This window comes from Amycolatopsis sp. NPDC051903 (assembly GCF_044452505.1).
Classification (GTDB): Bacteria; Actinomycetota; Actinomycetes; order Mycobacteriales; family Pseudonocardiaceae; genus Amycolatopsis.
The window spans coordinates 1-49,675 of the sequence record NZ_JBITBT010000058.1; the positions used below are offsets into that span (position 1 = coordinate 1).

46 protein-coding genes and 1 pseudogene are annotated in these 49,675 nt (G+C 69.1%); 23 read left to right on the top strand and 24 right to left on the bottom strand.

Features of this window, described 5'->3' with window-relative positions; translation table 11 throughout:
- The 3 genes from ACIA77_RS49255 to ACIA77_RS49265 all read left to right on the top strand — a co-directional run.
- Positions 1-446 (top strand): SDR family NAD(P)-dependent oxidoreductase (locus ACIA77_RS49255; RefSeq protein ID WP_395893143.1); only part of this gene is annotated, 446 nt, incomplete at its 5' end.
- A gap of 34 nt (positions 447-480) precedes the next feature.
- Complete coding sequence (locus ACIA77_RS49260) at positions 481-888, top strand: hypothetical protein (protein ID WP_395893144.1); 408 nt, start codon at positions 481-483, stop codon at positions 886-888.
- A 286-nt stretch (positions 889-1,174) separates the two neighbouring features.
- On the top strand, positions 1,175-1,993 hold the full coding sequence (locus ACIA77_RS49265) for an isocitrate lyase/phosphoenolpyruvate mutase family protein (protein ID WP_395893145.1): 819 nt from the start codon (positions 1,175-1,177) through the stop codon (positions 1,991-1,993).
- A gap of 304 nt (positions 1,994-2,297) precedes the next feature.
- Here the strand turns inward: ACIA77_RS49265 and ACIA77_RS49270 are convergent, their stop codons facing one another.
- Positions 2,298-7,184 carry an AAA family ATPase gene (locus ACIA77_RS49270; RefSeq protein WP_395893146.1) on the bottom strand — a complete coding sequence of 1,629 codons (4,887 nt, stop codon included), beginning with the start codon at positions 7,182-7,184 and terminating at the stop codon, positions 2,298-2,300.
- 319 nt (positions 7,185-7,503) lie between these two features.
- On the opposite strand from ACIA77_RS49270, the gene ACIA77_RS49275 reads away from it, so the two are divergent.
- From ACIA77_RS49275 to ACIA77_RS49285, 3 genes are all read left to right on the top strand, one after another.
- Positions 7,504-7,674, top strand: a complete 171-nt coding sequence (locus ACIA77_RS49275) for a hypothetical protein (protein WP_395893147.1) — start codon at positions 7,504-7,506, stop codon at positions 7,672-7,674.
- A 310-nt stretch (positions 7,675-7,984) separates the two neighbouring features.
- Positions 7,985-8,407: an alcohol dehydrogenase catalytic domain-containing protein gene (locus ACIA77_RS49280; RefSeq protein ID WP_395893148.1), complete on the top strand. Its 423-nt coding sequence runs from the start codon at positions 7,985-7,987 to the stop codon at positions 8,405-8,407.
- 68 nt (positions 8,408-8,475) lie between these two features.
- Complete coding sequence (locus ACIA77_RS49285; protein WP_395893149.1) at positions 8,476-8,964, top strand: cupin domain-containing protein; 489 nt, start codon at positions 8,476-8,478, stop codon at positions 8,962-8,964.
- Positions 8,965-8,982: 18 nt separating this feature from the next.
- Here the strand turns inward: ACIA77_RS49285 and ACIA77_RS49290 are convergent, their stop codons facing one another.
- On the bottom strand, positions 8,983-9,363 hold the full coding sequence (locus ACIA77_RS49290) for a hypothetical protein (protein ID WP_395893150.1): 381 nt from the start codon (positions 9,361-9,363) through the stop codon (positions 8,983-8,985).
- A 101-nt stretch (positions 9,364-9,464) separates the two neighbouring features.
- Between ACIA77_RS49290 and ACIA77_RS49295 the strand changes: the two genes are divergently transcribed.
- Complete coding sequence (locus ACIA77_RS49295) at positions 9,465-10,025, top strand: RICIN domain-containing protein (RefSeq protein ID WP_395893151.1); 561 nt, start codon at positions 9,465-9,467, stop codon at positions 10,023-10,025.
- A gap of 1,114 nt (positions 10,026-11,139) precedes the next feature.
- Here ACIA77_RS49295 and ACIA77_RS49300 read toward each other — a convergent pair.
- Entirely contained in the window at positions 11,140-11,328 is a 189-nt protein-coding gene (locus ACIA77_RS49300; protein WP_395893152.1) for a hypothetical protein, read from the bottom strand.
- A gap of 584 nt (positions 11,329-11,912) precedes the next feature.
- Between ACIA77_RS49300 and ACIA77_RS49305 the strand changes: the two genes are divergently transcribed.
- Positions 11,913-12,401 (top strand): carboxymuconolactone decarboxylase family protein, encoded by a 489-nt coding sequence (locus tag ACIA77_RS49305; RefSeq protein ID WP_395893153.1) that lies wholly within the window; start codon positions 11,913-11,915, stop codon positions 12,399-12,401.
- A gap of 915 nt (positions 12,402-13,316) precedes the next feature.
- Here the strand turns inward: ACIA77_RS49305 and ACIA77_RS49310 are convergent.
- The 12 genes and pseudogenes from ACIA77_RS49310 to ACIA77_RS49365 form a co-directional block, all read right to left on the bottom strand.
- The gene (locus ACIA77_RS49310; RefSeq protein WP_395893154.1) at positions 13,317-13,445 is read right to left on the bottom strand and encodes a hypothetical protein; all 129 of its coding nucleotides are present in this window, start codon (positions 13,443-13,445) and stop codon (positions 13,317-13,319) included.
- Positions 13,442-14,647, bottom strand: a complete 1,206-nt coding sequence (locus tag ACIA77_RS49315) for an FAD-dependent oxidoreductase (RefSeq protein WP_395893155.1) — start codon at positions 14,645-14,647, stop codon at positions 13,442-13,444. The genes ACIA77_RS49310 and ACIA77_RS49315 overlap by 4 nt, the downstream gene beginning before the upstream one ends.
- Entirely contained in the window at positions 14,644-15,150 is a 507-nt protein-coding gene (locus ACIA77_RS49320; RefSeq protein ID WP_395893156.1) for a nitroreductase family deazaflavin-dependent oxidoreductase, read from the bottom strand. Before ACIA77_RS49320 ends, ACIA77_RS49315 begins: the two co-directional genes overlap by 4 nt.
- A 35-nt stretch (positions 15,151-15,185) precedes the next feature.
- The gene (locus ACIA77_RS49325; protein WP_395893157.1) at positions 15,186-15,815 is read right to left on the bottom strand and encodes a TetR/AcrR family transcriptional regulator; all 630 of its coding nucleotides are present in this window, start codon (positions 15,813-15,815) and stop codon (positions 15,186-15,188) included.
- Between the two features lie 253 nt (positions 15,816-16,068).
- Positions 16,069-16,419 carry a hypothetical protein gene (locus ACIA77_RS49330; RefSeq protein WP_395893158.1) on the bottom strand — a complete coding sequence of 117 codons (351 nt, stop codon included), beginning with the start codon at positions 16,417-16,419 and terminating at the stop codon, positions 16,069-16,071.
- 248 nt (positions 16,420-16,667) lie between these two features.
- Positions 16,668-18,017, bottom strand: coding sequence for a GDSL-type esterase/lipase family protein (locus tag ACIA77_RS49335; protein ID WP_395893159.1), 1,350 nt, complete (start codon positions 18,015-18,017; stop codon positions 16,668-16,670).
- A 161-nt stretch (positions 18,018-18,178) separates the two neighbouring features.
- Positions 18,179-18,625 (bottom strand): copper chaperone PCu(A)C, encoded by a 447-nt coding sequence (locus ACIA77_RS49340; RefSeq protein ID WP_395893160.1) that lies wholly within the window; start codon positions 18,623-18,625, stop codon positions 18,179-18,181.
- 625 nt (positions 18,626-19,250) lie between these two features.
- Positions 19,251-20,669: pseudogene (locus tag ACIA77_RS49345) on the bottom strand (permease).
- A 138-nt stretch (positions 20,670-20,807) separates the two neighbouring features.
- On the bottom strand, positions 20,808-22,100 hold the full coding sequence (locus ACIA77_RS49350) for an ArsB/NhaD family transporter (RefSeq protein ID WP_395893161.1): 1,293 nt from the start codon (positions 22,098-22,100) through the stop codon (positions 20,808-20,810).
- A gap of 16 nt (positions 22,101-22,116) precedes the next feature.
- The gene (locus tag ACIA77_RS49355) at positions 22,117-22,557 is read right to left on the bottom strand and encodes a CBS domain-containing protein (RefSeq protein ID WP_395893162.1); all 441 of its coding nucleotides are present in this window, start codon (positions 22,555-22,557) and stop codon (positions 22,117-22,119) included.
- A 39-nt stretch (positions 22,558-22,596) separates the two neighbouring features.
- Positions 22,597-23,820: a cation:proton antiporter gene (locus ACIA77_RS49360; protein WP_395893163.1), complete on the bottom strand. Its 1,224-nt coding sequence runs from the start codon at positions 23,818-23,820 to the stop codon at positions 22,597-22,599.
- A gap of 120 nt (positions 23,821-23,940) precedes the next feature.
- A complete protein-coding gene (locus ACIA77_RS49365; protein WP_395893164.1) occupies positions 23,941-24,975 on the bottom strand; it encodes an ion channel in 1,035 nt (344 codons plus the stop codon).
- 405 nt (positions 24,976-25,380) lie between these two features.
- On the opposite strand from ACIA77_RS49365, the gene ACIA77_RS49370 reads away from it, so the two are divergent.
- From ACIA77_RS49370 to ACIA77_RS49405, 8 genes are all read left to right on the top strand, one after another.
- Positions 25,381-26,580, top strand: coding sequence for a glycine betaine/L-proline ABC transporter ATP-binding protein (locus ACIA77_RS49370; protein ID WP_395893165.1), 1,200 nt, complete (start codon positions 25,381-25,383; stop codon positions 26,578-26,580).
- On the top strand, positions 26,573-27,463 hold the full coding sequence (locus tag ACIA77_RS49375; RefSeq protein WP_395893166.1) for an ABC transporter permease: 891 nt from the start codon (positions 26,573-26,575) through the stop codon (positions 27,461-27,463). The genes ACIA77_RS49370 and ACIA77_RS49375 overlap by 8 nt, the downstream gene beginning before the upstream one ends.
- Before the next feature lie 29 nt (positions 27,464-27,492).
- Positions 27,493-28,389: a glycine betaine ABC transporter substrate-binding protein gene (locus tag ACIA77_RS49380; protein WP_395893167.1), complete on the top strand. Its 897-nt coding sequence runs from the start codon at positions 27,493-27,495 to the stop codon at positions 28,387-28,389.
- A 142-nt stretch (positions 28,390-28,531) separates the two neighbouring features.
- Entirely contained in the window at positions 28,532-29,023 is a 492-nt protein-coding gene (locus ACIA77_RS49385) for a MarR family winged helix-turn-helix transcriptional regulator (RefSeq protein ID WP_395893168.1), read from the top strand.
- Positions 29,024-29,154: 131 nt separating this feature from the next.
- Entirely contained in the window at positions 29,155-29,826 is a 672-nt protein-coding gene (locus ACIA77_RS49390) for a winged helix-turn-helix transcriptional regulator (RefSeq protein WP_395893169.1), read from the top strand.
- Positions 29,827-30,174: 348 nt separating this feature from the next.
- Positions 30,175-30,855 (top strand): response regulator, encoded by a 681-nt coding sequence (locus ACIA77_RS49395; protein ID WP_395893187.1) that lies wholly within the window; start codon positions 30,175-30,177, stop codon positions 30,853-30,855.
- A complete protein-coding gene (locus tag ACIA77_RS49400) occupies positions 30,852-32,228 on the top strand; it encodes a sensor histidine kinase (RefSeq protein WP_395893170.1) in 1,377 nt (458 codons plus the stop codon). Before ACIA77_RS49395 ends, ACIA77_RS49400 begins: the two co-directional genes overlap by 4 nt.
- 121 nt (positions 32,229-32,349) lie before the next feature.
- Complete coding sequence (locus tag ACIA77_RS49405; RefSeq protein ID WP_395893171.1) at positions 32,350-32,610, top strand: hypothetical protein; 261 nt, start codon at positions 32,350-32,352, stop codon at positions 32,608-32,610.
- Here ACIA77_RS49405 and ACIA77_RS49410 read toward each other — a convergent pair.
- Positions 32,565-32,939 (bottom strand): DUF6292 family protein, encoded by a 375-nt coding sequence (locus ACIA77_RS49410; RefSeq protein ID WP_395893172.1) that lies wholly within the window; start codon positions 32,937-32,939, stop codon positions 32,565-32,567. The two genes, ACIA77_RS49405 and ACIA77_RS49410, sit on opposite strands and share 46 nt — an antisense overlap.
- A 51-nt stretch (positions 32,940-32,990) precedes the next feature.
- On the bottom strand, positions 32,991-33,896 hold the full coding sequence (locus ACIA77_RS49415) for a cytochrome c oxidase assembly protein (protein ID WP_395893173.1): 906 nt from the start codon (positions 33,894-33,896) through the stop codon (positions 32,991-32,993).
- Positions 33,897-33,999: 103 nt separating this feature from the next.
- On the opposite strand from ACIA77_RS49415, the gene ACIA77_RS49420 reads away from it, so the two are divergent.
- Positions 34,000-36,246 (top strand): heavy metal translocating P-type ATPase, encoded by a 2,247-nt coding sequence (locus tag ACIA77_RS49420; RefSeq protein ID WP_395893174.1) that lies wholly within the window; start codon positions 34,000-34,002, stop codon positions 36,244-36,246.
- On the opposite strand, the gene ACIA77_RS49425 is transcribed toward ACIA77_RS49420, so the two are convergent.
- The 5 genes from ACIA77_RS49425 to ACIA77_RS49445 form a co-directional block, all read right to left on the bottom strand.
- Entirely contained in the window at positions 36,225-36,797 is a 573-nt protein-coding gene (locus ACIA77_RS49425) for a vitamin K epoxide reductase family protein (RefSeq protein WP_395893175.1), read from the bottom strand. The genes ACIA77_RS49420 and ACIA77_RS49425 overlap by 22 nt on opposite strands.
- Positions 36,794-37,534 (bottom strand): DsbA family protein, encoded by a 741-nt coding sequence (locus tag ACIA77_RS49430; RefSeq protein WP_395893176.1) that lies wholly within the window; start codon positions 37,532-37,534, stop codon positions 36,794-36,796. Before ACIA77_RS49430 ends, ACIA77_RS49425 begins: the two co-directional genes overlap by 4 nt.
- On the bottom strand, positions 37,507-39,324 hold the full coding sequence (locus ACIA77_RS49435; protein ID WP_395893177.1) for a cytochrome c oxidase assembly protein: 1,818 nt from the start codon (positions 39,322-39,324) through the stop codon (positions 37,507-37,509). Before ACIA77_RS49435 ends, ACIA77_RS49430 begins: the two co-directional genes overlap by 28 nt.
- Positions 39,325-39,362: 38 nt before the next feature.
- A complete protein-coding gene (locus tag ACIA77_RS49440; protein ID WP_395893178.1) occupies positions 39,363-39,716 on the bottom strand; it encodes a hypothetical protein in 354 nt (117 codons plus the stop codon).
- Positions 39,717-39,915: 199 nt separating this feature from the next.
- Positions 39,916-41,667: a chloride channel protein gene (locus ACIA77_RS49445; RefSeq protein ID WP_395893179.1), complete on the bottom strand. Its 1,752-nt coding sequence runs from the start codon at positions 41,665-41,667 to the stop codon at positions 39,916-39,918.
- 117 nt (positions 41,668-41,784) lie between these two features.
- Here ACIA77_RS49445 and ACIA77_RS49450 point away from each other — a divergent pair, with 117 nt between their 5' ends.
- Together ACIA77_RS49450 and ACIA77_RS49455 are read left to right on the top strand one after the other, a co-directional pair.
- Positions 41,785-42,141: a TetR/AcrR family transcriptional regulator gene (locus ACIA77_RS49450; protein WP_395893180.1), complete on the top strand. Its 357-nt coding sequence runs from the start codon at positions 41,785-41,787 to the stop codon at positions 42,139-42,141.
- On the top strand, positions 42,090-42,362 hold the full coding sequence (locus tag ACIA77_RS49455; RefSeq protein ID WP_395893188.1) for a hypothetical protein: 273 nt from the start codon (positions 42,090-42,092) through the stop codon (positions 42,360-42,362). The genes ACIA77_RS49450 and ACIA77_RS49455 overlap by 52 nt, the downstream gene beginning before the upstream one ends.
- Positions 42,363-42,974: 612 nt before the next feature.
- On the opposite strand, the gene ACIA77_RS49460 is transcribed toward ACIA77_RS49455, so the two are convergent.
- Complete coding sequence (locus ACIA77_RS49460; protein ID WP_395893181.1) at positions 42,975-44,267, bottom strand: ArsB/NhaD family transporter; 1,293 nt, start codon at positions 44,265-44,267, stop codon at positions 42,975-42,977.
- Between the two features lie 112 nt (positions 44,268-44,379).
- Positions 44,380-44,649, bottom strand: a complete 270-nt coding sequence (locus ACIA77_RS49465) for a hypothetical protein (protein WP_395893182.1) — start codon at positions 44,647-44,649, stop codon at positions 44,380-44,382.
- Positions 44,650-45,272: 623 nt separating this feature from the next.
- Here ACIA77_RS49465 and ACIA77_RS49470 point away from each other — a divergent pair.
- From ACIA77_RS49470 to ACIA77_RS49485, 4 genes are all read left to right on the top strand, one after another.
- Entirely contained in the window at positions 45,273-48,401 is a 3,129-nt protein-coding gene (locus ACIA77_RS49470; protein WP_395893183.1) for an ATP-binding protein, read from the top strand.
- A 21-nt stretch (positions 48,402-48,422) separates the two neighbouring features.
- Positions 48,423-49,142, top strand: coding sequence for a hypothetical protein (locus ACIA77_RS49475; RefSeq protein ID WP_395893184.1), 720 nt, complete (start codon positions 48,423-48,425; stop codon positions 49,140-49,142).
- 81 nt (positions 49,143-49,223) lie between these two features.
- A complete protein-coding gene (locus ACIA77_RS49480) occupies positions 49,224-49,529 on the top strand; it encodes a transposase (RefSeq protein WP_395893185.1) in 306 nt (101 codons plus the stop codon).
- Positions 49,526-49,666, top strand: coding sequence for a hypothetical protein (locus ACIA77_RS49485; protein ID WP_395893186.1), 141 nt, complete (start codon positions 49,526-49,528; stop codon positions 49,664-49,666). Before ACIA77_RS49480 ends, ACIA77_RS49485 begins: the two co-directional genes overlap by 4 nt.
- Positions 49,667-49,675 lie beyond the last annotated feature (9 nt).

Here is a 49,675-nt window from a genome sequence, read left to right on the forward strand (position 1 = left end):
TCACCGACTACACCACCCAGGACTACACCACCTTCACCAAGATCAACCTGGCCGGGTTCTTCCACCTCACCCAACTCGCCGTCACCCCGATGCTCCCCCAGCACAGCGGGCACATCGTCACCATCACCGCCAGCATCGTCGACAACCCCGACGCCCGAGTCCCCTCCGTCCTCCCCGCGCTGACCAAAGGCGGCCTCCAAGCCGCCACCAAATCCCTCGCCATCGAATACGCCACCCGCGGCATCCGAGCCAACGCCGTCTCCCCAGGCACCACCCGCACCCCCATGCACGACCCACAGACCCACCAATTCCTCGCCGGCCTGCAACCCATCGGCCGCATGGGCGAGATCACCGACATCGTCGACGCCGTCACCTACCTCGAGAACGCGCCATTCGTCACCGGCGAAATCCTCCACGTCGACGGCGGCATGAGCGCCGGCCACTGACCACGCCCACCCACACCTTCCGGAGAGCACCGCCATGAACCAGAACACCGTGGACAACGAGACGATCCTGCGCGGCGTCCTCGACGGCTGGAAGGCCGCCGTCGACAAGCACCAGCCCGACCAGGTGGCCGCGCGCTTCACCCACGACGCCATCTTCCAAGGCCTGCACCCCTACAGCGTCGGACGTCCCGGCATCGCCGCCTACTACGACTCCCAGCCCCCGGGCCTGACCGCTGAGTACCAGGTCCTGGAAACCAGGCGCCTCTCCGACGACCTCGTCCTCGGATACCTGAACGTCGACTTCTCCTTCACCGACCGCCCGACGGTCAACGTCTACCTCAGCATCCTGCTGAAACAGACCGGAACCGGTTGGGCCATCGCCTTCTACCAGGTCTCCAACCTCGGCCGGCACACCACCGGCGAAGACCCCGGCGGCCAGTAGCGGCGGGGCCCGAGGATCGAAGGATCGGCTGTTCGGGCCCGGTGAAAGGACCCCATCCGGGGTCTACCCTGGCAGCCGGCGTCTGCCTTCACCAGCCAAGATCACAAAGTCCGGCTGGACGACCAGGCGGACCAACCGTGCACGTCAGCATCGCGTACGGAGCATCGCAACGACGACCCACCCGCGACGAACGCGAGCCGCACGGGTAAGGAGCAAGAAATGAACAACAGCAAGCAGTCCGCCGAAGATCCGGCGACCCTCGGGCAGCTCAACCCGAACCGTCACCATGTCTGATATCGCCGAGACGAGCTACGAACAGTTCGTCGAACTCCATCGTGGCCCCGATACGTTCATCATGCCCAACGCATGGGACGGCCCGTCGGCCCTGCTCTTCAAGGAGGCCGGGTTCAACGCCATCGCGACGTCTTCAGCGGCTTTCGCGGCGACACTGGGCCGGCTCGACGGCGTCCACGCCGTCAGCCGTGACGAGCACCTCGACCACGCCGCACTGCTCACGTCCGTCAGCGGACTGCCGATCAACGGCGACTTCGAGGACGGCTACGGCGAGACTCCCGAAGACGTCGCTGCCACGGTCGACGCTGCCATTGCCCGCGGTCTCGCCGGCATCGGAGTCGAGGACACCGCCGGTGACCCCTCCCACCCGATTCGCAGCTTCGACGACGCGGTTCGCCGCATCGAGGCCGCTGCCGCAGCTGCGCGCGGACGGATAGTTCTGACCGGCCGGACGGACAACTTCTTGTGGGCGATTTCCGACATCGATGACACCATGCGCCGCCTCACGGCCTTCGCGGAAGCGGGAGCGGACGTCCTGTACGCGCCGAACTTGCCGGACATGGCCTCGATCAGTGCAGTCATCAAGGCTGTCGCGCCCAAACCGGTCAACGTCCTCGTCAGCCCCCGGGACACGGCCACCCTCGCGGAACTCCGGACGATCGGTGTCCGCCGGATCAGCCTTGGGGTCGACCCGTACACGCACGCCCTCGGCGCTACGAAGGTGGCTGCGGCGAAGCTGGCCGAGGGAGACCTGACGGCGCTCGCATCAACACTCGACTTCGGCCACATCATCGACCTCATCAAGGGCTGACACGGCCACGCAACCGGCCGACCACCGCTGCCACCCGAAGCGCCACTTCGCACACGCGCGCGAGTTCACGGCCGCCACGTGTCCTCGCGTCACACCCGGGACGGGTGGTGTGCTGGCTGGGCCGGCCCGCGGGACGGGTGCATCGACTCCGAAGAACGGCCCCCGACCAGCGGGCTACTGTCCGCGTGGCGACGCTGGGACGGCGGGGACGGGTCCACGGGAACGTGTCCCAAGCGCCGTCGAGCACCTGGCTGAAGGCCCGTTCACGAGGGGCCGGGCTGTGACGGCAGGCCCGTCCCGCTGCTCAGCTCGGGCCCGCGCCCGCGCGCTGCAGGGAGAACTCGGCCACAACGGTGGTGCCCGCGCCAGGCGCGGTCTGCACCCGGAGGCAGCCGCCGAGCGCCTCCACCCGGTCCTTGAGCCCGACCAAACCGGATCCGCCGGCGAAGTCGGCGCCCCCGCGACCGTCGTCGCGGACCCGGACCTGCAGCACGCCGCCACCGTCGACGATCTCGACCTCGACGTTGACGGCCGAGGCCCGCGCGTGCTTGGCCACGTTGGTCAGCGCCTCGGAGACGACGTAGTAGACGGCGATCTCGACCGGCTCGGGCAGGCGCCGGTCGACCTGCACAGCGAGCTCGACCGGGACTGCGGAGCGGCGGGCGAGTCCCTTGAGCGCCGGGCGCAGGCCGCCTGCGGCGAGGACCGACGGGTGGATGCCGCGGGCGAAGTCGCGCAGCTCGTCCAGGGCAGTGGCGGCTTCGGCCTCCAGAGCCTCCAGCTGTTCCCCCAGCTCGCCCGATCCGAGCGGTACGGCTGCTCGGGCCATGCGCGCAAGCATCACGAGCGTTACGAGACGTTGCTGGGCGCCATCGTGCAGGTCTCGCTCGATCCGCCGACGGGCCTGGTCGGCGGCGACGGCTATACGCGCGCGCGAGGCGGTGAGGTCGGAGTAGAGCTGGGCGTTGTCGAGGGAGACGGCGAGCTGCGCGGCGATGAGCCTGACGGCGTCGAGCCGTTCCGTGGCGAACGCGGCGCGCATGAGGCGGTTTTCCAGCAACAGCACCGCGCGCAACGCGCCGCGGCCGAGGATCGGCATGGCCAGCAACGAACAGGCGTCGAGGCCGGCGAGGTACGGGTCGCGGGCGAAGCGGTCATCGCGGGTGGCGTCGTCGACGATCAGGATCTCAGCCGTCCGCTGGACGTAACGCACTGCCGACATCGGCAGGTCGCGTTCCCGCGGGCCGCCCGTGGCGGTATCCGTGGTGTGGTTCGGCGCAGGCAGGAGCCAGTGGTGGCGGTCGTCGTCCCACAACAGCAGGTGCACGCCGGTGGCACCGGTCATCGCACTGAGCATTTCGACGACACGGGTCTGCAAGCGTTCGATGCTGGTCTCCGAGCTGAGCGCCTGCGACGCGGCGAGGATGCCGAGCAGGTCGAGTGTGCCGGTCGTGACCGCCGAGGGCGCCCGGAGATCATCGGTCCGACGGTCGACGGCGGGCTCGCCGGTCGTGCGTGCTCCCAGCCCTGGAATCGGGTACGCCCAGTCCAGTTGGGCGACCTTTGCCGTCGCGCCCCATGCGGCGTAGTACTGCCGCGCGCGAGCGAGCAAGTCAGCGCCGGCCTGCTCCAACCCGTGTGCGAGGTAGAACCGGGCGGCACGTTCGGTGATGAGGGCCCGGTGCCACGGTCGCTGCCGACCGGCGGCCTCGCGCCGGGCGGTGTCGAAGGCGATGGCTCCAGCGCGGAAGTCGCCGACCGCCCAGGCCCGCTCCGCCTCCAAGAACCGCTGCAGGTGCCGGAAGTTGTCCGGCGCGTCCGCGGCGCGGGCGGCCAGCCAGCTCGTCACCTCGTCCAATTCGGACAACAGGCCGCGGCGCTCGTCACCGTGACCGGCGCGGGCCTGCTCCGCGAGGGCCAGCCCGCGCAGCAGGCTGGCCACGGCCGTGGGGTAGAGGGCCGGTACGGCCGGGAGCAGCGGCATCGCCGCCACGGTGTGCCGCGCCAGTCCGCCCGGATCGCCGAAGAGCGCGGCGACGAGCGCGTGGCTGAGATGCGCGTGGAACAGCGGCATCGGGTTGTTGGCGTACCTGCTGTCGGGGACCTCCTTACTGGTTGTGACGACGCTTTCGCCGCGCAGTACACCGGCCAGCCATTGGTAGCTGTCGAGCCACTGGCCGGTCTGCTCGTTGCCGGTGCGCCGCACGAAGGCCAGACCTGCCTCCACCTCGGCGACGAGGACGTCCAGTGACGGCGCGCAGTCCAGCAGGTAGTGCACGGTCGGGTGGTAGGTGTAGCCGGCGTTGGCCAGGTCGCCCCCCGCGATCAGCCCTTCGCGGGCCCGCGCCGCGGCTTGGACTCCGTTCTCGATCGGCTCGAACCAGCAGCTCAGCAGGGCGAACCGGCGGCGAGCTTCGGAGGTGCCAGGCTCGTAGCCGCGGGCCTCGCCCAACGCCAGGACCCGGCGTACCGCACGGTATCCAACGGCGTGGTGGCCACGCAGCGCCACCGCGGCGACGGTGGCGGCGCTGGCAGGTCCGATGAGGGTAGGGCCAGGGCCGTGCTCGAGCCAGATCCGCAGTGATTCGAGGCTCAGCCAGGCGACCGTGGCATCGCCGCCGGCGAAGTAGGCCGCCGGCTGGACTGCGTCGATCAGACGGGTGGTGGCCAGCACGGTGGGCTCGGTGAGGTCGGGCCGAGCCAGATCATCGGCAGCGTCGGTGCGGTCCAGCCACCGGTGCAGGCGGTCGAAATGGTGGTCGAGCTCAGCGGCGAGCCGGTCCGCCACCGGCACGGTGATGCCGAGCTCACGCAGCACGTCGATGCCGAGTCCGATCGCGTCCGCAAATCGGTTCCGGTGGGTCAGGCTGCTCACCTGCACCGCCGTCGCGGCCGCGCGGTCCAACGCGGTGGGGCCCAGGCCTTCGATCGTGCGGTATTCCTCGTCCGCATCATCCAGGCGCCCCAGGCCGTAGAGCGCCGCGTGGCGGCCGGCGTGCACCGCGATCAGCGTGGCGGTCTCACCCGGGTCGATCAGCCGCAGTGCGGCGGTCAGCAGCGCGCTCACCAGCGTGTGATCCCCGATCAACGTGGCCTGGTCGGCGGCGCGCCGCATGAGCCCGACCACCCGACGCCGCTCACCGGCATCGTCGATCGCATCGACGACCGGCAGGTACTGCTCGGCGGCGACCGCATACAAGCGGGGCACCCCGGCCAGCCGCCGGGCCGTGGCCAACTGCACGGTGCGTCGCCGCCCCGGTTCGAGCCCGCGCAGGATCGCCTCGCGCAGCCGGTCGTGACGGAACCGCACCGCCTCGTGGGCGCCGGGCTCCATGACGAGAAGGCCTTCGGCGAGGGCAGGCGCGAGCATCGGTTGCACCTCGGCCGCTGGTTCGCCGGTCGCGATCTGCAGCAGGCTCAGCTCGGCGCGCCCGCCCAGACACGCCATCACCTCCACCAGCTGCCAGGACCGCAGCGGTACGGTCTCGATGCGTGCCGCCAGCAGCTCGCCGGCCTTCGACCGGCGCAGATGAGCGCGCACCGCCGCCGTGTCCCAACGCCATCCCGTGGCGGTCGCGGTGAGCACGCCGTCGCGGCGCAGGGCGCTGAGCAGCTCCACGGTCTCGTACGGGTTGCCGGACGTGTTCGGCCGGATCACCTCGACCAAACCGGCCGCCGCGGCCGGGGCCGCGTGCAGCATCTCGGCGACCATGGTGACCAGGCTCGGGACGGACAGGTTGTCCAGTTGCAGGTGCCGCACTCCGGCCTGCTCACTCCACCGGGACCGCGGCGCCGCCAGCGGATGCACCGCGTCCACGTCCTCGTCGCGGTAGGCGCCCACCAGCAGCAGACCCCCGGCCGGTTCCTCGTCGAGCATCATGTCGACGAGGCCGAGCGCGCCGCGCCCGGCCCACTGCAGGTCGTCGAGGAACAGCACCACCGGGCGGTCCCGCGAGGCGACCGCCCGCAGCGCCTGCACACCCATCCGCTGCGCCCGGTCCTGTGCCGTCAGCGGGTCCCCGGGATCGGGCGGCACCGCCAGCAGCGCGGCGAATTCCGGCACCACCGCGGTCAGTAGCCCGGCGTTGGGGCCGAGCGCGGCCACGATCCGTGCGCGGACCTCGGTCAGCTCAGCCTCCGGCTCGGCCAGCAGCAGCCGGCCCAGCGCCCGAAACGCCTGGTGGACCCCGTTGAACTCCAGGTCGCGCCGGTACTGGTCGAACTTGCCGGCCACGAACCAGCCGCCCCGGCCGGCCACCAGCGGCCGCAACTCGTCGACCAGCGCGGTCTTGCCCACCCCGGGTGTCCCGCCGACCAGCACCGCCCGGCACCGGCCCGCCTGCGCGTTCTCGAACGCCGCCTGCAGGGTCCCCACCTCGTCGTCGCGGCCCACCAGCCGCTGCGGCAACAGCCGCAGCGGGACATCGTGCTCGCCGACGGGAACCGAAGCTGCCGCCGGACGCACCTGAACCTCCCGCACGCGCTCCAGGTCGTGGACCACGCCGTCGGCGGTCTGATAGCGGTGGTCCGGTTCCTTCTCGAGCAGATGCAGAATGATCTCCGACAGCAGCTGCGGTACCGCCGGGTTCACCTTCGCCGGCGGCGCCGGCACCCGCGCCAGGTGATCGCGGGTGAGGCGCAGCGGGTCCCCGGTGCCGAACGGCGGCTCCCCCGTCGCCAGCTCGTACAGCGTCGCGCCCAGCGCGTACAGATCAGCCCGATGGTCCACCGACCGGCCGGTGCGCCCGGTCTGCTCCGGCGCCAGATAGGCCAACGTCCCCACGATCAGCGTGTGGTGGGTGAACTCCGGGCGGATCTCGGCGAACGAGGTCGCCAACGCGAAATCGATCAGGCTCGGAACACCGTCGCGGGAGATCACGATGTTGGCCGGGGTGATGTCACGGTGCATCACACTCCGCCGGTGCATCCCCGCCACCGCCTGGGCCAATCCCACCGCCAGCCCGATCAGGACACCAACCGGCAGCGGCTTGGCCAGCCCCGCCAGGCTGGTGCCACCGACATCCGCCAGCACGATCGACCTCGGGTACAGGGGCGCCTCCAGCTCCACCACCCCCGCGACACCGCGCAACCGCTCCAGCATCGCCCGCTCGTGCCGCAGCCGACGCTCGGCGTCCGGCCCCAGCGGCTCCTTCCGGATGACCGTGCGCCCGGTCAGGAACAGCCGGCTCACGCGAGTGCGGTCGCTCTCGTGCAGTACCTCAGCCCGCGGATCTCGACCCGGCAGCACCCCGCCTACCCCATCCCACACCTCCACGAACCGACGGATTTCGCTCACACCCTGCCTACACCCGTTCGAGGACGAAGGCGACTCTTCACAACACCCCGACACGGCACATCGCGCCAGCCGCACCCAGAAGCGCCCGGCCAACCCCCTTCAGCCGCGCCGCTCTACCGCGCCCTCGCCGACAACGAGAGATCCCGAAGTACCCGGCAAAATCCGACGATACGGCTAGGCAGGTTCCTGACCAGAGGATCCGGGGTACTGGTGGATGTTGCCGGTGGTCGCTGCGATGTTCACGGACGAGGAGCCGTTGGGGCTGTGGCGGTTCCCCGAGATCGGCCGGCAGAACCTGTTCCCGTTCTTCACCCTGGCCCCCACGGACGAGGCATTCGTCGATCCCGGCCGTGTCACACGCGCTGACGTGGCTGTGTCAGGCTGACCGGCGCGACGGCACCGCCGGACCGCCCGGCGAAACGACAGTTCGCGATCGGCCTCCGGCCGCGCCTCCTCGCCGGCGCTGGTCTCGCCGTAGCGGCGGCTGGTGCCGGTGCCGATCTCGCGGGTACGCGTGTTGCAGCAGTCCACCAGGGGCGTCCAGCCTCTGACTGGCGATTGTGTCGGTGTGCTCGATCACGTCATAGGCGCAGGCGCCGGGAAACGAAGATCGGCGGCTCCGTCCCTGTCACACCTGACGTGGCTGCGTCGTCTCCCTGATGATCATGCACGTGAGTTGCAACGAAGGATCTGACATGCGAGCCATCACTGTTCGAGACCGCGACGCGGGCGTCGCCAAGTTCACCCCGGTGGAGCTGCCCTACCCGCGCTCTGCCGAAACGACGTCGTCGTGCGGGTCCACGCCGCCCGGCCTCGCCCCAGGAGAGCTGTGTTGGCCGGCAACCTGGACCGGCTGCGCGGACCGCGACCGGACGCCGAGCGTGCCCGGCCACGAGCTCTCGGGTGTCGTCGCCGAGCTGGCGTACGGCACCACCGGTCTGAGCGTCGGACAGCGGGTGTTCGGGATGGCTGACGCGGGAACAGGTGCTCGAGCTCGGCGCCGACACGTTCGTCGATGTGCAGGCCCACGGCTCGAAGACGTCGGTGACGTCGACGTGGTGTTCGCCGTGATCGGCGGCGGCGTCCTCGCCCGCTCAAGCCGATCATCGGCACCGTAGTGCCACTTGCTGAGGCACACCCGGCAAGACGATTGTCCGAATCCCCGAAGACTGAACAGGATCTCCTCATGATCGCAAAGCGCATCACCGCAAGTGCCCTGGCGTTCTCGGTGCTGGCAGGAGCCACGGCCTGCACCTCTGCCGATGAGCCGACCGACGAGCCCTCCGCGGCCACATCGGAAGCCCCGAGCCCGAAGGGCACGGCGGGAGCAAAGCCGCCCGCCGAATCCTTGACCCCCCTGATCCAGCAGGCGCTGCCGGACGTCCAGGGCAAGACGTTCACGTCGGCGATCGTCGACTTCCCACCGGGCGCCGTCGCGGCGCCGCACCGGCACGGTCAGGCGTTCGTCTACGCATACGTGCTCGAAGGCAGCGTGCGCAGCGAACTCGACGACAAGCCCATCAGCACCTTCCACCAGGGCCAGAACTGGGTCGAGCAGCCGGGCACCCACCACGTCCTCACACAGAACACCAGCCAGACGGCCCGCGCCCGGTTGTTGGTCGTGTTCGTGTCCGCCACCGGAGCCCCTCTCAAGGTCGACGACCCTCGCCCCTGAACGCGGCATGTCCGTCGATCACGAGGGTGATCGGCTTGTCAGCCAGGTAGCAGCAATCGTTCTCGGGCGTGGACCCCGACGGAACCGGGCCGAGCTGAAAATCGCGGCCTGCGCCGCTGATCGGGGATGGCAACGTGCCGTCGGCGCCCCGGTGGTGGAATTCGTGATGGTGACGTCCTCGAACCGCACACCCACCACGGCGTTGTTGACGAACTTGCTGCCGGTCACCGTTGTGTCGATCACCCGCACCGGGCGGCTCGTGTGGCTCTGGTGGCCGAAAACGCGGCCGAAGAGCTCGCACTTCTTCATGGTGATACCGCTGAACAGCCCGGGTTCGTTGAAGTAGCGCAGGTGGTGGAACTGCCGACCGTCGTACGTCGACGGGATCGCGGACTGCACGATCTGGGAATCTGCTGCGCTGCTGGCATCAGCTCCGCCAGTTCGTGCTCGACCCGAGCCAGGCTCTGCGTTCTCGTGCCACCAGTCGTCGGGCGTGGACGGTGAACGGCACCGGATTGGTCATAAAGGCGACGAAGCGGCCGTTCGGCTGTTTCACTGCCTGGACCTGTTCGATCGGCAACGGGAGGGACCGGCAGATGCGCTCGTTCTGGAGGAAGTTGGCGGCGGCGGGCTCGGCGGCGGTGCTAACGCTCGGGCTGGGCACCGTCCCGGCCCACGCCGCGGTCTACGTGAGCTGGGAGAACAACGGAACCGGGGACTGCATGGACTATCGGTCCGATTACGGGCCTTACGCAACAGGGTGCAACCGCGGGACGTACCAGCAGTGGATCGCCACGTTGGGAACGGCGCCCACTGCGATGCGGCAGGTGAGCACGAGACTCTGCCTCGTCGCCCGCTCGGGCCAACCGGTGATGCGGGACTGCCTCGCGTCCGACCCGGCAGCCCTGTGGCGGATGGTGGCTGTGGAATCGGGCTACTACCGGTTGCAGAACAACGTCACCGGGACTTGCCTCACCGAACAGCCCGGGAATATCCATTTCGTCACCCTGAGCGATTGCCGCTTGGGCGCCGCGCAGTCCTGGTATCCGTACGTCAACTAGCGAAAGCCGTTCCCGCGATGAATCCGCACCTGCGCGATCAGCACAGGTGCGGATTCATCGCGGCCAACACGGCAGCGAACTCCTCGACAGGCTGGCGGTGATGAACGAGCCAGGCGGCGCCACCTGGGCAGAGGTCGGCCAGGCGCCCTCGAGGTGACTCCGCAGACCGCGCAGGAACGCTCGCTTCGGCGACGACGTCACCCGCTTCCACGACGAACTGCTCCCGAAAACCCCCGCTACACCGGGGAAACCGGCGAAGTCCGATACCGCCTGGACCGCGCCGCGCTCGATCCCGCCACGACCGCGGCCGAGCTCGACGACTGGGTCCGCCGCCAGCAGGCTGCCCGCGGCGAGATGCCCGAACCGGCACCGGTGTCGGGCGGGCTGACCCGTATGGACCCGCAGACCGATCAGCGACCGCTCCGCCCGCCTTTGGACTCAGGCCGAAACCTCCGGTGCCCGCGTGCCGCCGCTGGCAGAGCGACTGGATCTCGTCGAACGCATGGCCTGCTGGGAACAGATCGCCGCCGGCCGGCAGCGCATCAGTCGCCCGTCCGCGACGGCCTCACCATCGCCCGCCGCAACCTCGCCGAGCTGATCAGGCGGATCGCGCTGATCAGCTCGGCGACGAAATTCCGGACGCGGAGGCCGAGGAGGTGCCGGGCGGCATGGGCGCGCATCCGATGCGGAGATCAGGCGGTTGCGTTCGTGGCCGGAGGAGCTGGGCCGGGACGAGGTGATCGGGTTCTTCACGCTGGGCGCGGATGACCGGGTGTGGCTGGAGGACGCGGCATGGGGGTTGGTGGGGCTGGATGCCCTCGCTCCCGCCGCGGGCAGCGGGACCGGCGGCAGGAGCAGGAGGCACATGAGCCTGCCCCGCGCTGCCGTCGGGAAAGGGCGCACACCGGGACGGGGTTGCTTGGCGCCGGTGCGGGGGTCACCTCTCGGCGAGTGGCGCGGCCCAGGGCCGAAAATCGGCGGTCCGGGAGGGCAGTGGGTGGAGCCCGGGGACACCACCGCACCGGCAATCACGTGCAACGCTGCCCGGCCCCGGATATTCCACAGTGGACGTGGCGAGGTGCTCCCACCCACGGCTCCGCCGTCAAGATGGGTTCTAGGCGGCACGCCGTGGCCCGGCAACCGCTTCCGCGCACACCTTGTCGAGCTGGTGCAGGCGGATGTGGCGGAGCGCTTCGCCGAACGTGCAGGCGTTGTACCAGAACCAGCCACACCCGTCGCACTGGCAGTGCCAGCGGTCGCATTGGCCGCAGTACTTGTTGCTGACGTGGTGGTGGTTGCTCATGACGTCGCTTATTCCGGACTGACGGGACCTATTCAGTGTGGCGGGTGGGCACTGTGCGCGTCGTCACGGCGAACCGGAATTTCCCAGGCCTGGGTGCCAGGAGCCTGCTCTACCGGCTGGCCGGAATCAGCCCACGGCGCTACTGGTCTGCTCGGCGAACGGGAGGACCGCCTCGATCCGCGTGCCGTCCGCAGGCGGCCGGTCAGGGGTCTCGGCTGGCGAGTGCCGGCTCGGCGGGTGCAGCAGTAGCCGGCGCCGATGCAGGACTGCGGTCAAACGGCAGCCATGGGGCTGATCAGGAGATTCGGCGGACCGGTGCGGTGGAGGTGTCGAGCGGGTACAGCCCCTGCCCGCAACGCATCCGCGCGGCGGCACACGTCCCACCGTCAATTGCCGCGCGAGGTGCGGCTACCGGGCAAACTCGGCCATCTCCAGCTGCGCTAATCCAAGCAGAGCTATCGCCGGCACTCAGAGCGACCTGGTTGACAGCGGTCCCCACCTGAGACCCTGAACGGGACTGTAGAGTCCAATCCTCAGGTCTAAAGTTTCGCCAGGAGATCACCGCGACCGACAGGAGTAACGAGATGACCGATGCGACCGTTCGCAACCGGCGGGCCGACAGCTCAGCCAACGAGAACCTCGCCAAACTGGCTCGCCACGGCGCTGACAGCTTCGGTTACCAAGCCGAGTTGCGCATCGACCGACAACTCGCCCAGCTCCTGCGCCTCAGGGTTTCCCAGCTCAACAACTGCGTCTATTGCCTGAACCTCCACTACGAAGCAGCACGCGCCGCCGGCATCCCCCGACCGGTCATCGACACCCTGACCGCCTGGTGGGAAACCGACTTCCACGACGACGCGGCCCGCGCCGCCCTCGCCTACACCGAAGCGCTCACACGCGTCGCGGACACGACCATCGCCGACGGCTTCGGTACCCGGCACGACACTCTCGCCCAACACTTTTCGCCCGACGAGATCCTCGAGATCATCGGCATCGTCATCAACATGAACATCTGGACCCGGCTCAAACTGGCCGAAGGAGCTGCTCCCCACCCGACCACGCGAGCGAACTAGCGCTCTCACCGCAGCCGTCAACTCCGTCGTACCGGCGACGCCGGAATGACGCCACCGCGCACAGCTCGCCACCTTCGACACCAGTTGAGCGGACCGCACCCGCTGGGCCCGCGCCTGCACCCCGCAGGACCTGCCTCCGCGATCGTCTTCCTGCACTCGTCCGCCTCGAGCGCGACCACGGGCGCCATCCTCAACGTCGACACTGGGGAATCCCCGCCAGGACAGCGAACTGTGGTAGCGGGCCGCCCGGCCGGGGGCTTGATTCCTCGTGACGAAGGAGCCGTGGGTGGGAGCACCTCCCCCCACGTCCACTGTGGATTATCCGGGGCCAGGCAGCGTTACTAGTCAGTGCCGGGGCGGTGGTGTCCCCGGGCTCCACCCACTGCCCCCCGGACCACCGAATCTTCGGCCCCGGGTCACGCCACTCGCCGAGAGGCGACCCCCGCGCCGGCCTCACGCCACCCCGCCCGCTGCGCCCCCTCCCACGGCAGCGCGGGACGGGCTCATGTGCCTCCTGCTCCTGCCGCCGGTCCCGCTGCCCGCGGCGAGAGCGAGGGCATCCAGCCCCACCGCGAAACTCGCGCTCGCCCCCCACCGGCCCCATCAGCAAGGCGCGGCGCCAGCAAGATCGAATGCCCCCTGCTCCCGGGACCGTGCCAGTCCCCCGCTCCGCACGGGAGCAGGAGTTCGCGTGCTGCGACCTGATCAAGCTGAGAGGTCACGCGTGGGCGTTCCGTCGGCGATAATGTGACAGCGCTGTTCCGACGGTCCCGTGGGTTGCCAGCCCAGGACACGCAAGGCCGTGTCGCCCGAAGCCGGCCGGTCAAGGAGTAGGGCCATGCCGAGCGTCTGCACGACGGGTCGGGGCTCGACTCGCCCGGCCAGGCCGACAGAGCGGCTTACTGCTTCAGAGATCTACCGTGCGGTCGGCTTCGCGCCGATGAAGTACGAACCGCGCTGAGCCTTCTCCAGCGCGAGTACGGACAGCTCGGCCACGTCGTGAACGGGCACGGTGCTCCAGTGCGGGTCACCGGGACCGATCATGGTGAGTGGTCGTCGAGGCTCGGTGAAGCCGAGGCAAGCGCCTGGATGAGCGCTGTCTGCTTGCCCGACAGGAGTCTGACGAGGTAGCGGTCCAGGCCCGGCAGCCGGAACAGCCTCAACGCGGCGCGGCGGAGCAGCAGCTCCGCCCGCGACCTCGGCAGGAACCAGCGCGCGCTCCCGTGTGCTGACTCCTGTTTGTCGGTGACGACCGGACGCCAGAGCCGCTCGTAGGTCGCCAGTGCGTCCGGCACACTGGCGGCGCGCGCCACCTGCTCGGCGAGCACGTACGCCCCGCCGATCCCGAGGGACGCACCCATCCCGGCCAGCAGGGAGACCGCGTAGCCGGCGTCTCCGACGAGGACCACGTGGCCGCTGCTCCAGCGTGGCATCACGATTTGCGCCACCTGGTCGTAGTACATCTCGTCGTTCGGCGGGCAGGCTGCGAGCACTCGTGGCGCGATCCAGCCCAGCCCGCCGTACTCGCTCTGGAGCGCGGCCGCACGGTCAGCGGGTAGCCTCGGATTCGAGGTGCGGTGGACGGCGAAGACGGCGACCCGGCCGTCACGGAGCCCGTAGCACCCGAGTTGCGCGCCGGTGCTGTCGGAGAGGCAGAATCGGTCGCGAACCAGTGGTTGTACCTTCGGGTCGGCGAACGTGAACGCCGCGGTGTGGAAGCCGAGGTACTTGACATAACGGCGTTCGGGACCGAACACGAGCCCGCGGACGGTCGAGTGCACACCGTCGGCGCCGATCAGCAAGTCGGCCTCGTAATCGGTCCCGTCGGCCGTGCCAACCCGGACGCTGCGCTCGCCGTCGGAGACGGCTGTGACCTCCGCGCCGAACCTGAGTTCGACGTCGCCGGGCAGGCTTTCCCGCAGCGCCAGTTCGAGATCCGGCCGCATGATGCTCAGCAGCCGCCCGCCGACCGGCTTCGCGAACGTGTCATACCGGATCACCGCACGCCGCCGCCCGGTTTCGTCGTAGTAGCCGGCTTCGTCGATCGCGTAACCGAGTTCGCGCAGCCGCGGGAGGATGCCCATCGCCTCCGCCGCGTCATACCCTGGCCCCATGAAGTCGATCATGTAACCCTGTGTACGCGGCGCCGGTGCGCGCTCGAGGACCGCGACTTCCCAGCCACGCCGAGCAAGACACTGCGCGGCGGTCAGGCCGGCGATCCCCGCACCGCACACCACGGCCTTCATGATCCCGCTCCGTCCAAGCGCAGCTCGACCATCGGCAGCTCGGTGTCCTGTTCGCTGATCGCCGTGCCGAGGGTGTGCTCGAGGATCGTCTTGAAGTGGCGCCAGGCTCGTCGGTGCTTGCTCATGTAGACCGCGAGCACGGCGTCCGCCTCCGCGGGCGACAACCGGCGCGCAGTCGCCGGCGACAGGCCCCGCGCCCCGCTGGCGACCCGAACCCGCGGCTGGGCGACGACGTTGCGGTACCACTGCGCCCGGTCACCGAAGCCGGACGCCACGACGTACGTGTCCGGGGCTGGGTGTCCGACGACTTCCAGCACGACCGCGCGCCTCACGCCGGTTTTGCGGCCGACGTGCTCGAGCAGGAGCAACCGGCAACCGAGGAGGAAGCCGAGCCGGACGCGGTAGAGCCAGATGGGCGCGCGCATGAGCCGCCGGTCGCGCAGCAGCCGGGCACCTGCTCGCCCGATCATGCCAGAGGCGAAGGGGGACGGGGCATTGGTCATCTGCTGACCTCGATTCGTTGTCGGAGGAAAATTCCTCACGCCGACCCGGCCCCGGAGACGCCGAGGCCGTCGCGGTAGACGGCGAACACCTCGGTGCCCCAGCGGCGCATCCCCTCCGCCGACAGCGGATCGACGCCGAGCACCTCGGCCAGCCGGTCGCGCAGGATCAGCACCGCAAGGTCGTTGACGAGCAGGAACGCAGCACGCACCTCAGGATCGGCACCCGCACTCGCCAGGCCGGCCCGCGCCATCGCCGTCACTACGTCGCGGCTCAACGCATGGAGCTTGCCGAACAGCGCGGACGCCGCCGGCCCGCCGGCGAGCAGCAGCCGCCCGAGGTACCCGGGGATGGCGGAGTCGGCAGGAAGGTTGCCGGCCACCGCCTCGACCAGGCTGGGCACCGCCTGCGACTCGAACGGGTGGTCGCCAACCGGCCCGGTGGCCTCGGCGAGCGCCGCCGCAAAGACTCGCGCCACATGGTCGTCGACCGCGGCCCGCAGCCCTCTCTTGGACCCGTAGTGCCGAATCACCAACGCCGGCGAGACACCCGCCGACGCCGCGACCTCGCGAACCGTCACCGCGTCCGGACCACGCTCGCCGAAGAGCCGCAGCGCCTCGTCGCGGATCCTCGCCTTCGCCGTCCGGTCATCAGGTAGTGAACTCACGTTTATCATTGTAAACAGATGTTCACCGTATTGCACAGGAGACGCCACCAAGCGACCTGGAACCATCTCCGGCCAAGGTCGACTGGTGGGCGCTGTCCAGCGACTACCCCCGCAACGTGACCTCACGCAGAGCGGCAGCAACGTCGTGATCCACGCCGAGCAGGTTGCTGCAAACACGTCACGGCGGCCGGCGGAGAACAGACCACGCAACAGGTGGTCGTGCTGATCACCGTTACGACCGCGCACAAAACCGCTAGGCAGACTGACGCTGGTGCGGCGTCCGGTTCATGCTCTCGTGCAACGCCGTACAGCATGCGTTTCGTCGTAGAGGCATGCGGAACTTGACGAAGTTGGTCGGCGCGGTCTCGGCCCTCGTCATGGTCATGGCTTGTGGCGGCCCGACGACCCCACCTGGCTCGGGCGGCGACTCTGGGACGCCGAGCGGTACCGTCTCGACCTCGCCGCCCGCGGCGTCTTCGCCATCGGCCAGCCCGCCCGGCGATTCGCGGTACGACGTGCCCGCGAACAGCACACTGGTGCCCGCGGGGCAGGTCGACGCGAGCGCGCTGCCACCCAGGCTCCCAGCCAAGGCGTACACCACCAACGGAGGCACTGTCCTCTACGTCCGCGCGATAGAGGGCGGCTGCCAGCACGCCCTCGCAGAGCTGACAGAGCAGAACGCACAGCACGTGGTCGTCGATCTCAGCCAGACCAAGGTGCCACCCGGCCAGCTGTGCACGAAGGATCTTCGCTACGTGTACATCTCCGTGACGCTCGCCGCACCCCTTGGCGACCGCACCGTGGTACTGACCCAGTCACCGCCCCGGTGACGAAGGCCACGGAATCCCATCGTCAACGCAAACCGCTCCGCAGTGCGTGCTCGTCGGCGAGTGCGATCGCCAGCTGGCCGGCCGGCGTCGGGTGGAAAGGCGCGGCATCGTGAACGCCTTGAACATAGGGTGTCGCGTCGCACAATGAATGACCAGTGAAATCCGGTCGCACCGGGGTTGCCGAGAACGCCTTCGCACCCTGGCTGAGCACGTCGTTGAGGGAGCCGAGCTGTGCTTCGAGTGACTTCTGCTTGGCGGCTGTGAGACCCAGCTCGTCCAGGCAGTGCTGGGTGGTTCCAAACGGGTTGTAGTAGAGGTTGACCAGGACGCGCGGCTGGGTGGGCAGCGATGCCAGCTGTTTCAGCAGCTGGTAGTAGCTGAGACTGAATCGGGCAAGCTGCTGCTGGAAGTAGGCGACGGACGCATTGTTGTCACAGGTCGCGGTGACAGCGCAGAGCCGAAGGAAGCCTGACCAGCCGACGTCGTTGGCCCCGATGCTCACGATCACCACGGAGGCGCGGGTCGCGGTACGGGCTACGGCGAGTTGGGCGGGTGCGGTGAGGTTTGCCCGCTGCTGGGGGCCGAGAACGCCGGCCGGAATTGTCGCTCCGCTGCATGCCAGGTTCAGCACTTGCCAGTGGTTCACCGCTGCGAGGAAAGCGGCGAAGGTGTCGCTGCTGCGGCCGCACGCCACAGCCTGTGGACCCGCCTCGGTGGGTACGGGGTTGCCGAGCCCGGCGGCCGTCGAGTCACCCAGCACCACCGCGTGCACGTGGGGCTTGGCCGGTTCCGATGAGCTGGGCACAGCGGGCAGCTCTGCGCGTCCGACCAGTGCCTCCAGCGAGCTGACGTTACGCAGTCGAGCGGGCGCCGAGTAGGCGGTGACCATCACCGCGCCGACGTTGATCGCCTCGACCGCAAGCAATCCGGCACCGAGCAGGGCAACTGTGCGCCGCCAGGGCACGCGTGACCAACCGGCAAGGCAGCCGACCAATAGCAGCGCACATCCGCCGGCGATGGCTGATTCCAGCAGGAAGTACCGCTGCCAGCCGCCCACCAGCGCCGCTCCGAGGGCGTCGCCCGGGTCCTTCCGGTTCTCCGGTGTCAAGAAGTCGTGCAATTCACTGTTGACCGTGATGTGGCTGAGTTCGATGCGCGGTCGGACTGGCCCGGCGAACTGCACGACCGTGGGCAGCCGCTGGCCGAACATGTCCAACTCGCCAGGACCCGACGCGTTGAGCTTCGGATCGGCGGCGCCCACCTGCACCGTCTGGCCCGCGACCGAGACAGTCTGCATCGGCGTCACCGTCAGCGACACTCCGATCGACACCGCTGCGATGGCCAGCGCGGCCCCTGTGTAGGTCAGTCCCACCTGTGAGCGATGCGCCCAGGCCCTCATGGCGACTTCACCTCAGGCCGGCTCCAAGATGGGCGCACCTGTGGATCGATCGGGTGCGCAGTGGGCTGAGACGTCACGCGCCGACGGTCGAGTAAGGACGATCTTCACCACGTTTCTCCCTTCAGAAAACCACGTCAGCTTGGTGGGTTCACGGCCAAGCAGTCCCACGGCGCCGGTGCCGCCTCGCCGGGCTCAAAGCTCTGCACTTTCGCTGCGACCGAGACCGTCCCCGCTCTCTCGAAAGTGAAAGAGACCGGAAGGGTGGTGCCGGCCAGGGCTTCGCGGAGGAGGGCGGTGAGCTGGACGTAATACGGCCCGTGGCGGTACTGCGAAGCGCCAGGAGGTACGGGAACTCCGCCGGAAGCGGTCACCGGAAGCCGTCCGACCTCTTCCGCGATACCGTCGCACCCGCGATCCCAGTGCACTGCAGCCTTGTTGACGATCGGGCTCGCGACCGCGACGAGGGCGTCGGCGGTCGGTCCACGATTGACGAGCGTCAGGCGGACCCGCGCGGTGTCACCCACACGGTAGCGATCACTCTCTGGCGGTGGAGGAAGATAGACATTCAGCAACGACAGCATGCCGAACTCCACGTTCGTCCCGAGCGTGCCCGGGGACTCATGGGGACCTCCAGAAGCGGCGTCATCCGCCGGTGAGCATGCGGTCAGTGTCACAAGCACCGCCACTGCGGCAGAAGCCGCCGAACGTCCGCCTGGCCGCCAGCGCTGTTTTCCCGTCCCCGGCATCATCGCCTCCCGTTGCGGCTGATCGCCGGCCCGCTCGCCTTCGTCATGGCAATGCTCCTGCGCACGCCGATCGCACCGGCCTACCCCGCAGCGCAGCCAGGAAACGTGTTCGGCCGCCGGATTCCCACATCAGATTCCTTACGAATTCGTAAGGTTCCCAAGCGAACGCCGTCTTGTGGGCGGCGGGTTCGCCTTCTCTACCGGCGTCCAACCGTTGTCTCGCCGAGCGTGCCGCGGCGGGGGCGGTGCGATGAACGAGCGCACCGTGTCGTCAGTGAGCACGAGGCGCCGGCAACTGAAGCCCGCAGCCACCCGTGACGGGGTCGCCGCGGGCACCGGCGAGGTGCTGCCTGGGTACAGACACGACACTTGAGTTGGTCGCGCGTATGCAGCTCGCGTTACCACGACAGGCGAAAACCATCCACGATCCTGCAGCTTGATCAACCTGAGCCGGAAAACGTCAGCCCCGGTGTTCGTGGGGAGTCGAGGCCTCCGGTGACCCGCCCATCATGCGCAGCATGTCGCGGCCCCCGGTGCGGAAGAACCGGACGAGCAAGGTAGCTGCGAGGAGGAGGAAGATGATGTCGAGCCAGGTGGTGTAGCTCCAGGAGACGCCTCCGCTCACGACTGCCACAGAGCGCTGCGCCGGGACCAGTCCGGCGCCGCCGAAGAGCAGTTCCACCAGGTATCCGGCGCCGACCATGGCCAGGTAGAACGTGCCGAGCAGCGCGAGCGTCATCCGGGTGCCGTAGTACTTCCGGTAGATGTTGAGGATCGGCAGGATCAGCAGGTCGGCGAAAATGAAGGCCACGACGCCGCCGAAGCTGATCCCGCCGTTCCACAGCACCGCGGCGAGTGGGACGTTGCCGATGGAGCAGACGAAGGACAGGATCGCGACGAGCGGGCCGACAATCGGCCCCCACAGCGCGGAAACCAGCGGATGGCCAGTGAAGAAGAAGGCCTGCCAGAACGAATCCGGCACCCACGCCCCGATCGCCCCGGCGATCAGCAAGCCGAGCACCAGGTCACGCAGGATCGCGGCCCACTCCATCACGAACACGTGCGACACCGACGTGAACCTACGAGGTGAGAACAGGCGTCGCCAGAATGAGCCTTCGCCCGATACGGACATGTCCATCGCGGCGTGGCCCTCCATCGAACCGGACACGCCGCGATCGGCCTGCTCGCGAGCCTTCGCGACCATCCGGCCGCGGACGAAAATCCGGAACAGCAGCGCGACCAGCAGCACGATCATGATCGGGCCACCGATGAACTCCGCGGCGGCGAACTGCCAGCCCATCAGCAGCGCCAGGATGATGCCCAATTCCACGACGAGGTTGGTGGACGCGATTTCGAACGCCATCGCAGCGGTGAAGTTCGCACCCTTGCGGAACAAGGATCGCGCCAGGGCGGCCCCCTACGAGCACGAGGAAGACGCAGCGCCGAGCAGCGATGCGGTGGCGAGCGTGCGCGGCCGGGCGTCGCCCATCAGCCGGACGATCGTGGCCTTGCGGACCACCGCCTGAACCACCGCCGACAGCAGGAAGCCGAGGATCAAGGCCCAGAGGATCTCCCACGCCATCGACCCGGCCAGGCCCAGTGCTCGCCCAGCTGCGTCCACGTCCACCACCTTCAATACCACAAGGGGGTACCCCCTGCCGGCGAGGCTAACCGGCACAACCGCCCTCGGCACACCGATCGCAGATCTCGGCCCAGTGACGGGCACGCGGTCAAGAGGGGCATCAGCCTGGAGGCGCGCCGTGGCCAGGACTCCGACAACGCGGCGCCTCAGCTGCGATAGCCGCTGGCCGGCAGGTGGCCGCACGCGCTCCACAACACGGGCCCCTCCAGGGTGTACGTGCGCGGTGGTGTGCTTCACCTGCGTGGGGTTACCCGGTCAGTGCCGTTGGTGATGGTTGTAGAAGCGCAGGGCGAGGACCACCAGGACGAACACCGCGATCACCACCACCGCGACGATGAGTTGGTTCATGCGGGCTCCTTCGCTCGGTGTGTGTCTTCAGGAAAGCACGAAATAGCGCAGCCAGAGGTAGGGCGCCGCGACGAGAACGGTGATCCCAGTGACGACGGCGCCCTTCTTGGTGAACTCCCAGAACGTGATCGGGGAACCGGAGCGGGCAGCGATGCCGAGCATCACGACGTTGGCACTGGCTCCCACGGCGGTCATGTTGCCACCGAAATCGGCACCGAGCGCCAGCGACCACCACAACGCCTGCGAATGCGCCGGGTCAGGGATGTCCTGCGTGAGGGCCAGCACCAGCGGGCTCATGGTGGCCACGTAGGGGATGTTGTCGATCACTCCGGACAGGAGCGCTGAGACACCGAGGATCAAGAACACGGCGAGGAGCGCGTTGCCGCCGGTGGCCTCGGCCGCGAGGTGCGCCAGGCTGTCGATCACCCCGGTTTTGACCAGAGCGCCGATCATGATGAACAACCCGGCGAAGAACAGCAGGGTCTCCCATTCCACGCCGGCGAGGTACTGCTTCGGCTGGGTTCCGGAGACGAGGACGAGTACCCCGGCGCCGAGCAGCGCGACCACCGACGGATTGAGGTGGACGACGGAGTGGAGCACGAACCCTGCGAACACGAACAGGAGCACGACGCCGGATTTGAGCAGCAGTTTCGGCTGTTGGATCGCTTCGCGTTCGTTGAGTGCCATCACGTCGGCGACGCGCGCCGGGTCGGCGGTGAAGGAGCCGCGGAACAGCCACGGCAGCACCAGGACGAGCACCACGAGCTCGAGGGCAACGATCGGAGTGAGGTTGACCAGGAAGTCGTTGAAGGTCAGGCCGGCGCGGCTGGCGATGATGATGTTGGGCGGATCGCCGATGAGCGTCGCCGTCCCGCCGATGTTGGACGCGAGGACCTCGGCGATGAGGAACGGGGCCGGCTTGATGGCTAATCGGTCGCAGACCAGGAGGGTCACCGGGGCGATCAGCAGCACGGTCGTGACGTTGTCGAGGAACGCCGACGCGATCGCGGTGATCAGCACGAGCAGGATCATGATCCGCAGCGGCGAGCCCTTGGCGCGCTTCGCGGCCCAGATGGCGACGAACTCGAACACCCCGGTGCGGCGGAGGATGCCGACGATGATCATCATCCCGAGCAGGAGGAAGATGACGTTCCAGTCGACGCCGGTGTCCTCGGAGAAGAACGCGTCGGCCGATCCGCTGACCCCGGTCGCGAGCACGACGCCGGCTCCGGCGAGCGCCGCGGCCATCTTCGGGACCTTCTCGGTGGCGATGAAGAGGTAGGCGATCACGAACACGGTGACCGCGATGACGGTGCTCATCGCGGCACCGCCCGGGTCAGCGCAGCGCGAGCTCCAGCAAGCGCGAGGCCGAGACGACGCCGAGCAGCTTCCGGCCATCCATGACGGCGACGAGCGGGCAGCGCAGCCGCGCCATCATCGCGGCGACCTCCACCACGGTGTCGTCCGCGTTCGCTCGTGGCAGCTCCGTGGGCTCGGCCGGCAGCAGTTCGCGGACGGTGCGGCCGCCGAGCTTGTCGGCGACCCGGTCGGCCATCGACTCGTTCAGCACCCCAGCCAGCGACGGATCGTCCACCACGTACCGGGGCACCAGGAACTGCACCACCTGCGAGGCCGGCAGCACCGATTGCGGGCACCCGGTGGCGTCGGTCACCACCAGGCCGGGCAGCCGTTGCTGAGCGAGCAGCCGGACCGCGGTCAGCGCGTCGGAGTCCAGGTCGACGACCGGGTACTCCTCGGCCATCTCGGCAGCGTGCATACGCCCAGGTTACGACGAACCGAGTGGTGGTGCTGGGGCTCACGGGCCGCTCCTGTCGTTTTCTTGACGATCACCGGCGGGGGCCCGGCCGGTGGGCAGGTTGTCGGGTGGCTCGACCCGCAGCAGCTTCGCGATCGGCACGTCCGTCGACGAGTGGAGCACGATCGACAGCGCGATCGTCACCGCGACCAGGTCGAACACGAGTTCACTGTCGGTGATGCCCGACTGCAGCGCGAGCAGGCCGTACACCACCGAAGCGAAGCCTTTCGGCCCGAACCACGCGGCGGTCGCACGTTCGCGCCCGGACAGCGGGGTCCGCAGCAGCGACAGCAGCATCGCGGCGGGCCGGACGAGCAGGATCGCCAGCACGGCCAAGACCCAGCCGCCGGCGTGGAGGTGGGAGAGCCGGTCAGGGGTGATCAGCGCGCCGAACACCAGCAGCGCGGCGAATTTGGTGATCTCCGAGAGCAGGTCGCCCAGCGGCTCGAACTGCTCGGCTGCGGTCTTGTCGACGGTCGCCAGTGTCGAACCGGCGGCGAACGCGGCCAGGTAGGGGTTCGCGTGGGTGAGGTGGCAGCCCGCATAGAGGATCACCGCTATCGCCAGCGGCCCCAACGCTTGCAGACGCGGTTCCGCCGTGAGCACCTTGAGCCGCCACGCCAGGCTGACCAGCAGGGGCAGCACGATCCCGAAGGCCAGACCGAGCACCAGTTCGACGACGACCGTGCCGAGATCGGACGAGGTGTGGGTCGCGGTGGCCAGGAAGATCAGCACGAACGGCAATGCGAGCCCGTCGTTGAGGCCCGACTCGACGTTGAGCAACCGCCGCAGCCGCAAGGGCACGTCGCCACGGCCGACGATCGCGGCCGCGAACACCGGGTCCGTCGGCGAGAGAATCGCGCCGAGCAGCAACGACGTCGGCCAGTCCACACCGACCAGGAAGTGGGCGGGCACCGCGATACCGACCATCGTCAGCGGCATCCCGAGACCCAGGGCCCGGCCCGACAGCCGCCAGTTCTCCCGCAAGGCCGGCAGGTTCGCGCGTTGCCCATCGGTGAACAGCACCGTGAACAGCGCGATGTCGGCCAGTGAGGTGACGAGCGGATCGCGCGGCGCGATGTGGATCAAGCCGAGACCGCCGCCCCCGAGCAACGCTCCTGCCAGCAGGAACAACAACGCCGTCGACAAGACCGTCCGCGCCGCGACGCCCGACAGCGACACGCTGATCAACAACACGACACCGAAGGCGAGAACGAGCGCCATGGCACACCCCGAGGTCGACGAACCGGCTCGTCGCCCGGGCGGGCACGAGCAGGCCGACCAGACTTCCCGGCGCTCCCCGCGTAAAGATGCCGCAAAGACCGGCTCGGGGCAAACCGGGAGTCACACCTGCCGACGAAGCGACCACTCCAGCCGTTGCGGAGATAGCCGCTCGGTCGCGACGTAGTAGATGGTCGCGCCGCAGGGCAGGGAGGTGTCCCCCGCTGGGTTCACGATCAGCCGGTCGCGATCCCGCACGGCCAGCAGCGTCGCCCCGTGATGAACGCGGAGTGACGCCCGGCACAGGTCAACGCTCGGAGATCCCGCCGACTCCGGAACCACCGTGGAGTAGGTGCTCGCGCCGCCCTCGGTCATCAGCTCCGCGTAGACGTCGGCGATACCCGGGGACACCAGCTCCTCAGTCACCATGCGCGGGCTGTGCCACTGCACACAGCGGAAACGCTCGTTGACGTACCGCACCAACGACGCCCGGTCGAGGTCCTGCAAGGTGACCACCACGTGGGCCCCGGGGGCCAGATGGTTGACCGCGACCGCCACCGCCAAAGTGGCGTCGTCGTCCACGACGTCGACCAGGACCGCTCGAGCGCGCTCCGCCCCGGCCAGACGGAGAACAGCGTCGTCGGTCAGGTCACCACGGACGAACTCGACGGGCTCACCGGGCATCGGGTGCACACCGACGTCGCCGGCCGCCGCCAAGACCACCGGGCCGGCTCCGTCGGCCAGCAACTGGCGGACGATCCTCTCGGTCCGCGTGGCACGGTAACCGAGCACGATCACGTGGCCACTAACCGAGACTCGCTCGAGCCCTCGCATCCGTCGTCCCTTCATCGTTTCCAGCGCCGCGGCCAGGCGAGCGAACACGGTCGTCAACGTGACGATCCCGCCCGCGATCACGTAGGCCCCGACCACGTGACCGGCCGCAGTCTGCGGCGAGAAGTCTCCATAGCCCACCGTGGACGCGGTGACGGCGAAGTACCACCAGTAGTTGCCGGCTTGAACCAGCTCACTGCCGGCCGGCTCCGCGAGTGCCATCAGCGGCCAGCTGGTCGCGAAAACGAACGCCACCACGAGAACCGGGGCGGCCCACCCCTGTGACCACAACAGCCGGGAAAGCAAGCGGGACAGGACGAACGTCACGATCTCTCCTCCTGCTCGATCTGACACGGCACGTGTGGACACATCACCGGAACTGTCGAGAGAACCATCCGTCCACGCCGGACGCGACGAGTGTTACCCAACCGTGACGGCACTCCGCAGGTCGCGATCACCACACCGCGCAGTCGGACGTACGTCGCCCCGAGCGCACCAGCATCTCACCTGGTCGCAGCTGGATTTCCCTGCCCCAAGTCACGGCACGATGTCACTGCGCCCACTGTGTCGGCGGCACCCTTCAACCTGGACTGCCAGGCCGGGCCGGGGAAGGGAAATCACACAACCACCCAGGCAACTGTTGGCCTGTGCAATCATGTGCTCCGGCAACGAACGGGACGTTGAGAACATGAGAGACCATTGCCGATAGTTCGAGTTGAGAACCTGTACAAGGTGTTCGGTCACCGCACCCAGGAAGCCGTTCGCCGCCTGGAGAACGGTGCGGACCGCGCCGAGCTGGAGCTCCCGGGCGTCACCGCAGCCGTGATCGACGCGACGTTCGAGGTCGAACGGGGCGAGATCTTCGTGGTCATGGGGCTGTCGGGGTCGGGCAAGTCGACCTTGCTGCGCACGCTGAACGGCCTGCTCCCGGCTACCGCGGGGCGGGTGCTCGTCGACGAGGCCGATCTCACCACGATGACCGCTGCTCAGATTCGCGAGCTGCGCCAGCGACGGATGAGCATGGTCTTCCAGCACTTCGCGCTCTTCCCGCACCGCACGGTCGCGGAGAACGTCGAGTATGGCTTGCGCGTGCAGGGTGTGGATCGCAGCCACCGCAGGACCCGCGCCGCGGAGGCACTGCACCTCGTCGGCCTGACCGGTTGGGAGGATCGCCTGCCCGCGCAGCTTTCCGGTGGCATGCAGCAGCGGGTGGGCCTCGCCCGGGCCCTGGCGGCCGACACCGAGGTCCTGCTGATGGATGAAGCCTTCAGCGCCTTGGATCCCTTGATCCGCAAGGAGATGCAGGACCAGTTGCTGTTGCTGCAGGCGCGACTGGGCAAGACGATCGTGTTCATCACGCACGACCTCAACGAGGCGATGCGCCTGGGTGACCGGATCGCGATGATGCGGGACGGCCGGATCGTCCAGGTCGGCACAGCACAGCAAATCCTGACCGCACCTGCTGACGACTACGTGTCGAACTTCATCCGGGATGTCGACCGGGCTCGCGTTCTCACCGCGGGCGCGGCCATGGCCTACCCCCACACCACCATCACGCCGAGCGTCGAACCGGCCGGGGCGCTGGACATCATGCGCCGCGGAGGCGAAGCGGTGCTGTTCGCGGTCGACGGCGCCGGCCGGCTGGAAGGCACCGTCACCGAGGCCGCCGCCCAGGCTGCCGCAGATCAGGGCGTCACCGATGTACGCGGCATCATCGAGCGGTCCGTGCAGCAGGTGGGCGCGGCAACGCTCGCCGGTGAGCTCTTCGAGGCGGCTGCGACATCGGACTTCCCCATCGCCGTGGTCGGGGAAAGCCGGAAGCTCCTCGGTGTGGTCACTCGCGAGTCGCTGTTGCGAGCGCTGGCACCCCCGCCACAGGCCGCGACGGAATCAACTGGGCGTGACATTCCCGAGGTGAGCGCGAATGCGTGACTTCCTCGTCGCGGACCCGTGGAATGTCCCGCGCATCCCCGTCGGCGACTGGTTCCAGGCTGTCGTGGACTGGCTGCAGGGCAACATCGGGCCGCTTTTCGACGGGATCGACGCCGTGACCCAGGGCGCGGTCGACGGGCTGTCGGCCGTGCTGACGTGGCCACCGGCGCTGGCGATGGTCGTGGTCTTCGCAGCGCTGGGGTGGTGGGTTCGGGGTTGGAAGTTCGGACTCGGTTCGGTGCTCGGGTTCGCCGTTATCGACGGGCTGGACCGGTTTCCCTCCGCCATGCAGACTCTCGCCCAGGTTCTCGTTGCTGGTGTCGTGGCGGTCGTGATCGCGGTGCCGCTCGGCATCGCGGCCGCGCGCAGCTCCGCGGTGAGCCGGGTGGTCAAGCCAGTCCTGGATTTCATGCAGACCCTGCCGGCGTTCGTTTACCTGATCCCGGTGATCTTCTTCTTCTCGATCGGGCCTGTCCCCGGCGTCGTGGCCACCGTGGTGTTCTCGCTGCCGCCCGGGGTGCGCCTGACCGAGCTGGGCATCCGCCAGGTGGACCCCGAGATGGTCGAGGCCGGCGAGGCGTTCGGCTCACCCCCGCGGAAGATCCTCACGGAGATCCAGCTCCCGCTGGCGATGCCGACGATCATGGCCGGGGTCAACCAGATCATCATGCTGGCGTTGTCCATGGTCGTGATCTCCGGCATGGTCGGCGCGCCCGGCCTCGGCGCCGAGGTGTATGCGGCGGTGACCAGCCTCAAGCTCGGCCAAGGATTCGAATCCGGGCTCGGTGTCGTCGTCCTCGCCATCTACCTCGACCGGATCACCTCGTCGCTGGGCGATCGCTCGGCCCTGGGACGAGCCCGCCGGCGCGCGGGCGCCTCCTGATCCGAACACCTTCCAGAAAGGACTGATGAGTGCGCACAGCCAAGCGGATCCTCGCGCTGGGCACAGCGATCGTCTCGCTGGTCGCTCTCGCCGCCTGCGGCGGCCGACAAGCGGCCTCGGGTAACGACCAGAGCTCGAAGACGATCACGATCGGCTACATCAACTGGGACGAAGACGTCGCGCTGACCAACCTGTACCAATCGGTGCTCGAGGGTAAGGGCTATACCGTCAAAACCCAGCTGCTCGACGTCGGCCCCATCTACGCCGGGCTGGCCAAGGGCGACGTCGACCTGTTCCTCGACTCCTGGCTGCCGGCCACGCACAAGGACTACTGGAACCAGTACAAGGACAAGCTCGAAGACCTCGGCGTCTGGTACGACAACGCGACACTGAACCTCGCAGTGCCCGACTACGTCAAGGACGTCGACAGCATCGCCGACCTCAAGACGCACGCCGCCGAATTCGGCGGCAAGATCACCGGGATCGAGGCGAGCGCCGGCGAGACCGGGATCGTGCAGGACGACGTCCTTCCGAAGTACGGCCTGGCGGAGTCGATGCCGCTGCAGAACTCCTCGACCACGGCCATGCTCGCCGCGCTGGACAGCTCGATCAAGGCGCAGAAGCCCATCGTCGTGACGCTGTGGCACCCGCACTGGGCCTACTCCCGCTACCACCTCAAGGACCTGAAGGATCCTCAAGGCGCGATGGGCAAGGGCGAGCAACTGCACGCCATCGGCCGCAGCGGCTTCGGAGCGGCCTTCCCCGCACTGGGCAAGATCGCGAAGAACTTCAAGCTCACCGACGACCAGCTCGGTTCGCTCGAGGACACGATCCAGCAAGCGCCCAAGGGCGAAGAGAAGGCCGCGGCCGGGAAGTGGGCCGACCAGCACCGCCAGTTCGTCGACCAGGCGTTCGCCGGACTGTGACAGTCGTGGGGTCCGCTCCGGTCGAGGAACCGAGCGGACCCCACGACGGGCGCGGGACGGCCGCGCGCCCAGCGGAGAAACCCGCCGGTAAACGCGCTGGCCTTGTCCGACCCACTTCGCCCGGATACGGCACACTGGAAGCATGGCCCGCCCCACGACCGCCGCAGCCACTAGCAACGTCGACGCGATCACGGACGCCGTCCTCACGGCGTCCCGACTTCTCGTCGCCGTGTCGGCCCGATCGATCGCGGCAGCGGGCGACCTCATCACCCTGCCGCAGTTCCGCGTCCTGGTGATCCTGCACTCGCGCGGCCCCTTGAACCACGCCGCGCTGGCCGAACTGCTGAACGTCACGCCCTCGACCACGAGCCGCATGGTCGACCGGCTCACCGCGGTCGGCATGGTCGCCCGGCAGAACAGCCCGTCGTCACGCCGGGAAATCCTCATCGAGCTCACCGACGAGGGCGCCCGGGTGGTGCGCCTGGTGACCAACCGGCGCCGCCGCGAGATCGCCAAGATCGTCGCGAAGATGCCCGAACACGCTCGCCACGGCTTGGTCGACGTGCTGACCGCCTTCACCGAAGCCGGCGGCGAGCCTTCCGTCGACGCGACTGCGGACGGCATCTGGGGCTGACTGGATCGTCAGGCAAATGTCAGGTGCCGCGGACCCAGCGCGGACGAGAATGAGTTCGTGAGCGCTGCCGACCACCCGAGCCACCGACAGGACCAGCCACAACCGGACCGGACGGTGCCACGGCAACGGTGATGCGCTACGCCCAGCACTGCCCGGTAGCCGGAGCGGCCGAAGTCCTCGGCGAGCCTTGGACCGTACTGATCATCCGGGAACTCCTGCACGGCAGCAACAGTCCCCCGCAGCTGATCCGCGGGCTGCCGGGCCTGTCGCGCAGCCTGCTCGGCAGACGGCTCCACCAGCTCTCCGCAGCCGGGCTGGTGACGCTGGCGCGGTCGCAGGGCACGCTCACCCGGTGTGCCTTGACCGACGCTGGTCGAGCGCTCGAAGGCGTGATCGACGTACTCGGGCGCTGGGGACGTCGATGGCTGCCACCACCCACCGGCGACGTGGATCCGGAACTCCTGTTGCTCGACATCGCCCGCGACATCGACCGGCTCGGGCTGCCTGCCTCTCCCGTCAGCATCCACTTCCGGTTCGCCGAAACGTCCCGGCAGCGGTGGTGGTGGCTGGTCCTGTCCGACACAGCTGTCGTGGCCACAGCACAGGACCCCGCGCTGCCGATCACCGTGCGGGTCGAGTGCACGCCCTCCGCGCTCGCGGCGATCTGGCTGGGCCACGACAGCTGGCTCGACGCGGTCAAGGACCACGCGGTTCGCCTCACCGGGAACCGCGCGGCCGTCCGGTCGGCCGTCGCGTGGCTCGGGACGAGCCGCTACCACCGGCCCGGGGAGCCCCCGCGGTGAACCGCGTACCACCGGGCGACGGCGAACAGCCGGGGTCGGGGCGGCCATGCCGCACCGGTTGCTCCGGCCGGTTCGCCCACGAGTCGAACGCCAGCAGCACCACCGCCGCGACGGCCCCCAGCCCGCCCAGAAGCAAGGCACCGAAGGCCACCACCAAACCCGACACCAGCAGCACCGGCACGACCGCGAGCCAGCAATACGGGTCCGGCTTGCCGAACCACCTCCGGTCACCGTTCGCCACAACTGCTCACCTCACCCTTCACCGTTGCAGTATGCAACACTTGTCTAGGACATCAATGCGGGGTTGGCGGTATCGTGGTGAACGATGACCGGGAAGGGCCCGAAACGATGACCGTGCGCGTGCTGCTGGTCGAGGACGACGTGATGATCAGCGAGGCGCTCGCCCTGACGCTCGCCGACGAAGGTTTCGAAGTCGTTCAGGCGGGCTCGGGTGAAGAAGCGCTCGAAACCGTGGAAACCACCACTGTCGACGTCGTGCTCCTCGACTTGATGCTGCCGGGCATCGACGGGTTGAGCGTGTGCCGGACCTTGCGCGACAACGGTGATCTGCCCGTCATCGTGATCACTGCGCGCACCGACAGCTCCGACGTGATCGCGGGGCTGGAAGCCGGTGCGGACGACTACGTGACCAAGCCGTTGGTGGCAGGAGAGTTGGCGGCGCGGGTCCGAGCACTGCTCCGCCGGGCGGCTCCGGCTCGCGCGGCGCGGCTGCGGGTCGGTGATCTCGAACTGCGCCCTGAATACGCGAGCGCCTACCGGTCGGGCAGGCCGATCCACTTGACCCGTACCGAGTTCCGCCTGCTGACCGAGCTGGCCGCGGCCGACGGTGAGGTCGTCACGAGGGAGCAGTTGCTGCAGCGGGTCTGGGGCCACAGTTACTTCGGCGACACCCGCCTGCTCGACGTCCACATCAGACGGCTGCGGCGCAAGGTCGAACCCGATCCCGACGTGCCCACCGTGGTGGTGACCGTGCGCGGGATCGGTTACCGCGTGGGCTCGCCGGCGTGAGCACCGGCGCGCTCAGCCGCGTTTCCCTGCGCTGGCGGGTCTCCGCGGCGTTCGGGCTGGGACTCCTGCTCGTGGTGAGCACGCTCGCCATCGCGGTCTGGAACCTCACGACGGGCTACATGTTCAGCCAGCGCGAACAAAGCGCGGCACGGCAAGCGGACGTCAACGTCAGGTTGGTCGATTCGGCGATCCGCGCGCACCCCGACAGCCTCGACGAGCTTCTGACCGGACTCGCCACCGGGCCGGACTCCACGATCCTGCTGTCCCTGCCGAACGGTTGGCTGACCGCCGGTCGCCACGTCCTCCCCCGGGCCCTTCCGGCCGAGCTGGTCGCGCAAGCGCGAGCCGGGCAGCCGGCCCGGCAGCGGTTCACAGTCGATGGCGTTCCGGTCCTCGCTGTCGCCCTTCCCGTCGCCGCCCACAACGGCCTCTACGTCGAGCTCTACCCCCTGCTCGAACTCGATCGGACCTTCCGCTACCTCAGCACCATCCTGATCGCGGGCACTGTGGCCTGCAGCATCCTGGGGGTCGCGCTGGGCGCGTGGTCCACGCGCCGCGCCCTGCGCCCGTTGACCGCGCTCACCGCCGCGGCGTCCCGGGTCGCAAGCGGCGACCTGAGCGCCCGGCTTCCGGACCAGGCCGATCCCGATCTCGCTCCGCTGGCCACCAGCTTCAACGCGACCGCCGACGCGCTCGAACAGCGAGTGCGCCGGGACGCTCGGTTCACCACCGACGTCAGCCACGAACTGCGCTCCCCGCTCACGACGATGACCACCGTCGCCGAAGTCCTGGACCGCCGCCGCGAGTCCATGCCCGCCCCGGCGCAGAAAGCGCTGCGGCTGCTGCTCGCCGAGCTGCGCCGTTTCCAGCGGATGGTCCTGGACCTGCTGGAAATTTCTTCCGCCGACGAACAGGACGCCGAACACGGCCGTGAGCTGATCGATCTGGCGGCGTTGGCGCGCAACGTCATCGCCAGCAGATCCGGCCCGGGTCCCGCCGTGGACGCACCGGCGGAACCAGTTCTGGCCTTCGGCGACCGGCGACGGCTCGACCGGGTCTTGACGAACCTGCTCGACAACGCCGATCGCTACGCGGGCGGGCCGGTTCGCGTCGCGGTGTTCGCCCACGGCGGCACGGTACGACTGGAGGTCGACGACGCCGGCGAGGGCGTGCCCGCGGAACTCCGCGAACGCGTCTTCGAACGCTTCGCCCGCGGCGTGCACTCCGGGCGGCGCGGACCGGACTCCGGTAGCGGTCTCGGGCTGGCCATCGTCGCCGACCACGTACGCCGCCACCACGGCAGCGTGCACATCGAAGACCGCCCCGGCGGCGGAGCCCGGTTCGTGGTCGAGTTGCCGGAAGCTCGCGGATAGCCCCGGCTCCCGGCCAACGCTTGCCCTTTCCGCACCGATCGTCAGGCAGTCGTCAGGTGCACCAGAGCCGTGGAGCAGCAGAATGGGACGGTCATCACAGCAACAAGAACGAGGAACGCCCATGCAGCAACACCCCCTCCAGGCTGTCCCCGCGCAGGTCAGCGAGCGGTTGAGGGAAGAATTCACCGGGCAGCTCTCCGCCGCCGCGATCGACACCATCGTGCACGCCGCGGCCCGTGACCTCGAAGGCCAGATCGTTCCCGAAGCACTCGACGAAATGCTGCACCGGCTGGCGCGGTTCCGTCTCGTCCGGCTGGTCGACGCCACGCGCGGAACTCAGAACAGGCTTCCCTCGTCCTCCGGCCAGCCCCTGACCACGTAGGAGACCAGCAGGTCCCCCAGCGCCGCCGCATCCACGCTGGGGGCCGGCACGCCACCTTCGCGCGCGCCTGACAACACATCGCGCACAAAACTCTCCACCACAGCGGGCGGCGGCACCGTCGCGTCCGCCAACCGGGCAAGCACCGTTGAAGGCCGCCGGCTCGTGTTCTCCAGCACCACTTTCCAGCCGCTGCGCGCGGACCAGATCGCCATCACGTCTCGGTCCGGATGGCGTACGCATCGACCGGGCAGCGCCAAGTAGGCGGCTGGTCGCGCCCCGCCTTCGCAAGCAGTTGCCCTGCGGCACCCGCAGGGCACGGCCGATCGCACGGACGTAAGCAGGGAGCCCGAGGTCCTCCAGCGGCAACGCCCGTTCGCGCATCACCGGCGCACGTCGCGGTCCGAGAGCCGGGCCAGCATCGCGTTGTACGCCTGTAGCGCATCCTCATCCTCGTCGACGCGAGTCCCGTCGCCGAGCTCCAGCGCCGACCGGCGCGCGTTCTCCAGCCACGACCCGAGGTCGTCGCCACGCTCGCTCGAACGGAGCCAGCCGCCGATCACCGCGACAGCGAGTACGGCCATCAGCGCGTCGCCGCCGACCCACATCATCGCGCCGCCCCAGTGCAGGTCTTCGACCAGTCCGGGGCCCCAGTGCCGGACCACGGCCGCATAGGCGGCGAACGGCTCGTGCGGTGTCATCATCAGCGCCACTCCCACGACCGCGTCGACCACCATCGCGGCGAACAACAGCACCAGCCGCATCAGGTAGGGCGTGGGACGTCTGCCCGGCCGTACTCCCACGATCGGCAGCAGGAGCAGCAGACCGGCGACCAGGTAGCCGACTTCCTCGAGTCCGTGCAGTGCCGGCACGGTCAGGGCGCCCTGCAGGAACGGGGTGAGGTGCGTGCCCACGACCACCACCGTGTACAAGGCGAACCCACAGATCGGGTGAGCAGGTGTCGCCACGAACGCGTGGCCACGGGGCAGCAGTTCGAACGGCCGTCCGAACAACAGCAGCGCCGGCGCGACCATGATCAGCAGCAGGTGCTGAGCCATGTGAACGGTGAACAGCACCGAACTGTAGGTGTTCACCCCGCTGCCGAGCGCGAACAGCACGAGGATCAGGCCGGCGAAGAACGCGCACGTCCGCCCGGCCGGCCAGGAACCGGCTCGCGCGGAGGCCCAGCCGTACCCCAGCCCGGCGAGCCCGACGGCGATCGCGCCGGCCACCGGCACGTCCCAGTCGGCCAGCAACGCCCACGCGGTGAAGGGTGCCACGGCGGTCACCGGGGCTCCGCTCGGCCGCTAATCATGCTCAGGGTAACTTTTGCAGTGAGCAACACTTGCACGATGCTACTCGGCCTGCTGGGCTCGGAGAGGAGCGGTGCGGATGACCTCGGTCGCCCCCGTACGCTCGGTGGAACTGGCCATCGGCGGCATGACCTGCGCGGCGTGCGCGGCGCGGGTCGAGCGCAAGCTGAACAAACTGGACGGGGTGCGCGCGAGCGTCAACTTCGCCACCGAACGGGCGATCGTGGAGACCGACGCCCCACCGGACGAGGACCTGCTGCTGCGGCAGGTGAGCCAGGCCGGCTACACCGCCGAGGTGCTGCGGCCCGAGCAGACGAGGGCAGCGCGGGGCGACGAGGCCCGGCGGGTGTGGCGCCGCCTCGTGGTGGCGCTGCTGCTCGGCATTCCGGCGGCGGACCTGTCGTTCACCCTCGCACTGGTTCCGTCGCTGCGGTTCACCGGCTGGCAAGCGGTGGTGCTCGCACTGGCCGCACCCGTCCTGACGTGGTCGGCGTGGCCGTTCCACCGCAAAGCCGCGGTGGCGCTGCGGCACGGGAGCACGTCGATGGACACCCTGGTGTCCGCGGGGATCCTCGCGGCGACCGCATGGTCGCTGTACTCGATGTTCGGCGCGGACAGCGCTTCGGGCGCCGCCGGAGTGTGGGGGTTGCTGCTGCGGCCCGCCGGCTCCATCTACCTGGACGTGGCCATCGGCGTCACGGTGTTCGTCCTGGCCGGCCGCTTGTACGAAGCCCGGGCCAAACGGACGGCCGGAGCGGCTTTGCGCGCGCTGTCGGAGCTGGGTGCGAAAGACGTGTCCCTGCTCGACGAGCACGGTGCCGAGCGGCGCGTGCGCACGGCCGAACTCCGGGCGGGTGATCGCTTCGTCGTCCGGCCTGGAGAGACCATCGCCGCCGACGGCGTGGTCCTGGACGGCGCGTGCACGGTCGACGGGGCCACGATGACCGGGGAGTCCGTGCCGCGAGAAGTGACCGTGGGCGACACCGTGCTGGGTGCGACGGTCGCGCTCGGGGGCCGCCTGGTCGTGCGTGCCACCCACATCGGGGCCGACAGCCGCATCGGGCTGCTCACCCGGCTCGTCGAACGAGCCCAGCACGACAAGGCCTCCGCACAACGGCTGGCCGATCGGATCTCGGCGGTGTTCGTCCCCACCGTGGTCGCACTGGCGGTGCTCACCGCGGCCGGCTGGGCGCTCGCGGGCAGCGGTGCGCCCCGCGCGTTCAGCGCCGGGCTCGCGGTGCTGATCATCGCCTGTCCCTGTGCGCTGGGTCTGGCCACGCCAACGGCGCTGCTGGTCGCCTCGGGGCGCGGTGCGCAGCTCGGGATCTTCCTCAAGGGGACCGCGCCGCTCGACTCGGCTCGCGAGGTCGACACGGTCGTCTTCGACAAGACGGGGACCGTGACCACGGGACAGCTCACCGTCACCGGAGTCCGCACCGAGCAGTACGGCCGGGAGGAATTCCTGCGGCTGGTGGGAGCCACCGAAACCGCGTCCGAGCACCCCGTCGCGGCAGCGGTCGCCGCCAAGGCCCGTGCGGAAGCGGGTGAGCTGCCCGTGGTCGAGGAGTTCACGTCGCTCTCGGGGCTGGGCGCACGGGGCACCGTCGAAGGCCACGCCGTGCTTGTGGGGTCGACCCGGCTGCTGCAGGAGCACGGCATCGCGCTGCCGCCAAGCGTCCGCGCCGATGTGGAGACCTGGGAACGCGCCGGTCTCGGCGTCGTGGCCGCGGCCGTCGACGACACAGCGGCGGGTCTCATCGCGGTTGCCGACACCCTGCGTCCCAGCGCGCCGGCGGCGATCTCGGCACTGCACAGTCTCCGGTTGCGCACGATCCTGCTGACCGGTGACCGTGAGGCCACCGCGCGCACCGTCGCCGCCCGAGCCGGCATCGACGAGGTGATCGCCGACGTGCTGCCCGACGGCAAAGCCGCGGTGATCGACCGGCTGAAGCGTGAAGGCCGCACGGTCGCCATGGTCGGTGACGGGGTCAACGACGCCCCGGCGCTGGCTGCCGCCGACCTCGGACTGGCCATGGTCACCGGAACCGACGTGGCCGCGGGCGCGGCGGACGTGATCCTGGTGAGCACCGACCTGTCCGTGGTATCGCGGTCCCTCCGCCTGGCCCGCGCGACCACCCGGACCATCCGCGGCAACCTGTGGTGGGCGTTCGGCTACAACGTGGCCGCCTTGCCGCTCGCAGCAGCCGGTCTGCTCAACCCGCTCGTCTCCGCCGCGGCGATGGCGTTGTCCTCATTGTTCGTCGTCTCCAACAGCCTGCGGCTGCGCACATTCGACGCCGACGGTCAGGCCACAGTGGACCAGTAGGGCCAGAACGCCTGCAACACCAGCGCCGCGACAGCGACGTACCACAGCGCGAGCAGTCCGCTGTGGACACGCCGGACGAGAGCGCCGAACGCGGTCCCCCGCAGGTTGTGGAGCGTGGTGTACCAGAACGTGGCGATCGTGACGATCCACACGACCATGCAGTACGGGCACAACGCGTGGATGCGGTACAGACTGGCGAAGATCAGCCAGTGGACGAACCCGACGCCGAACGTGGCGCCGAGCTGCATCCCCAACCACACCCAGCGCGGCGCGGTGTACCCGGTCAGCAGCACCACACCGAAGGTCACCACGACAGCGAAGGCCGCGATCCCGATCAGCGGATTGGGAAAGCCGAACACGCCGGCCTGCGGGCTGTCCATCACCGAGCCGCACGAGATGACCGGGTTGATCGAGCAGCTGGGCACGTAGGCCGGATCGCGTAGCTTCGCGATCTTCTCGAGCGTGAGGGCGATCGCCGCAACCAGTCCGAGTGCGCCGCCGATCAGGTAGAGCCAGGCCGGCCCCCGGGTGGTGGCGCCGGTGGCGGTCACGAGGCCAGTGCCCGGTCGAGCTGCCCTCGCAGCTGCTGGGCGACCTGGGCGTAGGTGGTGCCGGCCGGGGAGAACTTGCTGCCGTTGATGAAGATCGTCGGGGTTCCGGTGACGCCGGCTTCGTTACCGTCGGCCTTTCCCTGGTCGATCCGCGCCTGCACCGCCTTCGAGGCCATGTCGGAATGGAACCGGCCGAGGTCGAGACCGAGGTCCTTGGCGTAGGTGTCGAATCGGGCCTGGGCGCGAGCGGTGTCGTCACTGACGTTCTTGCCATCGGCGGCCAGGGCCCACGTGGGGTAATCGCCGTAGAGCTTGTCGTACATCTGCTGGTACTTGCCCTGCAGTGCCGCGGCTTCGGCGGCCCGGGCCGCCGGGACGGCGAGCGGGTGCATGGGCAGCGGGAAATTCCTGGTGACGAACGTGATCCGGCCCGCGTAGTCGTGCTCGATGCTGCTGGTCACGTTCTGGTAGTAGGCCTCGCACACCGGGCATTGGTAGTCGAGGAACTCGACCACGGTGACCGCGCCGTTGTCCGCGCGGCTCACCGTGTGGCTGTCGGGATGGCGCAGGACGTCCGCGGCGACGGTACCGGAGTTCGGCGCGGGCTCGTCCTTGTGGTTGAACACCAGGACACCACCGATGACCAGTATGGCGACGACGATCACGGCGATCGTGGTCCACGTGTTCGCAGACAGCCCTTTCCTGGCTGTCACCGGGTTGCGTTTGTTCCGTGCCATTTCTCGACGGTGTCCTTTCGTAGTGTGTCCGGAACATCGAGGTCGGTGCGCTCCCAGCGCATCAGCAGCGCGGCGAGCACGGCGAGCAGGACGAGTTCGCTCACGGCCAGCGCGAGGATCCCGCCCAGCCGCTGGTCGGCGTGCAGGTCCGGGACCCAGGGCAGCGCGAGCGCCTGGTACATGGCCGCCGCGGCCGGCCCGTTCCCGAGTACGCGGTGCTCGGCGAGCACCGCGGCGCCGAACACGACATCCGCGGGCATGGCGGCGAGGACCACGCCGAGACGGGCGATGTTCGGCATCGGCCGCGGTGGTGGATCGGAGCCGATCACCGGCCAGAAGAAGGCGTAGCCGGCCACGACGAACCAGGTGTCGATGGCCAGGTGTGCCCAGTGGAAGCGGACCGCGGCGTCGAACAGGCCGGTGAAGTAGAGCGCGAAGGGCGAGCCGGCAAACAGCAGCAGCGCCGGGACCGGGTGGGTGAGGAACCGCACGGCGCCGGACTCGGTCAGCGCCGTCAGCCGGAGCCGCATGCCGGGAACCGCCTGCCGCAGGAGCTCAAGCGGGCCGCCCAGCACCAGCAACACCGGAACGAGCATCGACACCACCATGTGGACGGCGAGGTGCACGCTGAACATCGCGGCGGCGTATCGGCCCACCCCTGACGACGTCGCCAGCAGCAGCACCAAGCAACCACCGGACCAGGCGAACGTACGTGTCTTCGGCCATCGACGCGCCCGCCGCACCAACAGCAGATACCCCGCGGCGAGCCCTACCGACAGCGGTGCGAACACCACGTCGGGCCGCCAGTCGGCGAGCAAACGCCACGGCGTCGGGGGCCCGGCGAGGTCGTATCCCAGCACGACCTCGCCCGTGGTCCCCGCTTGGGCGAAGAAGCCCGGGAGCGGCAAGTGGGACAGGTCCACCGAGGCGGCGAACAACCCGGCCAGCGCGACGAGCTCCGCGAACAGCCACGAGAGCCGGCCGGGCGCATGGCGCAACCGTACGAGAACGGCTCCCAGCCCCAGCACCACAAGCGTCTTGCCCAGCAGGACGAGCCCGTACCCCGATGTCCAGCCGCTCGCCGGCACCAGAACCGCGGAGAGAACGAGCCCGGTGCTCACAAGGACGGCCCAGCACCCGATCGCGATGCGGTGATACCGGCGCAGGTGCGCGCCGTCCAGCCAAGCGCGTCGGCGCAGGACCGCGAAGAGAAGCCCCAGCCAGCCGCACGCCGCCGGTACGTGCAACACCAGGGCACCCAGCGCCAGGTCGTGACCGGTGTCCGCCGAACCGTGCCCGGTCACTGCGGGCGGCACCACGGCGACGAGGGAGACCAGGAAGAGCGCGACGGCCGTGGGCCAGCGCAGCACTGCCCGCACCCCCAGCGCGATCGCCGCCGCGAGCGCGGCGGTCACCAGCCACGCTCGCGGCTCCTCCAACGCTCCGATCAATCCCGCCAAGTGGTCGGGCAAGACCGCATCGCGCAGAGACAACCCTGCGGTGTTGCCCGCGGACAAGGGCACCTCCCCCAACGCGGCGATGAACCAGAACAGCGCGGCAACGGAAGCCACCCGCACCTCCCGGTACGCGTCCGGGGCCACTGCCCCGTTCCGCTGCGGGCGGGTGAAGAACACGGTGTAGGCCAGCGAGCCGATGCAGATCGCAGCGGAGAAGTCAGCGGCCAGCCGCAGCACCGGCGCACCGACGGCGACGACGAGACCAGGATCGGCATCGCCCACGGCGGAATACGGGCCTGAACCCGCGAGCCACGCCGCGACGCCCAGCCCCACCAACGCAACGGCGCCGGCCGCACACGTAGCCCTCCGGATCACCGCACGGCCACCAGCATGAACGCCATACCCGCGGCCATCGCGGCCAAACTCGCCCGAGCACCGACATCGGGACGCGTGGCCACAAGAGTCGCCCCCGCCGTGATCGGCCCGGCTGAGCCTCGGCGAATACCTCCCCACGCCTCGAAGACCCAGGCCAGCCCCTCGACCGTCAGGAACGCCGCACACAGCGACGCCAGAGGCCCCAGGCGGGCCGCCGGAGCAGCGCACATCGCCGCCATCACCAGGAAATCCGCAGTGGAGAGCACCCAGCGGTGATCAGCTCGACCGTCACGGCGCCACAGATACACGGCCGACAGTGCGAGAACGGCAGCTCCTGCCGCGAACACCACGACACCGTTCGGTACAAGGCCTGGTGCGTTGCGCGTGGGACGACGTGCATCGCCGCCATCGCCGCGGCCATAGCGGTGTGCCCCGCGTGCCACCAGCGGTACCTGCCGTGCATTCTCACGACGTGCCCGAGGTGCACGACCGCCGACGCGCAGAGCACGATCGCCCACGCGAGCCTCGACCACGCCGGAAGCATCGCGATCACCGAGCCTCGGTCACGGGTTCCAGCGCTCCGAGCACGGCCTGGTGAGTGATCCAGCCGGCCAGGCGGTGCTCCTCGGCCAGCACCGGCAGGCCGGTGCCCGGCGCGTTGGTCAGTGCTGTCAGCGCGTCGGCGAGGCTGCTGTCGCAGGTGACGAGCGGGGGCAGTTCGGCGAGCTCACCGACGACACCGTCGTGCTCGTCGGCGAGCGCTTCGGCGACCGCACGCGCGGTCACGCAGCCCTGGTACCTGCCGTCGGGGCCGACCACCGGCAGGATCCCGTGACCGGACACGGCGAGCGCGTGGGCGGCCCGCGCCCAGGGCAGGTCGGCGGGCAGCGGGTCCGGTAGCGGTTCCGCCACCGACGCCACCTGGGTCGCCGCCAGCCTGCGCGCGTCCGGATGCCGGTCGAGGTCCACGCCCCGGCGGCGCAGCTTGAGCGTGTAGATCGTGTCGCGGCTCAGCGCCCGGCTCGTCGCCGTGGCGATCACGATCGCCGTCAACATCGGCAGGATGATCGTGTACTGGCCGGTGAGCTCGAACAGCACGATCACCGCCGTGATCGGTGCCCGCGCCGCGCCCGCGAACGCGGCACCCATGCCGATCAAGCCGTAGACCCCTGGCGAGGCGGTGAGATCCGGCAGCCAGGCGTGGGCCACGATGCCGAACGCAGTACCCGCCATCGCGCCGATGAACAACGACGGCGCGAACACCCCACCCGAGCCGCCGATGCCGATCGTCAAGCTGGTGGCCACGATCTTGCCCACCAGCAACAGCAGCAGGAACCCGATCACGTACTTGCCTTCGACCGCGTTCTGCAGCACCGGGTACCCCACGCCGTACATCTGCGGCAAGACCAGCAGCAGGCCACCCAGGAACACGCCGCCGACCGCGGGACGCAGCCACTCCGGACCGCGCCACAACCAGTCGCAGAGGTCCTCGACCAGGTACAGCACGCGCGTGAACAGCACACCACACGCGCCGACGAGCAAGCCGAGCACGATGAACAGCAGGTACTCGACCGGATTGCGCAAGGTGAACGGCGGCAGATCGAGGAACGGCACGTTGCCGAACACCGCCCGACCCACGACGCTGGCCGTCACGCTCGCCAGCACGACCGCACCGAACGACTCTGCGGCGAAATCCCGCAGGATCAGCTCCATCGCGAAAAACGGGCCCGCCAGCGGCGCGTTGAACGTCGCGGCGATCCCGCCCGCGGCGCCACACGCCACCAGGACCCGAAGCCGTGACTCCGGGAGTTTCGCCAGGCGTCCCAGCGTCGAACCCAGCGCCGACCCGATCTGCACGATCGGACCCTCGCGACCCACCGAGCCACCCGACCCGATCGTCAGCGCGGACGCCAGTGCCTTGACCGCGCTCACCTGCACCGGGATCCGCCCGCCCCGCTCGGCGACGGCGTACATCACCTCCGGCACACCGTGCCCGCGGGCCTCCGGGGCGAACCAATACACCAATGGCCCGTACACCAATCCCGCGGCCACCGGCGCCAGCAGCAGGAACCACGGCCCGAGCTGCGGAAACCACGGATGCGCCGCATGCCCCGCCGTCGAATAGTCGGCATGCCCGGAGAACACGTGCGTGAACGTGGTGATCAGCCACCGGAACACGACGGCACCCAGCCCGGCACCGGCCCCGATCACCAGCGCCAGGCCGATCAAGCCCGTCGTGCTCTCCCGCAACCACCGCCCCAGCGGCTGCCGCGCAGGGACCACCAGCCGCCGATCAGCCACTCCATTACCCGCAGACACAATTGCAGTATGCAACACTTGATGAGGGTCATCGTCAGCGACCCTGAGGTGCGCGGCGAACGCCGGCCACGATCGGGATGTCGATCAGCGGGAGGTGCCGTGGCGGGCGTCCGTCAGTTCAACGAGCGCGACGCCCTCGGAGGAGCGCTGGAGGTCGTCACCGAACGCGGGTTGCGCGCCACCTCGATGCCCGAGCTGGCCACGGCGACCGGCGTCCAGCGTGGCTCTCTGTACCACGCCTACGGTGGCAAGGAGGAGATCTTCCTGCGAGTCTTCGCCGAATACACCTCTCGTTTCCTGGCCGGTGCCCAGGCCGCCCTGGAACAGCCTACGAAACGCGCCGCGCTGCTGTCTTTCTTCGGCTACTGCATCGAAACGTTCGTCGAAGGCACCCCCTCCCACGGCTGCCTTTCACCCGCACCGCCATCGAGGCGGCGGGCGAGTCGCCCCGGATAGAGGCCGCTGTGCGTGCCATGCTGGACGAGCTGGAAACCGTGGTCTTCGTCAAACTGTCCGCTCCGAACGGCAATGCACCCGCCCCACCGGACCCACGGGCCACCGCGCGCCTGATCGTCGCCACCACACGCGGCCTCGCCGTGATGGAACGCGCGAACCACTCGCCTGCCTCCTTGAAAGAGATCGCGAAGGCACTGGTGACATCGCTGGCCGGATCCTGACGACAAAGGGGAACACCGGCAGCCATCGACGCCGCGAGGCTCGCGGCGGCCTGGCGTAATCGCCCGCAAACGGTAGAACATGCGGAGTCACCTGCCGTAGCGCCAACGTTCCATCAGGTTTGACCGCTGCCGGCGCGGCTACCCAACCAGGAACATCACCGCTGACATGCAGGTCATGCTATGAACCGACCGAAACGATTGCAGGCTGTCTCGCCGTTCTTGGCCGTTGTGCTCGCGGCTGCCACCGTTGCCGGTTGTGGCACCAGCCCACCCGGTCACCCACCCGGTCCCGGCTCCACGACACCGCCGACCAGCATCCCCTCGCCAGCGCAGGTGACGGTGACGGGCACCGTGCTGGCGGGGACCGAACCGGGCTGCCTGGTGCTGGACACCGGGTCGGTGCGCTACCTCCTCGTTCACGGAGACCGCTCCCAACTGACCCCGGGGCGCATGATCACTGTCACCGGACGCACCCACCCGGGTACTCCGACGACATGCATGCAAGGCATCCCTCTTGAAGTGCAATCCGTCCAGCCCTCCCGCTCGCGGTGAGCGGGATCGCCCCCACCTCGTCGATCAAGAACCGGCAGCTCCGGCCAAACAGCACACACGTCAAGCGAGGACGAAGTAGCGAAGCCAGAGGTACGGGGCGGCGACCGCGATGGTGATGACAGTGATGATCGCGCCCTTCTTCGTGAACTCCCAGAACGTGATCGGGGAACCGGAGCGGGCAGCGATGCCAAGCATGACGACGTTGGCGCTGGCTCCCACGGCGGTCATGTTGCCACCGAAATCCGCACCGAGCGCCAGCGACCACCACAGCGCCTGCGAGTGTGCGGGATCAGGGATGTCCTGGGTGAGGGCGAGGACGAGGGGGCTCATCGTGGCCACGTACGGGATGTTGTCGATGAGGCCGGAGAGGACGGCGGAGACGCCGAGGATCAGGAACACGGCGAGGAGCGCGTTGCCGACGGTGGCCTCGGCCGCGAGGCGGGCGAGGGAGTCGATGACGCCGGTTTTGACCAGCGCGCCGATCATGACGAACAGCCCGGCGAAGAACAGCAGGGTCTCCCATTCCACACTGGCGAGGTAGTCCTTCGGGCGTGCGCCCGACAGGAGAATGAGCAGGCCGGCACCGAGGAGGGCGACCACGGCCGGGTCGAGGTGAACGACGGAGTGCAGCACGAACCCGGCGAACACCAGCAGCAGCACGGCACCGCACTTGGCCAGTAACCGGGGTTGCTGGATGGCCTCGCGTTCGTTGAGGGCCATCACCTCGGCGCGGCGTTTGGGGTCGACAGTGAACGAGCCGCGGAACAGCCACGGCAGCGCGAGGGCGAACACGAGCAGCGCGATGACGACGACAGGGCCGAGGTTGACCAGGAAGTCGTTGAACGTCAGGCCCGAGCGGCTGGCGATGATGATGTTCGGAGGGTCGCCGATCAGGGTCGCGGTTCCCCCGATGTTGGACGCAAGGACCTCGGCGATCAGGAAAGGGGTCGGGTTGATGTCGAGCCGGTCGCAGACCAGCAGCGTCACCGGCGCGATCAGGAGCACCGTGGTCACGTTGTCGAGGAATGCCGAGGCGACCGCGGTGATCAATGCCAGCAGGAGCATGACGCGCAGTGGGGAGCCGTTGGCGCGCTTAGCGGCCCAGATCGCCAGGAACTCGAACACCCCGGTGCGGCGGAGGATGCCGACGATGATCATCATTCCGAACAGCAGGAAGATGACGTTCCAGTCGACGCCGGTGGCCTCGGAGAAGAACGCGTCGGCCGAGTCGCTTACCCCGGTGGCCAGCACGATGCCGGCACCCGCAAGCGCGGCGACCATTTTCGGAATCTTCTCGGTCGCGATGAGCAGGTAGGCCACGGCGAACACGGTGATGGCGATGACGGTACTCATGCGAGCGCTCCGCGGGCGGTGCCGGCGTTCAGCACTCGGTGAAGGCCCTCTCCACCAGCCGAGAAGTGGAGATAACGTCGGCGAGCGTCTCGCCCCGCATCGCCCCGACCAGCTAGGCCATCACGGCGGAAACACCGACAACTGTGTCGTTGGCAATCACCCGTGGCAACTCCGGCAGCGCCTCGAGAAGCGCCGTCCGCACCGTCTTGCCGGTGAGGTCGTCCACCGCCCGGTCGGTCCTCGACTCGCTGAGCTTGCCTGCCAGAGACGGGTTGCGCGCATAGCTCGACAGCAAGAAATTCACCGCCTGCAAGACCGACAGCACCGATTGAGGGCGAGTGCCATCCGTGACGGCTGACCCGGCGAGCCGCTGCTCCGCCACGCCACCCGATCACCCGAGCTGACGACACGGTGCGCAATGCCTCGGCCGCACAACCCGGGGAGGAACATGCATGCAGGCAAGCGCTAGTGGTGGCGCCCCGGTCCATGGCAGGCGATGCCACGGTGATTGCGACGATGCCAGCTGGGATGAGTACAACCCGGAAGCACAGCTCAGTCTGGACGGTCGGAGTGGATGTCATCGAGTTCTCCGGGTCGGCGATCCGGCTCGCACCCGGCCGGGCGCGAGCGAGCCGACCAGACTTCCCGGCACTCCTGACCGTAAAGATGCCGCAAAGAAACGTCTAAGGCAACCGCCGCACCACAGCCGGCAGGACCCAGCCGATCGCGGAGCGGGCACTACCCTTTGCATGTGTTTGGCGGCTGGCTCGCCGCGTTATCGCCCCTTCTTCCGCGCGGTCACGTGGTAACCCGGATGACCGGCCACCGCGATGATGCTGAGCACTGGCGGTGATGCACCTGGTCGCGACGCTGGCGATCCACGTCCGCATCCGGCCTGTGGCATTCCTGCGACGGCACTGTGCTGGTGGCTGTTGCCGTCTTGCGCGACGGTCACCGAGATGGTCGGCGCCGAGTCGCGTCCGTCGTCCGTGGCAGGGTGGTGACATGCGCTTGTCGGTGCTGGGGCCGCTGGAGGTGGCCACCGACTGCGGCCTGGTGGAGATCAGCGGGACGCGGTTGCGTGGGCTGCTCGTCCGGCTCGCGGTCGATGTCGGCCGTCCCGTCGCGGTGGATGCGTTGGTGGATGCCTTGTGGCCGGAGGCCGCGCCGGCCGACCCGATCGCGTCGCTCCATTCGCTCGTGTGGCGACTACGGCAAGCGTTTCCCGACGGGTCCCTGGTGCGGTCGGGAAACGGCTGGTACCAGCTGGAGCTGCCGCGAGATGCGGTAGACCTGAGCCTGTTCGAGCAGTTGGCAGACGAGGGCCGGCGGGCTCTGCGGGCCGGTCGTACCGTCGAAGCTCGACGTTTGCTGGCGGAGGCATTGGCATTGTGGCGCGGCGAGCCGCTCATCGACGTTGTGCCTGCGCCGTACGCGGTCGCCGTCGCAGTTCGGTTGCGGGAGCGTCGGCTGATAGCCCTCGAGGATCGCTTGGAGGCAGATCTCTCCGTGGAGTCCGCCTCCTCGGTTGCCGCGGAGTTGGCCGAGTTGACCGCCGCGCATCCGTTACGCGAGCGATTGTGCGTGCTCTTGATGAGGGCGCTGGACGCCGATGGCCGACCGGGGGAAGCGCTGACCGTTTACGAGAACATCCGGCGCCGATTGGCCGAAGAGTTGGGCACCGATCCCGGCAGCCAGTTGCGGCAGGCGCACCTTGCGGTGTTGCGCGCCGATCAGCGGGAGAACGCGAGGCCGAGCGGCAACCTGCGCTCGCCGGTCACAAGTTTTGTCGGACGCACCGAAGAGCTCGCTCAGATCCGCGAGCGGATGGGGGAAGGACGGCTACTGACCCTCGTCGGCCCGGGAGGCGTCGGTAAGACGCGGTTGGCGACCACCATCGCCGCGGAAGCAGCCGGCACCGTCGACGGCGGCGTGTGGCTGGTGGAGCTGGCCGCGCTGACCACCTCCGACGACGTGGTACCGGCGGTGCTTGCGGCTGTGGGCCCCCGCGAAATCGGTATGCCGGACCTCTCGACCCGAGGCCGGGATCCCGTACACCGCCTGGTTGAAGCCCTGGCCGGCGCCGAGATCCTCATCGTGCTGGACGACTGCGACCATGTGGTCGAGACCGTTGCGCGGGTGGCGGCGGAGCTGCTGGGCCGCTGTCCGCGCCTGCGCATCCTGGCCACCAGCCGCGAACCCCTCGGCGTCGCCGGCGAGCTGCTGTTCTCGGTGCCGCCGCTGGCACTGCCGGAACCCGGCCGGCCGGCGGCAGAGAGCCCGGCAGTGCGACTGTTCGCCGACCGGGCGATCGCGGTACGCGCCGACTTCGCCCTCACGGAGGAGGTAGCCGTCGCCACGGCCGACGTGTGCCGACGGCTGGACGGGCTGCCGTTGGCGATCGAACTGGCCGCAGCCCGTTTGCGGGCCACGACCCTCGAACAGCTCGCGGCCCGCCTCGACGACCGCTTACGCGTGTTGACCGGCGGGCCGCGTTCGGCACCGCAACGGCATCAGACGCTGCGCGCGGTCGTTGCTTGGAGCTGGGACCTACTTCCCGACCGGGAGCGGCAGCAGGCCGCCCGGCTGGCAGTGTTCCCATCCTCGTTCACCGCCGAGGCCGCCGAACACATCGGCGCCTCCTGGGAAACACTGGACACCCTCGTCGACAAGTCCCTGCTGTCCATGGTCGGCGAGCGCTACCGAATGCTGGCGACCATCCGGGACTACGGCCTGGAGCAGCTCGCCGGAGCGACCGGTGCGATCCGGACGGCGCACGCCACGTACTTCCTGGATCTCGCCGAACGAGTCGCGCCGCACCTGCACGGAGCCGGGCAACTGCCCTGGATCCGGGAACTGACGGCAGAGCGCGACAACCTGCTCGCGACGCTACACTTTGCGGTCGCCAGCCGGGACGCCATGGCCACGAGACGGCTCGGCGCGGTGCTCGGCCTGGTCTGGGCGATCGACGGCGGCCACGCCCAGGCGGCGGACTGGCTGCACACCGCGTTGACCGTTCCCCCTCAGGCCCGGTCGACGGCGGGCTCGCAGGTCGCGGCTCAGTACCTGTTTCACGCGGTACTCGCCGGGTCCGCACCGGACGTCGAGGTAGCGGTAGCGGAGGTGCAGACGTCGACCGGCAGCGAGGGAGACCCGTCGGCGGCGGCGCTGACGGCGGGACTGCTGGCACTGGCCACCCATGACATCCCGGCCGGCCTCGCCGCGCTCGACGAGCGGGTACCCGAGCCCGACCCATGGCAGCGAGGGATTCGGGCCGTGACCCGCTCCATGCTGGAAGGAGCAGGCGGGGACACAACCGCGATGCGACAGCACCTGGCTGACGCGACGGCCGCGTTCCGAGAGTCCGGGGAGCGGTGGGGACTGGCCACCGCACTGACCTACCTCGCGCTCACCGACATCATGATCGACGACCTCGACGCGGCCGCCAAAGCGCTCGACGAGGCGATCACCTTGATCGGCGAGCTGGAAGGCACCGACCACTTCCAGCGCACCTGGCGGGCCATGACACACGTCCAGCAGGGACGCAACGACGAGGCCCACACCGAACTTCGGAAGATCCTCGACGACAACCCACCCCGCCCGGTCGAGGCGATGGCCCGGCTGTTCCTGGCCGACCTCGCCCGGCACAACGGCGATCTGGCCGGCGCAACGACGCAGCTCGCCCACGCCGCGGTGGGCTTGCGTAGCGGTACCTTCAACGATGCGCTGCTGAGGTTGGGGCAGGGGCACCTGGCTCTTGCCCAGGGCGACCTCGCCGGAGCCGGCCCCGCGCTCCGTGAGGCGTTCACGCAGGCTTGCTCGATGCCGGACCTGCCCATGGTGGCCCAGGTCGCGGTCGCGGCGGCGGATCTCGTACGGCAGCGGGGAAACGCCGAGCAGGCTGCGGTCGCTCTCGGCGCCGCGCACGTCTTGCGCGGCGCTCCCGCCGCAAGCAACCCCGACGTCGCCAGGCTCAGCCAAGAATTGCGGACCGCCCTCGGCCCAGCCGCTTACCAGGCCGCCTACGACCAGGGCCAACAGTCCTCTCGCACAACCGCTCTAGACACGATCGCCAATTGCCTGGCACCCGACCTGCCGCGGAAGGACGCTGACATCCGGCTGAGAGCGCTCTGACAGGACGCCTGGCCACCATCTGTGAACAGCCCGGTCGAAACGGCCGAGAGCGTCGACACGTCGATCACGGAGGCCCTGGCGATGATGTTTCTCGAACTGTTCGTCCCCCGCGGAACGTACGACACCGAAGAGCTCCAGCGGTTCGCCGAGAAGCTGACCCTCAAGCAGTTGCTGACCCACGCGGCCGCCATCAGCGACGTCGTGACCGTCCACGAGGCGGCCAGGGCCAACCCAGGGGTGATGGACTTCCTCGACTCCATCAACCACGTGGTCGTCCACGAAATCAGCGCCTGGGTCGTCGGCGGCCGCCTGCTCGATCGGACTGCGCCGCCGCGCTTCATCGCACGCGCCTACGTCCCTGGCCCGTGGCGCAAAGCCATGAGCCCCTTCCTGATCGCCAGCATCACCCGTGCGCTCGCCCAAGCAGACGCCGACCCGGATCGGTTCCACCACGAGCCTCAGGTCGAAGTGCACGTCGTCGGCGTGCCAGAGGGCGGATACGGCCTGTTCGGCCGGGTGGCCGGCGAGTCGTCACTGCTGGAAATGATCAGCCAGGCGAAGACGGACACCGGGAGACCCAACAACCCCGACGCGCTCGTCGATCCGGTGTGCGGCATGGCCTCCGCTGATATGGTCGCCACCCTCGAACACGAAGGTACCGTTTACGGCTTCTGCAGCACCGGCTGCCGCCGACACTTCGCCGACAAACTGGCCAAGGAGTCGTCCCGAGAAGAACCATAAGAACCCTGGGCCTGACCCGTTTTGACGGACGTCCGGGATGAGGGCTGACGCCTTCGGGAAGGATGTTCCATCATGGAGACCATGGGCAGGAAGAAGCCTCGGCCTCGTCGTTCGTTCACCCCTGAGTTCAAGGCCGAGATCATCGAGCTGTGCCAGCGGGGCGACCGGTCGATAGGCCAGGTCGCGAAGGACTTCGACCTGACTGAGACCGGGGTGCGCGAGTGGGTCAAGCAGGCCGAACGTGACGCCGGGACCCGCGCCGACGGCGGGCTGACCACCGACGAACGGGCCGAACTGGCCCGGTTGCGGCGGGAGAACCGCCGCTTGTCCGAGGACGTCGAAATCCTCAAACGAGCGACGGCTTTCTTCGCGAAGGAGACCCGGTGAACGTGTACCCGTTCATCGAGGCGGAGAACGCCGGCAGCGGGAACGTCAAACGCGCCTGCGAACTGCTCAAGGTCTCCCGAGCCGCCTACTACACCCACCGCGCCGCCACCCCCTCCCGGCACGAACGCGACGACTGAAGAGATCGT

Bases quoted from the DNA above. Each gene is read 5' to 3' on its own strand.
- ACIA77_RS49315 (WP_395893155.1), bottom strand. From the start codon at position 14,647: ATGAAGGCCGTGGTGTGCGGTGCGGGGATCGCCGGCCTGACCGCCGCG.
- ACIA77_RS49355 (WP_395893162.1), bottom strand. From the start codon at position 22,557: ATGCACGCTGCCGAGATGGCCGAGGAGTACCCGGTCGTCGACCTGGAC.
- ACIA77_RS49320 (WP_395893156.1), bottom strand. From the start codon at position 15,150: ATGACCAATGCCCCGTCCCCCTTCGCCTCTGGCATGATCGGGCGAGCA.
- ACIA77_RS49260 (WP_395893144.1), top strand. From the start codon at position 481: ATGAACCAGAACACCGTGGACAACGAGACGATCCTGCGCGGCGTCCTC.
- ACIA77_RS49340 (WP_395893160.1), bottom strand. From the start codon at position 18,625: ATGCTGTCGTTGCTGAATGTCTATCTTCCTCCACCGCCAGAGAGTGAT.
- ACIA77_RS49420 (WP_395893174.1), top strand. From the start codon at position 34,000: ATGACCTCGGTCGCCCCCGTACGCTCGGTGGAACTGGCCATCGGCGGC.
- ACIA77_RS49350 (WP_395893161.1), bottom strand. From the start codon at position 22,100: ATGAGCACCGTCATCGCGGTCACCGTGTTCGTGATCGCCTACCTCTTC.
- ACIA77_RS49395 (WP_395893187.1), top strand. From the start codon at position 30,175: ATGACCGTGCGCGTGCTGCTGGTCGAGGACGACGTGATGATCAGCGAG.
- ACIA77_RS49460 (WP_395893181.1), bottom strand. From the start codon at position 44,267: ATGAGTACCGTCATCGCCATCACCGTGTTCGCCGTGGCCTACCTGCTC.
- ACIA77_RS49285 (WP_395893149.1), top strand. From the start codon at position 8,476: ATGATCGCAAAGCGCATCACCGCAAGTGCCCTGGCGTTCTCGGTGCTG.
- ACIA77_RS49280 (WP_395893148.1), top strand. From the start codon at position 7,985: ATGCGAGCCATCACTGTTCGAGACCGCGACGCGGGCGTCGCCAAGTTC.
- ACIA77_RS49300 (WP_395893152.1), bottom strand. From the start codon at position 11,328: ATGAGCAACCACCACCACGTCAGCAACAAGTACTGCGGCCAATGCGAC.
- ACIA77_RS49430 (WP_395893176.1), bottom strand. From the start codon at position 37,534: ATGGCACGGAACAAACGCAACCCGGTGACAGCCAGGAAAGGGCTGTCT.
- ACIA77_RS49385 (WP_395893168.1), top strand. From the start codon at position 28,532: ATGGCCCGCCCCACGACCGCCGCAGCCACTAGCAACGTCGACGCGATC.
- ACIA77_RS49265 (WP_395893145.1), top strand. From the start codon at position 1,175: ATGTCTGATATCGCCGAGACGAGCTACGAACAGTTCGTCGAACTCCAT.
- ACIA77_RS49480 (WP_395893185.1), top strand. From the start codon at position 49,224: ATGGGCAGGAAGAAGCCTCGGCCTCGTCGTTCGTTCACCCCTGAGTTC.
- ACIA77_RS49390 (WP_395893169.1), top strand. From the start codon at position 29,155: ATGCGCTACGCCCAGCACTGCCCGGTAGCCGGAGCGGCCGAAGTCCTC.
- ACIA77_RS49360 (WP_395893163.1), bottom strand. From the start codon at position 23,820: ATGGCGCTCGTTCTCGCCTTCGGTGTCGTGTTGTTGATCAGCGTGTCG.
- ACIA77_RS49405 (WP_395893171.1), top strand. From the start codon at position 32,350: ATGCAGCAACACCCCCTCCAGGCTGTCCCCGCGCAGGTCAGCGAGCGG.
- ACIA77_RS49310 (WP_395893154.1), bottom strand. From the start codon at position 13,445: ATGATCGGTCCCGGTGACCCGCACTGGAGCACCGTGCCCGTTCACGAC.
- ACIA77_RS49470 (WP_395893183.1), top strand. From the start codon at position 45,273: ATGCGCTTGTCGGTGCTGGGGCCGCTGGAGGTGGCCACCGACTGCGGC.
- ACIA77_RS49305 (WP_395893153.1), top strand. From the start codon at position 11,913: ATGACCGATGCGACCGTTCGCAACCGGCGGGCCGACAGCTCAGCCAAC.
- ACIA77_RS49275 (WP_395893147.1), top strand. From the start codon at position 7,504: ATGTTGCCGGTGGTCGCTGCGATGTTCACGGACGAGGAGCCGTTGGGG.
- ACIA77_RS49375 (WP_395893166.1), top strand. From the start codon at position 26,573: ATGCGTGACTTCCTCGTCGCGGACCCGTGGAATGTCCCGCGCATCCCC.